The 57,671-nt window shown below is 63.6% G+C and carries 43 protein-coding genes (2 of these 43 only partly in view); 19 read left to right on the top strand and 24 right to left on the bottom strand.

What is annotated here, in order from left to right; translation table 11 throughout:
• From ISS97_RS08195 to ISS97_RS08170, 6 genes are all read right to left on the bottom strand, one after another.
• A protein-coding gene (locus tag ISS97_RS08195; protein WP_379985327.1) for a TonB-dependent receptor crosses the window boundary here: on the bottom strand, positions 1-1,696 show its 5' portion. It extends 1,367 nt beyond the left edge of the window; 1,696 of the gene's 3,063 nt are visible here — the first part of the coding sequence; the start codon lies at positions 1,694-1,696; the stop codon falls past the left edge of the window.
• A 463-nt stretch (positions 1,697-2,159) separates the two neighbouring features.
• Entirely contained in the window at positions 2,160-2,666 is a 507-nt protein-coding gene (locus ISS97_RS08190) for a DUF1993 domain-containing protein (protein ID WP_379985328.1), read from the bottom strand.
• Positions 2,663-4,027, bottom strand: coding sequence for a TCR/Tet family MFS transporter (locus tag ISS97_RS08185; protein ID WP_379985329.1), 1,365 nt, complete (start codon positions 4,025-4,027; stop codon positions 2,663-2,665). Before ISS97_RS08185 ends, ISS97_RS08190 begins: the two co-directional genes overlap by 4 nt.
• A 212-nt stretch (positions 4,028-4,239) precedes the next feature.
• Positions 4,240-4,578, bottom strand: a complete 339-nt coding sequence (locus ISS97_RS08180) for an EF-hand domain-containing protein (protein WP_379985330.1) — start codon at positions 4,576-4,578, stop codon at positions 4,240-4,242.
• Positions 4,578-5,177 carry a GTP cyclohydrolase I FolE gene (folE, locus tag ISS97_RS08175; RefSeq protein WP_379985331.1) on the bottom strand — a complete coding sequence of 200 codons (600 nt, stop codon included), beginning with the start codon at positions 5,175-5,177 and terminating at the stop codon, positions 4,578-4,580. The genes ISS97_RS08180 and folE overlap by 1 nt, the downstream gene beginning before the upstream one ends.
• Positions 5,178-5,265: 88 nt before the next feature.
• Positions 5,266-6,051: a hypothetical protein gene (locus ISS97_RS08170; RefSeq protein ID WP_379985332.1), complete on the bottom strand. Its 786-nt coding sequence runs from the start codon at positions 6,049-6,051 to the stop codon at positions 5,266-5,268.
• A 152-nt stretch (positions 6,052-6,203) separates the two neighbouring features.
• On the opposite strand from ISS97_RS08170, the gene ISS97_RS08165 reads away from it, so the two are divergent.
• Positions 6,204-7,019, top strand: a complete 816-nt coding sequence (locus tag ISS97_RS08165; RefSeq protein WP_379985333.1) for a shikimate 5-dehydrogenase — start codon at positions 6,204-6,206, stop codon at positions 7,017-7,019.
• A 76-nt stretch (positions 7,020-7,095) separates the two neighbouring features.
• On the opposite strand, the gene rmuC is transcribed toward ISS97_RS08165, so the two are convergent.
• From rmuC to ISS97_RS08135, 6 genes are all read right to left on the bottom strand, one after another.
• Entirely contained in the window at positions 7,096-8,544 is a 1,449-nt protein-coding gene (rmuC, locus tag ISS97_RS08160) for a DNA recombination protein RmuC (RefSeq protein WP_379985334.1), read from the bottom strand.
• A gap of 157 nt (positions 8,545-8,701) precedes the next feature.
• Positions 8,702-9,904 (bottom strand): DUF2252 domain-containing protein, encoded by a 1,203-nt coding sequence (locus ISS97_RS08155; RefSeq protein ID WP_379985335.1) that lies wholly within the window; start codon positions 9,902-9,904, stop codon positions 8,702-8,704.
• Between the two features lie 36 nt (positions 9,905-9,940).
• A complete protein-coding gene (locus tag ISS97_RS08150; protein ID WP_379985336.1) occupies positions 9,941-11,116 on the bottom strand; it encodes a class I SAM-dependent rRNA methyltransferase in 1,176 nt (391 codons plus the stop codon).
• 172 nt (positions 11,117-11,288) lie between these two features.
• Positions 11,289-11,726, bottom strand: coding sequence for a hypothetical protein (locus tag ISS97_RS08145; protein ID WP_379985337.1), 438 nt, complete (start codon positions 11,724-11,726; stop codon positions 11,289-11,291).
• 284 nt (positions 11,727-12,010) lie between these two features.
• Entirely contained in the window at positions 12,011-13,192 is a 1,182-nt protein-coding gene (locus tag ISS97_RS08140; protein ID WP_379985339.1) for a glutathionylspermidine synthase family protein, read from the bottom strand.
• Entirely contained in the window at positions 13,192-13,740 is a 549-nt protein-coding gene (locus ISS97_RS08135; protein WP_379985340.1) for a DUF1190 domain-containing protein, read from the bottom strand. The genes ISS97_RS08140 and ISS97_RS08135 overlap by 1 nt, the downstream gene beginning before the upstream one ends.
• 181 nt (positions 13,741-13,921) lie before the next feature.
• On the opposite strand from ISS97_RS08135, the gene ISS97_RS08130 reads away from it, so the two are divergent.
• On the top strand, positions 13,922-16,924 hold the full coding sequence (locus tag ISS97_RS08130; protein ID WP_379985342.1) for a LysM peptidoglycan-binding domain-containing protein: 3,003 nt from the start codon (positions 13,922-13,924) through the stop codon (positions 16,922-16,924).
• Positions 16,925-16,942: 18 nt separating this feature from the next.
• Here ISS97_RS08130 and ISS97_RS08125 read toward each other — a convergent pair whose 3' ends face one another.
• Both ISS97_RS08125 and ISS97_RS08120 read right to left on the bottom strand, forming a co-directional pair.
• Positions 16,943-17,896 carry a serine/threonine protein kinase gene (locus ISS97_RS08125; protein ID WP_379985343.1) on the bottom strand — a complete coding sequence of 318 codons (954 nt, stop codon included), beginning with the start codon at positions 17,894-17,896 and terminating at the stop codon, positions 16,943-16,945.
• Positions 17,897-18,275: 379 nt separating this feature from the next.
• Complete coding sequence (locus ISS97_RS08120) at positions 18,276-18,716, bottom strand: hotdog fold thioesterase (protein WP_379985344.1); 441 nt, start codon at positions 18,714-18,716, stop codon at positions 18,276-18,278.
• A 63-nt stretch (positions 18,717-18,779) separates the two neighbouring features.
• On the opposite strand from ISS97_RS08120, the gene ISS97_RS08115 reads away from it, so the two are divergent.
• On the top strand, positions 18,780-19,838 hold the full coding sequence (locus ISS97_RS08115; RefSeq protein WP_379985345.1) for a 2Fe-2S iron-sulfur cluster-binding protein: 1,059 nt from the start codon (positions 18,780-18,782) through the stop codon (positions 19,836-19,838).
• Between the two features lie 38 nt (positions 19,839-19,876).
• Here ISS97_RS08115 and ISS97_RS08110 read toward each other — a convergent pair whose 3' ends face one another.
• From ISS97_RS08110 to ISS97_RS08095, 4 genes are all read right to left on the bottom strand, one after another.
• A complete protein-coding gene (locus ISS97_RS08110) occupies positions 19,877-20,323 on the bottom strand; it encodes a rhodanese-like domain-containing protein (RefSeq protein WP_379985346.1) in 447 nt (148 codons plus the stop codon).
• Positions 20,324-20,445: 122 nt separating this feature from the next.
• Positions 20,446-20,823: an EF-hand domain-containing protein gene (locus ISS97_RS08105; protein ID WP_379985347.1), complete on the bottom strand. Its 378-nt coding sequence runs from the start codon at positions 20,821-20,823 to the stop codon at positions 20,446-20,448.
• A 96-nt stretch (positions 20,824-20,919) separates the two neighbouring features.
• Positions 20,920-21,333: a hypothetical protein gene (locus tag ISS97_RS08100; RefSeq protein ID WP_379985348.1), complete on the bottom strand. Its 414-nt coding sequence runs from the start codon at positions 21,331-21,333 to the stop codon at positions 20,920-20,922.
• Positions 21,334-21,383: 50 nt separating this feature from the next.
• A complete protein-coding gene (locus ISS97_RS08095) occupies positions 21,384-21,842 on the bottom strand; it encodes a YiiD C-terminal domain-containing protein (protein WP_379985349.1) in 459 nt (152 codons plus the stop codon).
• Positions 21,843-22,421: 579 nt separating this feature from the next.
• Between ISS97_RS08095 and ISS97_RS08090 the strand changes: the two genes are divergently transcribed.
• From ISS97_RS08090 to ISS97_RS08080, 3 genes are read left to right on the top strand one after another with little or no spacing between them, the layout of a single operon-like run.
• Positions 22,422-23,186: a uroporphyrinogen-III synthase gene (locus tag ISS97_RS08090; RefSeq protein WP_379985350.1), complete on the top strand. Its 765-nt coding sequence runs from the start codon at positions 22,422-22,424 to the stop codon at positions 23,184-23,186.
• Positions 23,187-23,243: 57 nt separating this feature from the next.
• Positions 23,244-24,362: a uroporphyrinogen-III C-methyltransferase gene (locus ISS97_RS08085; RefSeq protein WP_379985351.1), complete on the top strand. Its 1,119-nt coding sequence runs from the start codon at positions 23,244-23,246 to the stop codon at positions 24,360-24,362.
• Entirely contained in the window at positions 24,359-25,615 is a 1,257-nt protein-coding gene (locus ISS97_RS08080; RefSeq protein ID WP_379985352.1) for a heme biosynthesis HemY N-terminal domain-containing protein, read from the top strand. The genes ISS97_RS08085 and ISS97_RS08080 overlap by 4 nt, the downstream gene beginning before the upstream one ends.
• A gap of 42 nt (positions 25,616-25,657) precedes the next feature.
• Here the strand turns inward: ISS97_RS08080 and ISS97_RS08075 are convergent, their stop codons facing one another.
• From ISS97_RS08075 to ISS97_RS08055, 5 genes are all read right to left on the bottom strand, one after another.
• Positions 25,658-25,993, bottom strand: coding sequence for a hypothetical protein (locus ISS97_RS08075; RefSeq protein ID WP_379985353.1), 336 nt, complete (start codon positions 25,991-25,993; stop codon positions 25,658-25,660).
• A gap of 108 nt (positions 25,994-26,101) precedes the next feature.
• Positions 26,102-28,366, bottom strand: a complete 2,265-nt coding sequence (locus ISS97_RS08070) for a UvrD-helicase domain-containing protein (protein ID WP_379985354.1) — start codon at positions 28,364-28,366, stop codon at positions 26,102-26,104.
• Between the two features lie 122 nt (positions 28,367-28,488).
• Positions 28,489-31,773, bottom strand: a complete 3,285-nt coding sequence (locus ISS97_RS08065; RefSeq protein ID WP_379985355.1) for an autotransporter outer membrane beta-barrel domain-containing protein — start codon at positions 31,771-31,773, stop codon at positions 28,489-28,491.
• A gap of 612 nt (positions 31,774-32,385) precedes the next feature.
• Positions 32,386-32,604 (bottom strand): hypothetical protein, encoded by a 219-nt coding sequence (locus tag ISS97_RS08060; RefSeq protein WP_379985356.1) that lies wholly within the window; start codon positions 32,602-32,604, stop codon positions 32,386-32,388.
• A gap of 75 nt (positions 32,605-32,679) precedes the next feature.
• Positions 32,680-34,305 (bottom strand): alpha-glucosidase family protein, encoded by a 1,626-nt coding sequence (locus ISS97_RS08055; RefSeq protein WP_379985357.1) that lies wholly within the window; start codon positions 34,303-34,305, stop codon positions 32,680-32,682.
• A gap of 477 nt (positions 34,306-34,782) precedes the next feature.
• Between ISS97_RS08055 and ISS97_RS08050 the strand changes: the two genes are divergently transcribed.
• The 13 genes from ISS97_RS08050 (at position 34,783) to ISS97_RS07990 (ending at position 57,613) form a co-directional block, all read left to right on the top strand.
• On the top strand, positions 34,783-37,677 hold the full coding sequence (locus tag ISS97_RS08050; RefSeq protein WP_379985358.1) for a TonB-dependent receptor: 2,895 nt from the start codon (positions 34,783-34,785) through the stop codon (positions 37,675-37,677).
• A gap of 168 nt (positions 37,678-37,845) precedes the next feature.
• The gene (locus ISS97_RS08045; RefSeq protein WP_379985359.1) at positions 37,846-39,423 is read left to right on the top strand and encodes an alpha-amylase family glycosyl hydrolase; all 1,578 of its coding nucleotides are present in this window, start codon (positions 37,846-37,848) and stop codon (positions 39,421-39,423) included.
• Positions 39,424-39,545: 122 nt separating this feature from the next.
• Entirely contained in the window at positions 39,546-41,777 is a 2,232-nt protein-coding gene (locus tag ISS97_RS08040) for a glycoside hydrolase family 31 protein (protein ID WP_379985360.1), read from the top strand.
• Positions 41,778-41,873: 96 nt separating this feature from the next.
• A complete protein-coding gene (locus ISS97_RS08035; protein WP_379985361.1) occupies positions 41,874-43,868 on the top strand; it encodes a glycoside hydrolase family 13 protein in 1,995 nt (664 codons plus the stop codon).
• A 72-nt stretch (positions 43,869-43,940) separates the two neighbouring features.
• Positions 43,941-46,118 carry an alpha-L-rhamnosidase-related protein gene (locus ISS97_RS08030; protein WP_379985534.1) on the top strand — a complete coding sequence of 726 codons (2,178 nt, stop codon included), beginning with the start codon at positions 43,941-43,943 and terminating at the stop codon, positions 46,116-46,118.
• A 283-nt stretch (positions 46,119-46,401) separates the two neighbouring features.
• Positions 46,402-47,913, top strand: a complete 1,512-nt coding sequence (locus tag ISS97_RS08025) for an MFS transporter (protein WP_379985362.1) — start codon at positions 46,402-46,404, stop codon at positions 47,911-47,913.
• Positions 47,910-49,580, top strand: coding sequence for an alpha-amylase family glycosyl hydrolase (locus ISS97_RS08020; RefSeq protein WP_379985363.1), 1,671 nt, complete (start codon positions 47,910-47,912; stop codon positions 49,578-49,580). The genes ISS97_RS08025 and ISS97_RS08020 overlap by 4 nt, the downstream gene beginning before the upstream one ends.
• A 659-nt stretch (positions 49,581-50,239) precedes the next feature.
• Complete coding sequence (locus ISS97_RS08015; protein WP_379985364.1) at positions 50,240-50,509, top strand: acyl carrier protein; 270 nt, start codon at positions 50,240-50,242, stop codon at positions 50,507-50,509.
• 85 nt (positions 50,510-50,594) lie between these two features.
• Positions 50,595-51,845 (top strand): beta-ketoacyl [acyl carrier protein] synthase domain-containing protein, encoded by a 1,251-nt coding sequence (locus ISS97_RS08010; protein ID WP_379985365.1) that lies wholly within the window; start codon positions 50,595-50,597, stop codon positions 51,843-51,845.
• A gap of 97 nt (positions 51,846-51,942) precedes the next feature.
• On the top strand, positions 51,943-52,704 hold the full coding sequence (locus tag ISS97_RS08005; protein ID WP_379985366.1) for an alpha/beta fold hydrolase: 762 nt from the start codon (positions 51,943-51,945) through the stop codon (positions 52,702-52,704).
• A 244-nt stretch (positions 52,705-52,948) separates the two neighbouring features.
• Positions 52,949-53,407 carry a response regulator gene (locus tag ISS97_RS08000; RefSeq protein WP_379985367.1) on the top strand — a complete coding sequence of 153 codons (459 nt, stop codon included), beginning with the start codon at positions 52,949-52,951 and terminating at the stop codon, positions 53,405-53,407.
• A gap of 9 nt (positions 53,408-53,416) precedes the next feature.
• Positions 53,417-55,195: a putative bifunctional diguanylate cyclase/phosphodiesterase gene (locus ISS97_RS07995; RefSeq protein ID WP_379985368.1), complete on the top strand. Its 1,779-nt coding sequence runs from the start codon at positions 53,417-53,419 to the stop codon at positions 55,193-55,195.
• Positions 55,196-57,613, top strand: a complete 2,418-nt coding sequence (locus ISS97_RS07990) for a CHASE domain-containing protein (RefSeq protein WP_404580070.1) — start codon at positions 55,196-55,198, stop codon at positions 57,611-57,613.
• A gap of 40 nt (positions 57,614-57,653) precedes the next feature.
• Here ISS97_RS07990 and ISS97_RS07985 read toward each other — a convergent pair whose 3' ends face one another.
• Positions 57,654-57,671, bottom strand: the final stretch of a protein-coding gene (locus tag ISS97_RS07985; RefSeq protein WP_379985370.1) for a LacI family DNA-binding transcriptional regulator. Its footprint extends 1,017 nt past the window's final position; only the last 18 of its 1,035 coding nucleotides appear in the window; its start codon lies beyond the right edge, outside the window; the stop codon is at positions 57,654-57,656.

The raw sequence follows: 57,671 nt of genomic DNA, 5'->3' as shown, positions 1-57,671 counted from the left end.
TGTCTTGAAGGTACCAGGACTTCTGGATGATCTTGATCGATCCACCCGTGCGGAAGTTGTAGACCGAGACGTAGTCGTTGGCTACATCTTTGTCCTGGCTCTGGTAATAGTAGAGGGCGCCGCCGGCATAGGTGCTGCCTGCATCCGACTTCCAGTCATCGCGACTATACCCACCTGCGATGCTGTGGTTACCCAGCTTCCATTCGAGATCGATACGCCAGTTTTTGCGCTGGTCCTTGCCACCAAAGATGTCGTTGTTGGTGGATGTGTAGCAGGAGTGGTAGGGGTCGTTGGTAACCGGAGTCTGATTGGCACCTGTTACCGACCAGCGTGCATCAATGACATAAGCACATCCCTGTGCCGGAGAGTTGATGTCGCCGTTGTAGGTGGTGACGGTGCCGTCAGGAGAAATGTAGCGCGACGAGTTGAGGCTGTTCATCCAGCCGTACTGAGCGGAGAGCGTCAGATTGTCCGTCAGGTAGTTGGTGTACTTGAGAATGTCCGTATTGCCGCCGGATTTGACCTGGCGCTGACCGAGGTAGTCGGTGGTGCGGGGTGTGCCACTCTCATCATAGGCGGCGGTGAAGTAGTTGTTGGTCGTGTGCTGCGTATTGTTGAGATGGGTGTACTCGACGATGTTGCTGTCGTTGATGTTCCAGTCCAGCTTGATCAGCGAGTAGGGGTTGTTGAACTTGTTCCGTGTGGCGGAGTTGGGCGTGACTCCCTGGCCGGAGCCGGACGCCGCCGGATAATTGGTCTGGGTTTGCTGCTGCGCCTGGAAGATACCGAACAAGAACAGTTTGTCCTTGATGAGCGGGCCACCGATCCAGGCCGAATAGACGTTGTCGTTGGTCGCGTTGCGCTCGAAGTTGCGGTAGAGCGTGTCGTTCTTTCGGTAAGTGGTGGGTGCGTTTTCACGAGCGAAGTCAGGGGTGAAGACCCAGCTGACGCCGCCCTTCCACTCGTTGGTGCCGCGCTTGGTGACCACGCTGGTGACACCACCCGTGGAGAAGCCGTACTGGGCACCATAGCCGCCGGTCTGCACGTCGAGCTGGTCGATTGCCTGGAACGGGACCTCCGAGAACGAGAGGTTGTTGAAGAGATTGGTGACGTTGAAGCCGTTGATGTAGTAGCTGTTCTCAGCGACCGACGAGCCGCCGAATGAGGGCAGGTTGCCAAAGACGGGATCGCCCTTGATCGTGCCTGGTGTCAACGCGGCGATGTCGACGACATTGCGCGGCACGGGCAGGTCATTGAGCTCGCTCGCGCTGAACGTTGTGCGGGACTCGACGCTGGTGACGTCGATAGCGGCGAGTGCGTTGGCCGACACTGTGACCGTTTCGAGGCTATGAGCCCCGCCAGCGCTGCCCTTCTCTGCGAAGTTGAGCTGTGCGGACTGTCCAGCGACGACGGCGATCTCCTGGCTGCTGACTGTTTGGCCATGATCCTGCAGGTTGACTTTGTAGCGGCCGATCGGCAATGAGGCGACGCGGTAGCGACCATCCTTGTCCGCTTCAACCTGGCGGCTCGCTCCCGAGCCCAAGTTTTGCACCTGAATGACCTGAGATGGAGCGGCTGTGCCGTAGATGTCGCCGACCGTGCTTTGAGCGTGAGCCGAGCCTGCAAAAAGACAAGCGGACAATGCGCTGACCAATGCCGTCTTTCGAGCGGTGGAAATGAGTTGCCTCGATTGCATAGAAAAATCTCCCTCTTCCCCGAGTTGTACATCGAGGTGATGTGTCGTTAGCAGGCCGGTATGGCTGCACAGATGGCAGGCGACCGATGGTCCCCTCAGTCGAAGCGAACGTGATTTGGCGATTCGTTCGCCAAATCGAAACGGAACGCTTACGAACTCACCTGATACTTGTCCGTTCCGATGCTTCGCAATCGGACGCGTCTTAAACTTGGTGAGGTGGTCTGTTGATTGCCGAGGGTTTGGGCAAAGACGTGCCGCAACTTATCCATTGAATGCACGGCGTTGCGTGCATGGCCTACAACAAAGCGATGGTTTGTGTAGGAGGGAGCAATGTCGGTGCAAACTGCTCAAAGTTTGGGCGAGGTGTGCATGCATCCTGGCCAAACTGAAAACGACAGAAACCACCGCATTGCATGAAAGCGGCCGGTGCCTTCATGCAATGCGGTGAGAGAGCTAAGAGGCCTCAGGCCTTACCCATATAGTCCGCCTTCCCCAACTCCGCCCCCGCCACACGCAAAATGTTGTAAGTCGTGGTGCAGTGGAAGAATAGGTTGGGCAGCACGTAGTGCAGCAGATACGCCTGGCCTTCGAAGCTCTGTTCGCCGTTGCGGGTCTTGATGGTGACGGTGCGGCCTTCGCTGCCGTCGATCTGATCGGGCTTGAAGCTCTTGATGTAGTCGACGGCGCGTTCGATGCGGGCGTGCAGCTGCTCGAAGCTGGTTTCGGTGTCTTCGAATTTCAGCGGCTCGACGCCGGCCAGGCGGGCGGTGCCGTTCTTGGTCATGTCGGTGGCGATCTGCACCTGCCGCACCAGCGGGAGCATGTCGGGGATCAGGCGCGTCTGCAGCAACACGTCGAGCGCGACATCTTTGGTCTTGGCGTGCGCTTCGCCCTTCTTCAGTACATGGGTGAGGTTGCTCAGCGCGCGCAGGAACACCGGGACCGAGGCCTGATACATAGAAAGGGTCATGAGGATGGCTCCGTGGGGTTGATAGGAGTGGGGTCAACAGGACGGGTGACAGCGATCGGTGAAAGATCGCCGGGAACGGCGGCCGCGCACGGCTCGGGTTCTTCGCCTTTGTGCGTGGCGAGGTCGGCGGTGCGGCGGGTAATGCGGGCGGCGATCACCGTGCCGATCAGCAGCAGCACGGCGGAGACCACGAAGGCGAGGCCGGGCAGATGCAGTGGCGACGTGGGCGAGATCGAGAACGCGAAGATCTGCGCAAACAGATACGGCCCGAAGATGCCGGCGAAACTCCCCAGACTGGCGATGGCGCCCTGCAGGCGGCCTTGCTCGGTGGGATCGACCTGATGCGTCATGATCGCCTGGATCGGCGGACCGGACAGGCCCCACAGCGCCATCAGCGGAATGCCAAGCAAGAACATCCAGCCCGTGTTCGCCAGCCCCATCAGCAGGAACGCGCCGATACCGCACAACATGCCGGCAACCAGCACGCGCCGTTCGCCGTAGCGCGGCGTGAGGCGACCGGTGAGAAAGGCCTGCACCGAACCATCGCAGGCGCCGACCAGCATCAACACGAAACCCACGGCGCGCGGCCCCCAGCCGTAGCGATAGTCCGCATACAGCACGAACGTGGTCTGCAGCACGTAGTGGGCGAGATAGACCAGGAACATCACGACCGCCAGCCCCAGCACCAGCGGGTAGCGGCGCAGCAGCTTCAACGCGCCCAGCGGATGGGCGCTATGCAACTCGAAGCGTGGCGTGCGGCGTTCTTTCGGTAGTGACTCCGGCAGCACGAACAGGCCATACAGAAAATTGCAGGCCGCCAGACCGGCGGCTGCCCAGAACGGCAGCCGCAGCGAGATGTCGCCGAGCAGGCCACCCAGGCCGGGGCCAATGATGAAACCCAGGCCAAACGCGCCGCCGAGCATGCCGAACGCCGCCGCGCGCTTTTCCTTCGGCGTGATGTCTGCGATGTAGGCGTTGGCGGTGGTGAAGCTGGCCGCGGTCATGCCCAGCACGATGCGCGCGACAAACAGCAGCCACAGCGTTGGCGCCACCGCCAGCACGATGAAATCCACCGCCAGGCCGAGGTTGGAGATCAGGATCACTGGCCGTCGCCCGAAGCGATCCGACAACGCGCCCTGCACCGGCGAGAAAGCGAACTGCACGATGGCGAACACCGTGCTGAAAATACCGACCCACCACGCCGCGTTGGCGATGCCGCCGCCGGCCAGTTGCTCGATCAAATGCGGCAGCACCGGAATGACGATGCCGAAGGCCAGCATGTCCAGCAGCACCGTGACGAAGATGAAGGCGACCGCCGCGCGGCGGCGCGGTTCGGCGACATGCGTAACGGGCTGTTCCATGCGGGGAGTGGAGCCGGGGCTGTGGAAGAGCGAACGATAGCGCAACCCGTCTATCAGGATGGCGACAGTCGTTGCGGCAGCGCATCACACCCGTAGGAGCGCACCCTGTGCGCGAAACGGCCCGTCAGGGCCGCGCTTTTAACGGAATGTATGAAAGCGCAGCCCTGACGGGCCGTTTCGCGCACAGGGTGCGCTCCTACGGGGAGTCGTCCTCAGCCCTGCGGCGGGGCGGTCAGCTCTTTGGCGTTGAGGAAGCCGTCATGGTTGCGGTCCAGCTTGTGGAACTGGCGCCGCAGGTTGTCCTGGTAGTGCTGCAGGGTGACGGGCTTGCCGTGGCCGCCGGGCAGTTCGTCCGCTTCCAGCACGCCGTCGCCGTTCGTATCCATGCGGCGGAAGCCGGCGCTCATGTACTCCACGTATTCGGCTTCGCTGATCTTGCCGTCGCCGTTGGTGTCCATCAGCTTCAGGTACTCGGCCGGCGTGCCGGGGTAGCCCTGGGCCGCCGCCAGCAGCGGCAGTGCCAGCAGCGCGACGATCAAGGATGCGCGCATCAACGTCCGCCGCGAATGCCGATGAACTGCAGGAACTCCGCGCGGGTGCGCGCGTCATCGCGGAAGGCACCCAACATCTGGCTGGTCACCATCGACACGCCGCGCTTGTGCACGCCGCGCGTGGTCATGCACTCGTGGCTCGCGTCGATCACGACGGCCACGCCGGCGGGTTGCAGGTTCTCCTGGATGCACTGCGCGATCTGTGCGGTGAGTTTTTCCTGCACCTGGAAGCGGCGCGCGTAGGCATCGACCACACGCGCGAGCTTGCTGATGCCCACCACGCGGTTGGTGGGCAGGTAGCCGACGTGCGCACGGCCGATGATCGGCGCCATGTGGTGCTCGCAATGGCTTTCGAACTCGATATCGCGCAGCACCACCATTTCGTCATAGCCGGCCACTTCCTCGAAGGTGCGGCGCAGGTATTCACCCGGGTCCACCTGGTAGCCGCTGAACCAGTCGCGATAGGCCTTGACCACGCGCTTGGGGGTGTCGAGCAGGCCTTCGCGCGCCGGGTCCTCGCCGGACCACCGCAGCAGCACGCGTACGGCTTCTTCGGCCTGCTCGCGGGTGACGTCGGTTGGGTGGGCGTGGTCGCTCATGCGGATTCCTTCGGCTAAGACTCAGGCGTATCAGTGTAGCGCCTGCGTCAAGACCCTTCGGCTCGCGGAGGCGCTACCAGGCAGGAAGTCATGACGGGTCGGGCACAAAGCTGCCGGGGAACGGTTCCGGCCGGCCGCGCCGAGGTGGTGTGGCCGGTACCACGCCCTGCGCCACCAGGTGTTCCCAGGTGTCGTAGTACAGCGTGATCACTTCATCCGGGGTGTCACTGGCGCGCTTGAAGTCGACGTAGTTCACCGCCGAGTACTCGCGCTCGCCATGTCCGGTGCCGAGCGGCGCATCGCTTTTCGCCCGGGCGGTAAGGGCTTGTGTTTGCTTCGCTGCAGGGGCCGGCGCATTGGCTTCGGCGGCGGCGGGAGCGGATTCCATCCGATCAGCGGCGCGCGCCATCGGCATGGGAACCGGCATGGGCTGGCGGCGGAACACCGCCACGCCGATCACGCCCACGTTGTCTGGCCGGCCGGTGCGTACGGCATAGCTCTGATCGAAATCGGCGAACACGAAATCTGCCACGTGGGTCAGGCTCTTGCGCCAACCGAGCACATCGGTGCCGGCGTAGGCGTCGAGTACATAGCCAGTCTGCGACCACTGCGCCGTCTCACCGGAGATCGCATTGACCGCGTCCACCGAGAGCACCGCAAGCACATCGTCACCGCTACGGTTGCGCAGGCTCACCTGGTAGCGATGGCCTGGCTCCCCAGCGATGTAGTAGCGGCCATGGTGCTGGTACACCGGCAGGCTGCGCTGGCTGCTGCGGTCGTACACACTGAGGTCCAGCATACGGCCCACTGCCGCGGCGTGTCCGGGATGGGCAAGGCCGGCGACCAGGGCCAGCGTCATCAGCAAGGTTTTCATGGGAGCGGCTCCGGCAGGCATCGCGTCTCGATGCATGTGATGGAACGCGCCTCTTACCCGAACGGGGTTGAAGACTTGCCGATTCATGGCAGGCTGGAGCTGATGGGCCGCCGCTTCATCGAGTGGGCGGCCGAAAAGCAAAGGAGTACCGCATGACCCTCCGTATCAACCGCAACACCCAGCTATGCATGTCGCTGTCCGGCCGGCCGGGCAATTTCGGCACGCGTTTCCAGAACTATCTATACGAAGCGCTGGGGCTGGATTACGTCTACAAGGCATTCACCACACGCGATCTGCCGGCGGCGATCGGCGGCATCCGCGCGCTGGGCATCCGCGGCTGCGCCATCTCCATGCCGTTCAAGGAAGCCTGCATTCCGCTGGTGGATGAAATCGACGCCTCCGCGGCAGCGATCGAGTCGATCAACACCATCGTCAACGACGACGGTCATCTGCACGCCTACAACACCGACTACATCGCAGTCGCGAAGTTGATCGAACAGCACAAGGTGTCGCCGCAAACCACGCTGGCGCTGCGCGGCAGCGGTGGCATGGCGAAGGCGGTGGCCTGCGCTTTGCGTGATGCCGGCTTCCGGCATGGCCATATTGTGGCGCGCAATGAAGCGACGGGACGCAAGCTGGCCGAGGCCAGCGGCTTCGCGTGGGCGCCGGATATGCGGGGCATCGAGGCGGAGCTGCTGATCAACGTCACGCCGCTTGGCATGGAAGGGCCTGAGGCACAGACGCTGGCTTTCACCGAGCAGGAAGTGGAGCGCGCGCGGGTCGTATTCGACGTAGTGGCCTTGCCATCGGAGACGCCGCTGATCCAGCTGGCGCGCACCAAGGGCAAGCCGGTGATCACGGGCGCGGAAGTGATCGCTTTGCAGGCGGTGGAGCAGTTCGTGCTCTACACCGGCGTGCGGCCGGATGATGCGTTGATTGAGCGCGCAGCGGCGCATGCGCGTGGGTGACGGTTAGCGAGTAAGCGTCACGAGGTTAAGCCCCTCTCCCTTCGGGGACTCGAAGGGAGAGGGGTTCAGGCGTTGATCAACCCGGCGCCTCGTCTTCTTCTTCCTCATCGCCATTGACCGGCGTATCGCCCAGCAACTGTTGCACCTGTTCCCCCGGCAGCGATTCCACGTCGCGCAACTTGCGCTCGATCGCGCGGGTACGCACACCCGCCTGATCGATCACGTTGCTCGCTTCAGTGAGCTTCTTGCGCGTCTTTTCCAGCACGCCGGCGAACTTGCCGAACTCGGTCTTCACCGCCGCCAGCAACTGCCACACTTCGCTGCTGCGCTTCTCGATCGCGAGCGTGCGGAAACCCATCTGAAGGCTGTTGAGCAAAGCGGTCAGCGTGGTCGGTCCGGCCAAAGTGATGCGGTAGTCGCGCTGCAACAGGTCCGACAGGCCAGGACGGCGAATCACTTCCGCATATAGACCTTCGGTAGGAAGGAACAGGATGGCGAAGTCGGTGCTGTGCGGCGGCGCCACGTACTTGCTGTGAATGCGCTTGGCTTCCTCGCGGACGCGCATTTCCAGCGCGCGGCCTGCGACCAATGCGGCGTCCACATCAGCGGCTTCCTGTGCATCCAGCAAACGTTGGTAATCCTCGATCGGAAACTTGGCGTCGATCGGCAGCCACACGGGCTGATCGCTGCTGTTGCCAGGCAGGCGAATGGCGTACTCCACGCGTTCCGCCGAGCCGGGCACGGTCGCCACATTGGCGGCGTACTGCTCGGGAATCAGGATCTGCTCCAGCAGCGCGCCCAGCTGCACCTCGCCAAAGGTGCCGCGCGTTTTCACGTTGGTCAGCACACGCTTGAGATCGCCGACCCCGGTGGCCAGGCTCTGCATCTCGCCGAGGCCGCGCTGCACCGCTTCGAGGCGCTCGGAAACCAGCTGGAAGGATTGGCCCAGGCGCGTTTCCAGCGTGCTCTGCAGCTTCTCGTCAACGGTGGCGCGCATCTGCTCCAGCTTCGCCGCGTTATCGTCCTGGATCGCCTTGAGCTTGCTTTCCAGCGTCGCGCGCACTTCACCCATGCGTTTTTCGTTGTCGGCGGTAAGCGCTGCCAGACGCTGCTGCTGCTGTTCGCCGAAGCGGTTGAGCGTCTGCGTGACTTCCTCGCGGCTCTTGCGCGCGTCTTCCGTCAATCGCTGTGCGAGCGATTGCAGTCCAGCGTCCGTGCGTTCCGTAAGCAACTCGAGTCGCTGGCCAAAGCCGCCGATCCGCTCCTGCTGCTGGTCACTCATGGTGCCGAGCTGCTCTTGCACCAATCCACGGAACTGGCCCAGCGTCTGCGCCAGCTCGCCGCGGCCGGCGCGTTGCTCCTGGGCGAGGGCGTCACGCAGGTGGCGGTTGTCGTCCTTCAGCGCGTCCAGGCGTGCGGTGAGCCCGGCGTCGCCGCGACCGCGCAACAGCGCAATCACTTGCAGCACGATGACCGCCAGCACGGCGATGGCGAGAACGGTCAGCAAGGTGTCGGTGGTGGACATGGAGTGTTCCGGATAGTGCAGGGCGCAAGTGTACGCGGTGCGGTCTCAAACGCTGAGAAAAGCCTTTGCCGGAAAGGGTGGTTTCCTCACGTCGAAGCTGTTGCGAAGGCGTCAACCAATCGCTGGACGTCGAGTCGGCCGCGCATGTCAGGACCGATCAGTCGGCAAACGCGCTCTGATCGTAGGCCTTGGCGAAGACCTTCCAGTCGCGCCGCACCTGCTTGGTGCAGTCGTTGGCCAGCTCTTGTAGTTGCGCAGGCCAGCGGCGTTTTCCACCGAAAGCGATCAGCTCGTCCGCGGTCGCCGAGCCGTCGCGGCCGCTGCTGCGCAGATGCGTCGATGCGACGAGTTGGCCCATGGCCTGAAGCACGCCCTCAAGCCGTTCCAGCTTGCCGTTCCATTCGCTGAGTGCGACACGATCCTGCGTGGGTTGCAGGCCACGCAGCACATACGATTTGCGGCCCATGTTCACGGGCCTCAGGAACGCGGGCGATATGGCCTGCATGCGCCGCTGCACAGCTACCACGCGTTCGGCTTCGCTGCGCCATTTCGGTTGGGCGATCTTGAGGTGCGGCGACAGCGACGAAGGTAATGCTTCTTTCAGGTCCAGCAGGTAATTGCCGTCGGGCGAGCCCTTGCCCTCGACCAGGATCACATAGCGGTCAATGCCAAGGCTGCCCGTGCCGGCGATCCGGCGTGCCACATCAAGAACCTTGTAGAACGCTGGGTTGGCCTCGTGCGCGGCGATCTCTTCAATCAGGGCAGCGATCTGGTCGCGTTGCTTGCGGGTGACAGGCAGTCCTTTTTCGCCGTCGGTGCGCAGTGCGCGTCGCTTGCCTTTGCGTTCGGTGCGACTGTCCAGGAAATGCGGGCGCAGGCGGCCGCGCAGGCCGTGCAACAGATCTCCCACCATGCCCTCGGCGATGTCGCGTTCGATCCAGCGCGCCTTGCCGCTGCAGAGGGCGGCCCGGTATGCATCCAGGAAGATGCGGCACAAGGCTTGGGCTTGCGCAGGTTTCAGCTTCAGGCTGTCGGCGCCGATCTGCACGCTGGTCAGCAGCCGCACCAGCTCCCAGGTGCAGGGCGCCAGGGCGGCTTCGTCGAAATCGTTGAGGTCGAAATAGACCAGACGATTGTCGCCCTTGTAGCTGCCGAAGTTCTCCAGATGCAGGTCGCCGCAGACCCAGGTCGGCGGCGCCTTGCTCAGCACTTTGGAGGCGGGCAGTTGCGCATAGAACAGATGGCAGGTGCCGCGCAGAAAAGTGAAGGGGTCGCGCCGCATGGCCGCGTACTTGCGCTGCAGGCGTTCGGGCTCGCGGCCGGTGTTGTAGCTGCGGATGGATTCGACGACATCGACCATGACCCGTTCTCCTTCAGGAGTACTACATCGCGATAGTTACATCACCCGGCAGAACACTGCCTTCAGATAGCGCCCTTCCGGCACATCACTGCGCACCGGATGGTCAGCACCCGCGCCGCGCACTTCCAGCACCTGGATCTCACGCCCGGCATTGAGTGCCACGCGGCGAAGCATTTCCAGGAAATCCTCCTCGCTGACCAGGCCGGTGCATGAGCACGTCAGCAGCAGGCCGCCGGGCGGGATCACGTCCAGCGCCAGGCGATTCATGGCGAAGTATTTCTTCAGCGCGTCGATGACCTTGCTGCGGTCGCGGGTGAGCTTGGCCGGGTCGAGCACCACGGCGTCGTATTGTTCACCGCGTGCCACGGCGCCGCGCAGCCAGTCGAAGATGTCGGCTTGTTCGAATGTTGCGTTGAGCTGATTGGCATCCGCGTTGGCGCGGGCCACTTCCAGGATGCCCGCATCCATGTCCACGCCCGTGGCCTCTTTCGCACCGCCGGCCAGCGCATGCACGGCGAAGCCGCCGGCGTTGCAGCACAGGTCGAGCACGCGGCGGCCGCGCGCCAGTTCGGCGAAGCGACGACGGTTGTCGCGCTGGTCGGCGAAGAAGCCGGTCTTGTGGCCCGAACCAGGCGCGGCATGGAAGCGCAGGCCGTGTTCGTGAACCTCTACCGCGGCGGGCGCTTCCGCGGCGCGGCAGTCGAAGGATTCCTGCTTCTGCACGTGGCTTTCGGCGAACCAGTAAAGGCGCGCGCCGGGGAAATGCGTGAGCAGGGCGGCGTGGATCGCCTCGCGGAATTTCCACATGCCGGCGGCGAAGTATTCGATCACCAGAATGTCGGCGTAGCGGTCCACGATCAGGCCGGAAAGGCCGTCGCCTTCGCTGTGCACCACGCGCCAGGCGTCGCTGGTGTCGTCCAGTTGCAGCAACTCGCGGCGCAGCTCCACGGCGCGGGCGATGTGGGAGGCGATCCAGTCCGCGTCGATCGGCTCGGCGGGATCGTTGGTCAGCAGCCGCAGCGCGATGCGCGCATGGCCGTTCCAGAAGCCGCGGCCGACGAAACGGTCCTTGGCATCCACCACATCCACCACGCTGCCAGGCGGCAGGCGGGTTTCGGGCTTATGCACCTGCGCGGACCACACCCAGGGATGGCCGGGCATGCGGTCGGATTTGAGGCGAATGACGGGGAGGGCAGGAGCGGGACTATTCATCCGCCCATAATAGCTGGTTGCCTAACTCCTCCCCCTGCAAGCAGGGGGAGGTTGGGAGGGGGTATGCCCTTGCGACACCGTTGCGTGCTTGCTGGGCTTGACCCCACCCCAGCCCTCCCCTGCTGCGACCGAAGTAGTCCCTGTGGGACACGCAGGGGAGGGAGATGAGCGCTTATCGCAGCCGCAGCGCCAGCCAGGACAGCAGGGCCAGCAGATTGATGCCCAGGCGCGATACCGAGGGGCCGGCCACAGCCAGCGTGAAGCCTTGTGAGCCCACGTGCCAGTCCAGGCCCAGGCGCGGCGCCATCTGCAAGGTGGCGAACACGTTCACGAAAGCGCCGCAGTGCAGTGCATAGCTCAGCACCGGCGTGGCGATCAGCGGCAGCTGCATCAGCTGCGCGACGCGCGACAGGGTGACGCCGCGTTCGCTGCCTTCCATCAGCGCCACGCCGGCGACCAGCACGAAGCCGTAGAACAGCAGGCCGATCAGCGCCAGGATCGCGTCGTGGGTGGAGCCCAGCGGCAGCAGGCGGTGCAGCATGGTCACGGCACCGTAGAAGCCGCCGGCGATTTCGAGGATGCCGATCAGGCGGAACAGAAAATTGCGCACGCGGAAACCCGTTCAAAAGAAGCAAGCTTAGCCGAGCGCAGACCCTGCGAAATGGCGACGCCATACCAGGCTTCAGCGACGATGTAGGAGCGCACCCTGTGCGCGACAAACCGGCAGGACTGCCGGTTTACACGGCGAAGCAGCCCGAAGGGCAAAGGCCATGGATGGCCTGAGTGAAACGGCCCCGGGAGGGCCGCGCTTTTCCTTCGTCGCCAGCAAAACCGGCCCTGCTGGTGCAGAGCTTTCGCCCACAGGGTGGGCTCCTACAGATGTTCCTCGAGGCCTTAAGCCATCAGCACGCTGCGCGGCTCTTCCACGATGGCGTGCGGCACGAAATGCGCGGTGTCCTGGGTGACCAGCGAGCGGTCTTCGCGGATGCCCATGCCACAGGCGCGGTCGCCGACGACCCAACTGCCCAGCAGCGCATGCCGGCCGTCGAATGAAGCCAGCGGGTGATAGGCCTGCCGGATGCACGGGCGGTCGCGATACGGGCCGTCCGTGGTCAGCCGTTCGCCGTTGGGCAAATGCATGGCGATATTGGCGCCTTCGCGCGAATGGATCGGCTTGCGCACCCAGCCGCGCGGCAACTCGCCGCCATCGTCGAACGCGGCGGGCAGCAGGTTGGGATGGCCGCTATGTTTCTCCCACAGCAAGGGCAGGATGCCCTTGTTGCTCAGCACGGCTTTCCACGGCGGCTCGATCAATTGCAGGCGCGAGCCCGGCAAGTGGCGGCCGAAGCTTTCGCGGAACATGTCTTCCAGCGGATACAGCTTGAATAGGCAGCCGATCACGCGATCTTCCATATCGGTGAAGCGACCGTCCGCGCTGATGCCGATGTCTTCGATCGCCATCGCGTCGCATTCGATACCTGCCTGCAAGGCGCAATCGCGCAGGTAGGCGATGGTGCCCTGGTCTTCGGTGGAGTCGCCCACGGCCGCAAACAGGAAGGGGCGCGCGGTATGCCGCGCGATGGTGCCGAAGGCTTCCACCAGCGATTCGTAGATCGAATTGAACTGATCGGCCGCGGCCGGCAGGCGGCTGCGCGTGAGCTGGTCTTCCAGCCATTGCCACTGGAAAAACGCGGCCTCGAACAGCGACGTCGGTGTGTCGTAATTCAATTCGTAGAGCTTGGCGGGACCGCTGCCGTCATAGGCAAAGTCCATGCGACCGTAGAGATGCGGCTGGCGCTCGCGCCAGCTGCGCGCGATCCAGTCCCAGTACGGCTCCGGAATCGCGAGTTGGCGCATGCGCTGTTCGCTGCCAACGATCTCGTCGACCAGATCTAGCGCCATCGTGTGCAGCTCTTCCGTCGGCGCTTCGATATCTTCCTCGATCTCGCGCAAGGTGAAGGCGTAGTACGCCGACTCATCCCAATAGGGCGAGCCGTCGATAGTGTGGAAGTTGAAGCCGCATTCGGCGGCCCGTTCACGCCAGTCCGGGCGTTCGGCGATCGCGATACGCCGCATCAGCTGCCGCCGCGCACGCCGCCGAAACCGCCGCGGCTGACCGTCACGGCGCGATCCGGTGCCGCGGTGACCGGCACCATCGCGGGCGAGCCGCCGCTGCGATACACGCCGCCACCGGCATAACCGCCACCACTGCCGCCTGGGTCCGGCCGCTTCCACTGTCCGTTGGCGTCGCGGAAGGCCGGGCCGCCGGTGAAGCCGGCCATCGGTGAGCCGTTGCGCATCATCTGCGACAGGAAGAAGCCGGTCATCATCGGCCCGAAGAAGGAATGCCCGCTGCTGTCGCGGCGTTCCTCGCAGCGATCCCAGTCGTAACCGCCGGCGGCGCACTCTTCGCGCGTGGCGTAATGGGGGCCCTTCTCGGCCGCCTCCTGCTTGGCCTTGTTGGAAGCTTCCTCGCAGGTGACACGGTCCTGGGTCTGCGCGACACAGGCATCCACCGAGGTATACAGGCCCTCGCGGGTGGCTTCGTCGTCGCCGCTGCAGGCGGTCAGCGCCAGAGGCACGGCGCCCATCAGCAGCAATGCGGCGGTCCTCGATCGCTTCATTGGCCATCCTTGTAACGGTGATTCGGGCAAGCATGCCTGCAACCCCGCGGAGAAGGAAAGCGTGACGCGCTGCCCGCTCCGACGCCTTGGGGTGGCCAGCCTAGGGATAACCCCAATAGGCACCACCCGGCGCGCGCCGTCCAATAGCGGTCTCCCCCCCAAAAAATCCAGGGCTGCGACCATGGCGATTCCGCGCGAGATCGGTGTTACCGACCTTCCTCCTCAGCTGCCGCCGCCCCCGCCCCCGGCGGACAAGCCGCAACCCTACCGCGTACAGCGCAATGACACGCTGGAGGGCATCGCCGCTCATTTCGGCACGACGCCCGAGGCGATCCAGAAGGCCAATCCAGGCATCGGCGATCCGTCGCGGATCATGGCGGGTGATGTGCTGACCATCCCGCCACGGGACAACGGCGCCACCACCGCAGCGGCGCCGGCGGCAGCCCAGACACCCCAGCAACAGGTGGACAAGGCGTTGGCCGATCTCCATGAGGCCGAGCAGACCCGTCCGCGCAACCGCATGGATGCTATGGACCTGGCCGACTCGCGCGCCAGCCTGCAGGACCAATTGAACAAGGCCGTCGACGCCGAAGTGCAGGCGCGCCTGCAAGAGAAACCGGACAGCTCGCTCACCCCGCAGCAACGCAAGCAGCTCGGCGAACCCTTGCCCTCCCAGAGTGAGCGCGCCACGCAAATCCGCAAGGAGATCGCGGGACGCTATCCCGGCGATGCGGATGTCCAGAAAGCGGTGGATCAGCAGGAAGCGAACACCTTGCTGGCCCATAACGACAACGCCGGTTACACCTCACCCAAAGACAAACTGCTCGCGCTGGATACCGCGCTGAAGAACGCCTCATCTGATCAGGTGCGCACGCTGGCCGCCAGCCAGCCTTCTTACATCAAGACCGTGCAGGCCGCCGCCGATTGGGCTGCGCAGCCGTACAAAGACACGAAGTTCACCGATAGCCGCCAGGTCGAGCCGGCCGCCAAGCAGGCGGAGGAGTCCTCCGGCCGTTACGTTGAACTGCTGTCCGCCATGTCGTCGCCGGATATGCGCGCCAGCCTGGTCGCCGATGCGCGCCCGCAGCTGGAGAAGATCACCCACTTCGCGTTCCTCTACGACAACGAGCAGAAGCATTCCACCGACATCCTCACCAATCTCTCCAGCGTGGTGGGCACCTTGCGCCAGACGGATCCGTCCGCCGCGCAGTCGCTGGCGAACGACCTGGCAGGACAGCTGCCTGATCGTCGCATCGTGTCCAGCTCGATGGACACGGAGTCGATGCTCACCTACATGACCACCCAGTCCGGCGATCCCACGCTGGCGCTTACCTTCGTGGATCATGTGCGCGGCGACGGCAAGGACCGCCTGGTCAATCCATGGTGCGACCAGACCATGGCCTCGCTGTTCAAGACCGTGACGGATACGCACCAACGCGTGGATAGCGACACCGAGTCGTACGTGAAGCTCACCGGCGAACTCAACAGCCTGATCGCCAAGGAAGGTGCGACGATGAGTTCGGACCAGCTCAACGCTGCCATCGACAACTACAAGAAGCTCAAAGGGCCGGGCTGGGAAAAGAGTGTGGCCGACGCGCAGAACCAGCTCGCCGCCGACGGCAAGATGCTGCTCTCGCAACAGTCCGCGCTGGGCGATTGGGTGACCAATCATCCCGGTGACAGCAATACGGTGGGCGATGCGCTCAACAAGATGCTGGGCAGCCAGAACAATCAGGCCGCGATCCAGCTCGCCGTGCAGAACGATCCGACCGTGCTGACAGGCGAGCAGGGCAAATCGCTGATCAATCTGTGGGCGCAGCAGGGCAAGGTGGTCGACCAGGGTGGCCGTAAGCTGTTGCAGGAACTCGGCACCAATTACGTCAAGAGCCGCATGGACACGCTGCGCGGCGAACTGGGCGCGAGCAACGATGTCGCCAGCCGCACGCGGGTGATCAACGAGCTGAGCGATCTGGGCGACAACAAATCATTGGCGACCCTGCTTGGCATGCGCGACGGCAAGGTGGTGGATCTGAAGGCCGCCACCGAGGTGCTCAAAAGCAACATCAACGACTTCAATGCGCTGGCCGATGCCAACAAGACGCCGGATGCCTTGAGCAAGGCACTGCAGGACGGCGTCAAAGACACCCAGTCCAAGCTGGGCTCGATCAAGGGCTTCGAAAGCGGCACGCCGATCAGCAATGTATTCCGCGCCTTCAGTGTCGGCGCGGCCGGCCTCAGCCTGGCCAATGCGGTGGACAAGCTGGGTACCGGCAAGAACGGCACGGAAGAGCTGCGCAACGACATGTCGGCGCTGATCAGCGCGGCCGGCTTCAGTCAGAAGACCGCGGGCTTCGTCACCAGCATGGGCTGGGCGCCTTCCGACAGCGCATGGGGCACCGTCGGCAAGCGCGCGGTGGATCACTGGGTCAACATCCTCTCCGGCGGCATCGATCTGTGGAAAGCCGGCGACGCTTTCAACAAGGGTGATGGCACCGAAGGCGCGCTGTATGCCACCACCGGTGTCGGTTCGATCATGTGGGCCGCCGGCAATGCCGCGGTCTCGGGCGAAGGCATGCTGGGCGCGGCACTCGGCGGCGCAGCGGAAGCCGGCAGCTGGGCCGGCCCGATCGGTATCACCATGGTCGCACTGGGCACCGTCGGCCTGATGGCTTATCAGAGCAAGAAGGACAACGACCATGCCGTGCCCGGCCGCGAAGCCTTCCTGCAGGGGCTGGGCTACAACGAAGGCGCATCCAAGGCGCTCTCGTCCTGGCACAGCAAGGACGACACGCCGGCGGTAAGCATGTTGCTGCGTTACGGGCAACTGCACGGCATGAGCGACGCGCAGACCATGAGCTGGTTCAACGGTCTGGGCCAGGATCAGCAGAAGACCTTCGCCGGTGCGCTGGTGTCGTCGCTGGATACCGTCGGTGGCGATGCGAGCAAGTTCAACCGCACCGATCGCAACGACGGGAACTGGGACGACATGGCGAAGCACAACAACCTGCTCGCCGGCAATGTGGATCACGGCTTGTTCGGCAGCGGTCCGGGTGTGGTGCTCAATGGCGCATCGATCCCGGGCAGCATGTTCCCGGTCAATGCCGAGGAGCAGCCAGTTTCGGCGCATCAGCTCGACGTAGTGTTGAAGAGTGTGCTCGGCGTCGATCCGCCGCCTTACTCGTAAACCAAGGAAGGGCGTCGCTCAGCCGGCGCCCAATCCATCAGCCAGTTCGTGCAGGTCATCCACGTGCTGTTCCCACCAGCGCGATTCGGCCGCGAAAGGAAACGCGGCCGGGAACGCGGGGTCATGCCAGCGCGAGGCGATCCAGCCGGCGTAATGCAACTGGCGCATCGCGCGTAGCGCAGGGACCAGCGCAAGCTCGGTGTAGTCGAATTCGCGGAACTGCTGATACCCGGTGAGTACAGCGTCCATGGCTGGCTCATCGCCAGCCAGCATCCAAAGATCCTGCACCGCGGGACCCATGCGCGCATCGTCGAGGTCGACGAAGTGCGGGCCATCGTCGGTCCACAGCACATTGCCCGGATGGCAATCGCCATGCAGGCGTAGCTGGCGCACCGGGCCTACCGCTTCGAAGCGTTGCGCCACCGCTTCATCCACGCGTTGCGCCGCGACGCGATAACGCGCTTGTAGCGGCGACGGCAACAGGGACGACGCGAGCACCGCCTGCATCGGTTGTTCGATCAGCGTGGCGCGATCCACGCGACCGCGATGCGCAAAAGACGAGCGCGCACCGATCAAGTGCATGCGCGCGATCAAGCGACCCAGCCATTCGAGTTGCTCCGCCGATTCCAGCGAAGGCGCGCGGCCGCCACGCCGCGGTGTGAGTGCGTAGCGAAAGCCATCGTGATGCAGCAGGGTGCGTCCGCCGAAGACCAGCGGCGCGACCATCGGCAATTCCGCGGCGGCCAGTTCGAGCGCAAAGGCGTGTTCTTCGAGGATGGCCGCATCGCTCCAGCGTCGCGGTCGATAGAACTTCGCCACCACTGGGGACGTGTCTTCCAGGCCGACTTGCCAGACGCGGTTTTCATAGCTGTTGAGTGCGAGCAGGCGTCCGTCGGGCCAGAGGCCGCAGGCGGTGACGGCGTCGAGTACGTGGTCTGGGGTGAGGCCGGCGTAGGGGGCTTCGGTACTCATCGGTGCGTCCCCACGCTCTTCTCCCAGGTGGCCGAGGTGAGGGTTCGGTCCTTCCGATGTCCTTTTCTACTCGTCATTCCGGCGAAGGCCGGAATCCAGTGGCGTTGTCGCTCGGTTGTCGCGTCAGCGTGCTCTGGTTCGCCTGCCGCGGGCTTCCGACTCGCTGCCGCGAGCCGGGTCACTTTCTCTTTGCTGGCCCACGCACCCGCAGGAGCGGGTGCGAACAGCGCAGCTGGCCCGAAGGGCGCAGGGCATGGATGCCCGGAGTCAAGAGAAAGTAACCAAAGAGAAATGGCCTGTAGAGCTGGCGGTGTGCTTTGTAGCTCCGCATCTTCCAGTGTCAGACGTCGGGAGGCTTTTTCTCTGGGGGCGAGTGTGCTCACTTCAGACCAACGACGCGCGCGGGGATCACCGCCATGGTGATGCGCGAGATGCATACCAGTTCGCCGGCTTCGTTCTCGATACGGATCTCCCACACTTGTGTGGTGCGCCCGATATGCAGCATGCGTGCTGTGCCGGTGACGATGCCGCTACGCACGCCGCGCACATGGTTGGCGTTGATATCCAGGCCTACCGCCACTTCCTGCGCAGGGTCGAGCGTGAGCATGGCGGCGCTGCTGCCCAGTGTCTCGGCCAGTGCTACCGAGGCACCGCCGTGCAGCAGGCCATAAGGCTGGTGCGTGCGCTGGTCCACCGGCATGGTGCCTTGCAGCCAGTCATCGCCGACGGCGGTGATGCGGATGCCCAGGGTCTCCATCATGGTATTGGCGCTCCAGCCGTTGAGGCGGGCGAGGTCGGTGTCCTGTTTCCAGATGGCCATGGTTGATACTCGTAAGGAGAGGCCGCATTGTCGGTCGACTGTAGTCGCCGCCACAATGCGCTTGTGTTCACCGTAACCCTGAAAAACTCCGGCCGCCGGTTTCCGGTCGATGCTGGCGAAACCGTGCTGGAGGCTGCGCAGCGCGCCGGCATCGCGCTGCCGTATTCCTGCCGCGCGGGCGTGTGCGGCAGTTGCAAGGCGATCCTGCTGCAAGGTCATTGCGACTATCCGCGCAATCCGCCGCTGGCCTTGAGCGGCGTTTCGCCAGGCCAGCATGCGGTGCTGTTGTGCCAGGCGGTGCCGCGCGGCGACCTGGTGATCGAGGCACGCGAAGTGACGTCGGTGGAAGACTTTGCGAAGCGCCGGCTCGACGTGGTGGTGACGGAGAAGCGTACGCTGGCGCCTGACGTGGTCGGTCTGCATCTGCAACCGGCGGACGGCGAGGCGAGCCTGAACTGGTTGCCGGGGCAGTATCTCGATGTCTTGCTGGACGAGGGCCGGCGCCGTCCTTTCTCCATTGCCAGCGGTCCGCGTACGGACGGCATGATCGAACTGCACGTGCGTCATGTGGCGGGCGGCGGCTTCACCTCGTGGGTGAGCGGCGGGCTGCGGGTGGGCGATACGCTGCGTATCGAAGGGCCGCTGGGCACTTTCGTGCCGCGTGAGGATTCGGAGCGGCCGATGGTGTTCATGGCCGGCGGTACCGGCTTTGCGCCGGTCAAGGCGATCGTCGAGCACTTCATCGCGCTTGGCACGCGCCGTCCGATGCAGGTGTATTGGGGGGCGCGCGGCGAAGCCGATCTGTACCTGCGCGAGCTGGCTGCAAGTTGGGAGCGCGCAGCGCATGCGGTGCGCTTCCATCCGGTGCTGTCCGATCCCGAACAGGCTGCGCAAAGCGGTTTGCGCATGGGGCTGGTGCATGAGGCGGTGTTGGAGGATCAGCCGGACCTGTCAGGTCACGACGTTTACATGAGCGGGCCGCCGGCAATGATCGATGCTGGCCGCAAACTGTTCCTCGATGCCGGCCTTCCGGAAGAGCGGCTCTATTACGATTCGTTCGATTACGCGCCGGATGTGCTGGCGCAGATCCTGGCGGGACGCGCGGGATTCGTCGAACTGTAGGAGCGCACAGGGCGCGCTCCTACAGGTGGCGACAGGGCTTACTTGTTGCCCTTGGCCACCGGCAACTGCGCCTGCTGCCAGGCGAACACACCGCCGCCCAGCGTATAGACCTTGCTGAAACCCGCTTTGACCAGACGCTGCGCGGCCTTGTCGGAGGCGCCGCGGCCGTCCTTGTCGATCAGCACCACCGGCAGTTCCTTGGCCTTGGCCAGGTCCTTGTTCTCCGGGTCGAACTGGCTCATCGCCACATGCTTCGCGCCGGGGACGTGGGCCTTCTCGAAGTCCGCATAAGCGGAAAGATCGATCAGCAGCGGGCTCTCGCGGTTGATCAGCAAGGTGAGGCCGGCCGGGGTCAGCTCCTTGTACTTGCGGAACAGGCGCATGATTTCCAGCACCACGATCGCCAGCAGCAAGGCCAGGAACAGCGCGGCGAGCGCGAGATGGTTGCCGAGAAACTCGGGCAGCTTGTGCAGGACGTCGCTCATTCGAAAACTTCCGCAGGCGCGGGCCGGCCGCGCGGTGGATAAAGAACCGGAGATTATACGGGCTGCGGCAGGCGGACGGGGCCAAACAGAACGGGGCCCCAAAGGGCCCCGCTCGCTGCGCCTTATTGATGATTGGCGAACATCTGCGGTGGCGGGGCGCGGTCCTGGTGAATATTGGTGACGTTGTTCACCCCGGGAGTGCACTCGGAGCTGCCCTTGCGCTCCTCCGCGGTGCAGTCGCCAGTGCCGTTGCTGATCGAGGACAGGAAGGTCGTGTACTCGGCCTTGTCGATCCGGTGATCGTGGTTGAAGTCGTATTCCTGGAAATGGTCGTGCAGGCCGTGCAATTCCTTGGGTATTTCCGAGCGGGTAAGCAACCCATCGTGATGGACATCCAGCTCTTCGAAGCTGGGCGGCCGCTTTCCGCTGTCTTGCGCCATGGCCGCCGTCGATAACACGAAAACCCATGCCGCCACGGCGGCGAGCTTGATCCTTTTCATCGCTGACCCCCTTACCTGGACACGTTTGACTACGAGATCCAACCGCGCGGTTGTAGTCCAACTGGGGGTCGGCCGCAATCGGACGGAATCGGGTGCTTACTCGGTATCGATCTTCGGCAGCCCGCTGGTCAGCCACCAGTGGTTCTTTTCCGGGTCGTAGCGCCAGGTCTGGCGGTCGATCACGGTGCGCTCGGCCTGGGTATTGATGTTCACCAGCCCGATCTGGGCGACCTGGCGCACCTCGTTCTCGCCGCTTGCCGCCGGGCCCTGGCCGTCGTCATAGCCGCTGACCCGGAACTGGGTGTAGCGCGACATTTCCAGCGGGGTCGGCGGGTGTTCCTCGCGCACCTTGGGGTCGACGAACTGCAGCGCGGTCTGGAAGTCGCCCCAGCGCACCGTGCTGGCATAGGCGTTCAGGGTGGTGGTCAGCGCCTGGTTGCGGCGGTCGGAGGCGCAGCCGGCCAGCAGCAGGACGGTGAGCAAAGCGAGCAGGGTCAACAGACGGTGCATAGGTGGTTCCCCCTTGAAAGACCCGGCCATTCTGCCGCAAGCCGCAGCTTTCAGTCGCGGCGCTTTGCCACGAAACGCGCGCTCAGGGTGGCGGCGGGTTTGTCCGGATTCTCGCTGGGCACCTGGCAGGCCACTTCGATGCGGGCGCGGCCGCGCGCATTCAGGGTGTGGAAGAAAGCATTCCAGTCGGCGTGCGGGCCGAGACGCGCCTCGCTGAGCAGGTCCTCCCACACTGGGGCCAGGTAATGCACGGTGGATTCGGCCACGAACACATCGCAATCGAAACCGCGCTTGCGTAGTTCCAGTTCCACCAGGCTCCAGCCGCTCAGGGTCATCAGGCTGACCAGGCTGCCGCCGAAGGCGCAGCCTTTGTCGTTGATGTTGGGTTTGAGCGGGGCGGCGATGGCGATGTGGTTGTCGTCGTGGCTATGGAGTTGGAGATCCATGCTGTGGGCCAGGGGGATTTCATCGCGGATGAATTGGATGAGGGTCTGGGCGGGGGTACTCATGGGGTGGTGGGGTCTTTGGGGCGGGGCGGGGAACCCGCGAGTTTAAGGGGTAGAGGTTGGGGTTGGCTGTTGCCAGAAGTTGGGGCGCCTCCACTTTCGTCATTCCGGCGTAGGCCGGAATCCAGTAGTGGTGCGCTCGGTTATCACGTTATTGCGATCTGGCTCGCCTGCGGCGGGCTTTCGAACCGCTGCCGCGGTCCGAGTTACTTTTCTTTGCTTGCACAAAGAAAAGTAACCAAAAGAAAAGGCACCCCTCTTACGCGCCCTCCGGCTTCGCCTACGGGTTCGTGAGGGTTGGCCGGGCTTTTCGACACGACATCCCTGTCGTGTCGAAAAGGAACCGGCATCCATGCCGGTTCCCCTGCGGGCCTGATCGTCCAACCCTCACCGCTCCACAGGGGACCCATTACGGGCTCGCTTACGCATCGCCTAGTTAAAGCCTCTGCCCCCTCCCCTGCTTGCAGGGGAGGGTTGGGGAGGGGTGTGGGTGCTCGGGATAGCGTGGCTACTTAGCGCGATCAGCCCCCACCAGCCAACGGGCTACACTGCCCGCGGTTTTCGCGATGGCATTGATGACGCGTGCAGTCCAGGAACACCCTTCCCTCATATTCGCTCCATGGCCGTGTCGTGGTGATTACGCGGCCTGCGGGTACGGCGTCGTCGCTGGCGCGTCAGGTGCGTGTGTGTGGCGGGGTGCCGTTGTTGTTGCCTGGGTTGTCGTTGCGTGGTGTGGATGATCCTTCGGTAGCGAGTGCCGCGCTGGGTGAGGCGCTGAAGGATGAGGTGTTGGTGTTTACCAGTCCGGCGGCGGTGCGGTTTGCGGCGCGTCTGCGTCCGTTGCGAACGCGTGCGGTGGTGGTTGCGGTAGGGCAGGGGACGGCGCGGGCGTTGCGGCGGCTTGGGGTGGCGGCGTTGGCGCCGGAGGAAAGGCAGGACAGTGAGGGCTTGCTTGCGCATCCGGCGCTGTCGGATGTGCGCGGCCGGCGCGTGGCTTTGATCGGTGCGCCGGGCGGGCGTGGGGTGTTGCGTGAGCAGTTGGCTGCGCGCGGCGCGCGCTTGCGGGAGTTGCACGTGTATCGGCGGGTGGCGCCGCGTTTGCTGCGGCGACATGTCGCGGGTGTGATGGCGTTGCCTTCGTCCGCGCGGGTGTTGTTGTCGAGTGCGGAGGCGCTGGAGCATCTGCGCGCGCAGTTGCCGCCGGAGGCGTTGGCGACATTGTGCGCGGCGACGGCGGTGGTGAGTAGTGAGCGGCTGGCGGATGTAGCGCGGGCCGCGGGCTTCCGTCGCGTACTCGTCGCGGCGTCGGCGTTGGCAGCGGATTTGCTCGCCGCGGCGGCGAAATAACAGCTTTCACAAAGACTTGATGCGAAGGCCGCGGCGTGGGCTGTTAGCATGTCGCGCATGAGCCAGGACAACGCTACGTCAGATACCGCCGCCAAGACGGCGGCCGCCAATATCCCGCCTTCTCGCAAGGCTTCGTCTTCGCCGCAGCCGCATCGCGGTGGCGGCAGCCTCGCCTTCGCCCTGTTGCTGTCGCTGGTCGCGGTCGGCGGCGCGGGCTATGTGGGCTGGCGCCAGTATGTGCAGGAAACCGGGGTGCGCGATGCCGTGCATACCACCGCCGGCCTGGAAACCCGCGTGGCGAATATGGAGCACGCGCTGGAGACCAGCGACAGCGAGCGCACGCTGCTGCGCCAGCGGCTGGGCGATGCGGATCAGGTGAATCGTTCGCTGCGCGAGGAATTGCTCGGCCAGGCCGAACGCACGCGCAATCTTGAGGATGCGATGGCGAAGCTGTCGGAGAAGACGCTGTCGGGTCACGACGGCATGCTGCTCGACGAAACCGAATCGCTGCTGCGCATGGCCAAGGAGCGCTATGCGCTGTTCCATGATGCGCAAGGTGCCGCCGCCGCTTATGCGCTCGCCGACCAGACGCTGGCCGCGGTGAATGATGGTGCGTTCTCCGGCTTGCGCCAGAGCCTCAATGCCGAGCGCGAGGCGTTGACCAAGAGCCAGCCCGCCGCGCAGTCGGCAGCGCTGGATGCGCTCACGCAATTGCGTGCGGCGACCACCGAGCTGCCGCTGAAGCCGCTGGACACGCCGGCGGATGCTGCCGCCACTGATACCTGGTCGCGCATCCGCCGTGCCTTGACCGACGTGATCCGCGTGCAGCGTGTGAATAGCGCGCCGCTGGCGGTGGCCGATGCACGTTTCGCCCGCGAGCTGGTGGCGCTGGATCTGGCGCAGGCGCAGTCGGCCTTGCTGGCGTATGACAGCCAAGGTTTCGCCGCCGCGCTCAAGCGCGCCGATGCCAATCTGGCCGCGCAGTTCGACACGCAGGCGCCGGTCGTGCAGCAGGCGCGCAGCAAACTCGCCACGCTTGCCGCGCAGCTGCCGTCGTCCGCGCCGGTGGAACTGGGCGCGGCTCTGGCCGAATTGCGCAATCTGCGCTCGGTGCATGCGCTCAAGCCCGCCGCTGCTGCTGATGCCGGCAAGCCGTCGGCCGGGGCCAAGCCATGACGTTGTGGCGCTGGATTCTGTTGTTGGTGATCGTGGCGGCACTGGCCGCATTCGGCTGGCATTGGGTGGCCGAAGATCCCGGCTATGTGCTGGTGCAGCTCCGCGGCTGGCAGGCGGAAACCTCGGTGATCGCCGCTGTCGTGGTTCTGCTGGTGGCGTGGGGCGTGCTTACTGCCGTGTGGCGCCTCGTGCGCTGGCCGTTCGGCGCGCTGTCGCGTCGGCATCGCCGCATCAGCCGCCAACGGCTGGGCGATGGCTTGGTCGCCTTGATGGAAGGACGCCATGGCGATGCGGAGCGCGATCTCAATCGCGCCTCGCGCCTGGACAGCCTGCGCGGTCCGGCCTTGCTGGCTTCCGCGGAAGCCGCGTCGCGCCGCGGCGAACAAGGCCGCGCGCTTGAAGCACTGGGCGAGGCCAGCCAGTCCGTACCGCGTGCGGCGCGCGTGTTGCGCGCACGCGTGCTGCGTCGTGACGGCAAAGCGGCCGAAGCGTTAGCACTGCTGGCTCCAGAGGCCGACGCCGGCACGTTGAGTCCGGGCGGTTGGCGCGAGCTCGCCATCGCCGCGCTGGCGACGGGCGATCATCGCCGTGCCCGCGAAGCCTTGGAGCCGCTGCAGAAAAGCGGCGCGCTCGGCACCCGCGGCTATGTCGCGCTGGAAGCCCAGGTGCTCGCCGCTTCACTGAAAGCCGCGCCCGATGGCGCCGCGCTGAACCAGTTGTGGTCGCAGTTGCCGAAGGCGCAGCGCCGTGCTCCGGCAGCCATCGATGCCTACGCGCGCGCCGCCGCGGGCTTCGGCATGGTGCTGCCGGCGATGGACGAAGTGGAATCCGCGCTGCGCCGCGAATGGTCGCCGCAGCTGATCGAAACCTACGGCGTGCTCGGCGACGACAATCTCGATGCGCGTCTGCGCCGCGCCGAAACCTGGCTGGATACGCATCCCAACGATGCCAGCCTGCTGCTCACGCTCGGCCGCATGTGCGTGCGCCTCAAGCTGTGGGGCAAGGCGCATCAGTATCTGGAGCGCTCGCTGGCCCTGAAACCGTCAGCTGCGGTGTGGGAAGCATTGGGCGATGCCTATGCTGGTCAGAGCGATGCCGACCTCGCTCAGCTTTGCTATCGCAACGCGCTCGCCTTCAGTCGCGACGGCGTCATCACGCCGTTGCCGCAGGACAACCGCAGCTCGCGGCTCGATACGCGCCCGGTCGCGGTCGAGGAGCGCAGCGAACACGGCGTGCCGCGCCTGCGCGAGTAGGCCCTGAGCGACGAGCATGCGGGCCGGCTCCGGCCTGCGTGTTCAATGCGCCGATACCGCCCAGGTGATGAAGCCCGCGTTGACCGTGGTCAGCGTCAACGCAAACAGAAACAGTGCATCCGATACGCGCTCCAGACGGTGATTGCGCTGCACGTTGCGCGTACGCAGCGCCCAGTACGACGCCAGGCAGGCCATCAGGTAGAGCAGGGTGTTGAGCGCGAGCAGATCGTTGCCGATCACATCGGCGCGATGCATGGCGACCACCACGCGCAGAATCCCGATAACCGTGATGCATACGCCGACCATCGCGGCCGACGCGGAAAAGATGTGGACGCAGATATCGCGGTCGAGCGGATTGCGTTGCGTGTTCCAGTTCATGGTGCGACGGCCTGATCGATGACTCTGAGCAGACCCTGGCCATATCGCGCAGGTTGCCGCGGCAGGTTCTTGCGTTCAGCCAGCGCCTAGCTATTCCTGCCTTGTGGATTACAGCGGCGTGAGCTTGGCATAGGCCGCCACCAGCCACTTGCTGCCGGCGCCTTCGAAGTTGATCTGTAGGCGTGTGTGCGGGCCACTGCCTTCCGCGCTCACCACTACGCCTTCGCCGAAGCTGGGGTGGCTGACGCGCTGGCCGAGTTTCACCGGCAGATCTTCTTGCAGCACCGGCGCGTTTTCGGTGAAACGGCCGGCGTAGAGCGGGCGGCTGACTTGCACGCGCGGACGCACTTCATCGATCAACTCTGGCGGAATCTCCGACAGGAAGCGCGACGGTCGCGCCAACATTTCCACACCATGCATGCGGCGCGATTCGGCGTGGGTGATGAACAGCTTTTCGCGGGCGCGCGTGATGCCGACGTAGGCAAGGCGGCGTTCTTCTTCGAGACGGCCCTCGTCTTCTACAGAGCGTTGGCTCGGGAACAGGCCTTCTTCCATGCCGACCAGGAACACCACCGGGAACTCGAGACCCTTGGCCGAGTGCAGCGTCATCAGCTGCACGCAGTCGTCCCAGGCCTCGCCCTGGCCTTCGCCGGATTCCAGCGCGGCATGGGAAAGGAATGCGGACAGCTCGCTGAGCCCGGCGTCGATATCGTCCTGGGTCGGTTCAAAACGGCTGGCCACGTTGACCAGTTCGTCCAGGTTCTCCACGCGCGATTCGGCGTTGCCGCGGCTGTCCTTTTCGTAGAAGTCGCGCAGGCCGGTGTGGGTGATGGCGTGCTCGATCTGCTCGGCGAGGGCGAGTTGGGGAACGGGAGGAGGGGAACGGGGAACGGAGGGCGTTTCGCCCGGAGGCGTTGATGCTGTTGTTCCCTGTTCCCCACTCCCCATTCCCCCAAACGTGCGGCTCATCTCGTCGATCATGGTGAGGAAGGCCTTCACCGCGTTTTTCGCGCGACCGGCCAGTTCGCTGCCACTGCTCAGCTCGCCGAGCACGGCCTCCCACATCGACGCGCCGTCGCTACGCGCACGGCGGCGCAGCACATCCAGCGTGCGATCGCCGATGCCGCGTGGCGGCGTGTTCACCGCACGCTCGAATGCCGCATCGTCGTGGCGGTTCGAGCACAGCCGCAGATACGCCAGCGCGTCCTTGATTTCCGCGCGCTCGAAGAAGCGCTGGCCGCCATACACGCGAAAGCGGATATCGCGCTGCATCAGCTGTTCTTCGAAGTTGCGCGACTGCGCGTTCGAGCGATAGAGGATCGCGCAGTCGCGCGCGTTGCCATGCTCCGCGATGTACTCGCGGATACGCTCGATCACGAAACGCGCTTCGTCCTGCTCGTTGTATGCCGCATACAACGCAATGCGCTCGCCATCCTCGCCGGCGGTCCACAACTGCTTGCCGAGGCGGCTGCCATTGCGCGCGATGACGCTGTTAGCGGCCTTCAGGATGGTCGAGGTGGAGCGATAGTTCTGCTCCAGCTTGATGGTCTTGGCGCCGGGGAAGTCGCGCAGGAACTGCTGCACGTTCTCCACCTTGGCGCCGCGCCAGCCGTAGATCGCCTGGTCGTCGTCGCCCACCACAAACACCTGCCCGGTATTCCCGGCCAGCACGCGGATCCACGCGTATTGCAGCGTATTGGTGTCCTGGAACTCATCGATCAGCAGATACTTCCAGCGCTGCTGGTAATGCTCCAGCACCGCCGGGTTCTTCAGCCACAACTCGTGCGCGCGCAGCAGCAGCTCGGCGAAATCGACCAGGCCTGCGCGGCGGCAAGCGTCTTCATAAGCCTGATAAATCTGCACGAAGGCACGCGTCACCGGATGATCGCGATGCTCGATATTTTCCGGCCGCTTACCCTCATCCTTCCAGTTGTTGATCTGCCACGTTGCCTGCCGCGGCGGAAACTTAGCCTCATCCAGCCCCAGCCCGGCGACCACACGCTTCACGATGCGCTGCTGATCATCCGCATCCAGAATCTGGAAACCTTCCGGAAGCCCCGCCTCACGCCAGTGCCGCCGCAACAGGCGATGCGCAATGCCGTGGAACGTACCCACGGTAAGCCCCTGCGTTCCGCCCGGAATCAACTGATCCAGACGCGCCCGCATCTCACCGGCGGCCTTGTTGGTGAAGGTGACCGCGAGAATCGCCCAAGGCGGCACCCGCTCGACCTGGGTCAGCCAGCCGATGCGGTGCGTCAGTACGCGGGTCTTGCCGGAGCCGGCGCCAGCAAGCACCAGGTAGTGGCCGGGCGGAGCGCAAACGGCTTCGCGCTGCGCGTCATTGAGCTTGTCGATCAAATGCGAGACATCCATCCGGCCTATTGTAGCCGGGTGGGTCTCAGGGACCGAGTAAGAAAGATGTTTACGTCCCCGCCACGGGCCATGCCATGGCCGATGGCGGGTGTGGTGGGTTTCCGTCGCCGTTGATCGTTGCGCTAGAAGCGGACACGAACGCCGGCGGCCGCGCGCCATCCGCCGGCCAGCGCGTCCGTCCTGGACGCGTGCCCCGCCTCGACGAACGCGCTCCACGCTTCGGCAGCCACGCGCCCGCCCACGGCCAGCTCACGTGTCGTGGCATGCCGCGTGGGCAGTGCCACCGGCAGTGCGCCGCCATCGAGGGAGGCGGTGATGTCCGGGCGATTGCCGATCGTATGAACCATCGATACCCGCGCATAGACGTCACCGATAGCGGCCGGCGACAGGAAGAGCGTTTTGCCAAATAGCACGCCGGCGCGCGCGAGAAAGGTGTGGTTGCGGTCCACCTCGAAGCGCACGCGGTTGCTGGCCGTATACGCGCTGGGGCCGACCGAGCCGTACGCTGCCTGCACTTGCGGCTCGATGTAACCACCGCGTCTGCCTTCAAAGCGCCGGCCGGCGCGCACCGCGACACTCGCCGCGCGCGCTCGATTGCGCCCGGAGGTGATGCCGAATGTGTCACGCGAGGTGTAGTTGTCATCCAGGCGGCCGACGCGGGCTACCGCATCGGCGAACAGACCCTTGCTGGTATTCCAGGTGCCGTAGAGACCCACCGAATCACCCCGCAGTTCGGCGGCGCCGTTCTGCAGATTGGCGCGGGACTGCACATGCGTATAGGCCAAGCCCACAGCGGTGCGCCCCTGATCCATATCGATCCGCCACTCGGTGCCGGCCGTGGTGCTTGTGGTGTTCTGACGGTAAGTACGCCCTTCGCTTCCATCGCCTTTCAGGTTGCCGTTGTCCGCGTCGATCCAGAACGCTGAGCTGCCGACCGATTCGTCCATGCGCTGCGCTTCACTGCGGCGGGACACCGCGCGCTCGTCGATCTGCCAAAGATTGGAGAGCGCGAGCGCGGCATCGCCCGCTACCAGCACGCCGGTGGAAGGTGCGATGGCCACTGTGCCAGTGGTTACCGCGCCGTTCCCCGCGTTCGGACTGCTGGCCGTGCCGGAAGCGCCAACGCCCGATGGTGTTCCTGTGCTCGGTGTTCCTGATGTTGTTCCCGTGCCTGATGTCGATGAGGTGCCGCCTGTGCCTGCTGGCGTCCCCGAACCTGCGCTCGTGCCCATGCCGCCACTCGACGTGGTGCCCGATCCGTCGCCGAGAATGTCGATGCCGGTCAGCAGAATCTGTTTGCTGTCGGAACTCAGACGGATCTGCGGCACATAGGAGAAGCGCACCAATGCGTTCTCATAGGTACCACTCCATTGGCCGGTCAAACCCGAGGCCGCCAGGAAGCGTGCCGTACCGCTCGCAGCAGTGCTGGCATCGACGATCACGATAGGGCTGGGCGCCGCGATCGATACGCCTTTCTGCAGCGCCGCGGTATTGATCCAGGATGTGTCGCTCAACACCGGGTCATAAGCAATGCGGACATTCTGCGTACCCTGCGCATGGAACGACGCGATGCCGCTGCCGAACACCACTTTGTCTGCCTGTGCGTTGCGGACATCACTGATCAGTGTGAATGCCGCGCCGTCGGCGAGATTCACTGAAGCGCCGCCGGTTGCACTGCTGCCGACCTGCAAGGTGCGCAAGCTGTAGGAAGGCACGCTGCCGGGAGCAAACGCGCCCCAGCCGGCCGCCATATCGATCGAGCCGCCGGAACCAAGGTCGAGGCCACCTGAGCCGAAATCGGAGGACACCGTGCCGGTCCCGCTGATGATCCAGCTTGCCCCGTTGCTCACTGCAACGCTGGCCTTGCCTACCGAGCCGTCGGTGTCGCCGAGCACGAGGCCATTGAGCCAGGACTTGGACGTATCAAGATTGAGATTCAGGGTGCCTGTATATCCACCGCTGTTCGATCCCGTCAGTACGTCGCCCTGAATGGTGACATCGCTGCTCTTGCCCTGATTGATATCTGTCGTCGCGGATGATGAAGCTGATGGGTGAGTGACAACGCCGTAGTGGGTCGCAGCCGTCGAGTCCGGCGCCTTGGCGATGGACAGGCCGCCGTTGAAGCTCGCCATGCCGGTATTCGCGACGCCATAGGTGGTGCCGGCCACTTCAGCGACCGTGATGGCGACATCGCTCGCAGAAGCAAACGACAACGTGTTGTTGATGCCGTAGGCCGCGTGGCTGCCTTGCGTGCCGGTTGCCTGGATCCGGGTGGTGGTGCCGGCCGTGGTCAGCGACATCTGGCCGTCATTGTTCAGGCCATAGACGTCCGAGTCGCCCTCGAAGGTGCCGTTCCTTGCCGTGATGGTGAGATTGCCGTCGAACGACATATAGCCGTTGCCGCCATTGCCGCCATGGTTATAGGCACCCACGGTGTCGCCGTAGGTATTCCTGCCGCCCTGCGCCGAAAGGGTGGTGTCGCCGTGAAATTCGGTCTTGGACAGCCGGTGTCCCGCATTGACGGCGAAGGCGGAACGATTGCCGATGGCCGTAATGGATGTGCTGCCGCCCACGTAAATATTGCCGTTGTTGCGAATGCCCATCACGGTCGAGCCATGGGCAATGGCGTACAGGTTGAGGTTGCCGTCTATTTCGGTGCGCGCCGAAACGCTGGGGTTCCAGATGCCATTGACGTTGTCCGAGGGATACACGCCATTCGCGATAAGGCCGACGTTGCCGGTGATTTTCAGGATGCTGCGCCCATCGCCCTCGATCGCGTAATTGGTGCTGTTGCTATCCGATTCGGCCGTGAGATTGCCGTTGATCGTGATCCTGCTGCCATTGCCGGTGAGGTAGATGACGCGCCCATACCCCGGTGTCGATGCCTTCAGCGTGGTGTCGCCGTTGATGGTGAGGCTGCCATAGTCGTCGGCCCATAAGGCATAAGCATTGCCATAGACGGTCCCGCCAACGCGTTGGGTCCACGAATTCCGGTCGACGGCACTGACGTTGATCGGACCGTTGATGGTCACCGATTTCGGATCGCTCTGCGGGCTGGAAACATACACGCCGACAGCGCTCCCCGCGTTCGTGCCGGAGGTCGGCACGTCGCGGGTAGCTGAGATCGATACACCGCCTGCGCTCGTATCGAGCGTCGTCGATGAGGACGAAGAGGTGATGGCGACGCCATACACCTGGGGGTCGGCCGATTCGACCTGGATGGCGTCGTCCTTGAGCAGCGTGTAGGCAGCCATGTTGCCGTTGCTGGTGACGGCATAACCCGGGTTGTATCCACCTGTGCCGCCGGAGACGTCGTGACCGGCAACGCCGGTCAGCGGCTGTGTATACACGGTCGCACCGACCTGCGGCGGCACGATCACGCTCGTCAGTGCAACGGCAACCGACAAGGCGAGTTCGTGTTTTCGCGCATGGAGCGCCGGCCTGTGCCTATCAGAATGCATGCCGCCCTTGGCGACGCGACTTGCATGTTGCAACTCAAACTGATGCATGGGTTCCCCCTGTTACATCCGACGCTTGTCCACGGTTACCCGCTTCGGGATGGGAACAAAACGCGGGATAAAGCGCGCCCGTGGCCGGCCTGTTGGGGCCGACTCATGGTGTGGATTGATTACGGGCAGCACCGCCTGGGTGCCGCGTTTCTTCGCTACCGACGCATGCCCTCGCGGGCGAACGGCACGTCCCCTGTAGAACGCGGTCGACACATCATCAGCGCATGCTTAGTACCACATCACCTTCGCAAGGTTGCGTCAGAGTGGCGGGGACGTGATTCCAATCACGCGGCGTTTTCCGGCACGGTGATGGAGCGCACGTCTCACGAAAAACCATAAATCGGATGGTAGATATCTGAAGCGCGCCGGATCCTGGCGCTGGCTTCTTTCGCGGGCACAGCAGTGCCGCGGCCATTCAACGCGGATGGCGCGAAGATCGTAAACGGGCCTTGTCCGTTCGCTATGCGTCCGGTTCGGACACGCCGGTGACAACGTGATCCCGGTGCTTTGTCAGCCCTTCTTGAGAAACCCGCCGATCGCCAGCAGGGCCCCGATCGCGACGCCGGCCATGCCTATCCAGGATGGCACCGCTTTATCGTGCGTGGCGGTGATCTTGGCCGAACCGAGCTGCACCAAGGTGTCGGTCTGTTGGTAATTGGCATGCCCACTGAGCACCCAGATGCCCGCAGCGACCAGAATGAGACCGACGAGGATCAGGATGGCGCGCATGGATGTCTCCGGGTTGACGATGCGCCGATCATAGGCGGCGCAGCACGGCGGAGAAAGCCATGCGCGCCGCGGCAGTCAGTCGGCAGTTTCCATCCGCGCGAACAGCAGGCCGTGCGGAGGCAAATGCAAGCGGCCGCTGCCAAAGGAACCGTCAACCAGGCCATGACCGTTAATGCGCTGGACCTTGCCGGATAGCGGGAGCGTCACATCCACTGCTTCGGCACTCAGGTTGAACGCTGACAGCACGGTCTCGCCGTTGTGCGTGCGAGTGAAAGCGAGCACTGGCTCCGGTGTGTCGATGAAACGGATGTTGCCCCAGCGCAGCGCCGGCTGTGTGCTGCGCCATTGCATGAAGCGGCGGAAGCCGTGCAGCGCCGATGCCGGATCGGCTTCCTGCTGTGACACGGCACGCGCGCGATGATCGGAGGGAACTGGCAGCCACGGCGTGCCGGTGCTGAAACCCGCGCTGGCTTCGCCGTTCCACGGCATCGGCGTACGGCAGCCATCGCGGCCCTTGAAGTTCGGCCAGAAGGTGATGCCGTAGGGGTCCTGCAGTGCTTCGTAGGGCACGTCCGCTTCGGTCAGGCCCAGCTCTTCGCCTTGATAGACGCAGACCGAACCGCGCAGCGAGCACACCATGGCCGTGAGCATGTTCGCCAGTTGCTCGGAGGCGTGGCCATTGCCCCAGCGGGTGAGCACGCGCTCAACATCGTGGTTGGAAATGGCCCAGCACGGCCAGCCTTCGCGCATCTGCGCTTCCAGATTCTGCACCGTGCCGCGGATATAGGCGGCGCTGAAATCATCGGTGAGCAACTCGAAGCTGTAACCCATGTGCAGGCGGCGGCCGCTGGTGTACTCGGCCATGGTCGCCAGCGAATCCTCGGACGAGATCTCGCCGAGTGCGGCCACATCGCGGTATTGATCCAGCAAGTGACGCAGCTCGTCGAGAAAGGCGAGGTTCTCCGGCTGCGTGTTGTTGAAGTAGTGATACTGGAACGCGTACGGATTGTCGGGACTGAAGCCGCGGCCCACACGCTGCGCTTCCGGCTTGGGCGGGTTGTCGCGCAGCAGCTTGTCGTGGAAGCAGAAGTTGATCGCGTCCAGGCGCAGGCCATCCACGCCCTTGTCGAGCCAGAACTTCACGTTGTCCAGCACGGCGCGCTGCACTTCCGGGTTATGGAAGTTGAGGTCGGGCTGTGAGGTCAGGAAGTTGTGCAGGTAGTACTGCCCGCGTCGCGGTTCCCATTGCCAGGCGACGCCACCGAACAGCGACATCCAGTTGTTCGGCGGGGTGCCGTCCGCCTTGGCGTCGGCCCACACGTACCAGTCGGCCTTGGGGTTGTCGCGACTGCTGCGGCTTTCCTTGAACCATTCGTGCTGGTCGGAGGTGTGGCTGAGCACCTGATCGATCATCACCTTGAGGCCAAGGCGGTGCGCCTTCGCCAGCAGGCGGTCGAAATCGTCGAGCGTGCCGAACAACGGATCGACCGCGCGATAGTCGGCGATGTCGTAGCCGAAGTCGGCCATCGGCGAGCGGAAGAAGGGCGCGATCCAGATCGCGTCCACGCCCAGGCTCGCCACATAGTCGAGCCGGTCGACGATGCCGGGCAGGTCGCCCACACCATCGCCATCGGTGTCCAGAAAACTGCGTGGGTAGATCTGATAGATGACGGCTCCGCGCCACCAGGGTGCTTCACTCATGTCCCGTATCCCGAGGATTCAAGCGCGCTTGTCCGACCAGACCGCGGCGTGCGGGGCAGCTTAATCGCTGTATGCGACGCGCATGCCGTCACTGCATACGTATTCAAAAAACGCCGATATTGCGACGCAGCAGCTGATTTGCAGGCTTTTTCATGCGCACCTGAAGCGGCTTTTTCGCGCATCGAATTAGATCGAGGCAAGTGAGCATTCGCAGCGATTCACGGCGAATGGTTTCGCACTTGGCGTGGCGTGACTTTTCAGTCGACGAGTGATGGTAGCCGCGCGCAATTTTTGTCACGACTGCACAAAAAAACGCCCCAATGAATACGTATGCACAGGTCTGTTCGCCTTTAGGGGCGGCTCTACCATGCGCTCCACGCGAAAGCGCTATCCAACAACACATCGCTGCGCAGCTCTTCCCGGGCTGCACCTACACACGCAGCCATAGCAACAGACAAACCCTGGGGAGGGGACAAGGTGATACTGAAACGCAATGTGATGGCCTTGGCGCTGGCTTCGGCCGGCTTGTGCTTCACCGTCGGCATCCATGCGGCTCCGGCCGATACGGATAACGCCACGGGAAGCACTGCCCCCGCTCCTGCTGGGCAGGATGCGCAGACAACGACGCAGCAGACTGCCGACAAGAAAGCTGCCGATAAGAGCAGTGGCGAAAAGACCAGCAAAGAAGCGCAGCTGGCCAAGAGCCTGTCGACCATTACCGTGACCGGCTACAACCAGGGCATGGAGAAGTCGATCGACTATCAGCGCTACGCCGATACGATCCAGAACGTCATCACCTCCGCCGATATCGGCGGTCTGCCGGACCAGTCGATCGCCGATGCGCTGACGCGCCTGCCGGGCATCTCCGCCGAGCGCATCGCCGGCCAGGCGTCGCAGATCAATATCCGCGGCCTGTCGGGCAACTTCATCCAGACCACCTTGAACGGCCGCGAGCAGCCGTCCACCAGCGGCAGCAACTACATCCAGTTCGACCAGTACCCGTCCGAGCTGATCAACATGGCTACGGTGTACAAGTCCTCGCAGGCCTCGCTGATCACCGGCGGCGTGGGCGGCACCATCGGCATGCAGACGGCCAACCCGCTGGATGCGCCGAAGGCGCAGAACCTCAACGTCGACGCGCGTGGCAGCTACAACAGCCGTGCGGGCGATGTGGCGGGTGCCCACTCCAACGGCTACCGCCTCAGCGCTGCTTACCAGGGCAAGTTCCTCGACAACACGCTGGGCGTCGGCCTGGGCGTGGCGCAGATGTATCAGCCGCACGTCGCCGAGCAGTTCGTGGGCGAGGCTTCCGATGGTAATCAGGTCACGCTGGCGGATGGCCGCAAGGCCTACCTGACCCAGGGCCTGCAGTTGCAGCAGAACGGCGGCACCGAGCGCCGTACCGGCGAGGTCGCCACCGTGGTGTGGAAGCCCACCGACGAGCTGCAGATCTCCGGTGACGCGTTCTACTCCAAGTTCCAGAACAACTCGTTCGGCTATGGCTTCCGCACACAGAACATCTACGGCAGCAACGCGCAGGTGAGCAACGCCGTACTCGGCCCGTTCGGTACGCTGACCGGCGGCACCGTGAGCGGCAACGGCACCACCCAGTTCTCCAACGAGACGACTGCGGACAACTACTCGACCAAGACCAGCGTGTTCTCCAGCGGCATTAATGCGAAGTGGAATCACGATCGCTGGCACATCGACGCCGACGTGTCGCTGTCGCGCGCGTCCAGCAACGAGATCAACGTAGACACCACGGCCGATCCGTACACCGGCCTGGGCACGGCTACGCCGCAGTTGATGGCGCAGTCCGCGACTTACCAGCTGCGCGGTCGCCAGATCGGTTCGGTGTCGTATGCCAATCCGGGCCTGTACACCAACCTCGCCAACATGGGCCTGTCGCGTTACGGCGTGTATCCGTACATCTATCACGACAAGATGAAGGCGTTCCGCACCAGCGTGAAGTACGACCTGCCCAACAGCTCGTGGCTGTCGGCGCTGGAAGCCGGTGTGTACATGAACAACCATACCTACAACGCCGACCGCGAGGTGTACGTCTACGGTTCGGAGTGGGGTACGGACAAGACCAATGGCTTGCCGCTGAGCATTCCGTCCAGCGCCGCCAAGGTCACCTGCTGGAAGGGTAACTTCTCGGGTCTGCCGTGCTTCCTGCAGCTCAACGGTTCGGCCATTCTTGCCGCGCACGGCATCACCGCGAACCCGGTGAAGGATATTCATAACAACAGCTGGTCGATGATCCAGAGTGGCCAGGTCGACGAGAAGACCCGTGACCTGTTCTTCATGGCCGACATTGACGCGCAAGTGTTCGGGCATGAGCTGACCGGCAATGCCGGTGTGCGTTATTCGCACCAGTCGCAGTACAGCCACGGCCTGCAGCAGGTGGGCAACGGTGCCGGCGTGCCGATCACCGACGGTAATGGCTATACCAGCACCGACTATGCACCGCTCACGGTAGGCAAGACCTACTCCGACTGGCTGCCGTCGATGAACCTGGTCTATCACGTCACCGACGATGACCAGGTGCGCTTCTCGGCCGCCAAGGTGCTGGCGCGTCCGCCGATCAACCAGATGCTGGCCGGTTCGGGTTCGTGGGTATCGAGCGGCCAGTACAACGTATGGGGCGGCACCAGCCCGCTGCTCGATCCGCTGCGTGCGACGCAGTACGACCTGGGTTATGAGCATTACTTCGACGACTCGACGGGCGCCATCAGCGCCGGCGTGTTCTACAAGAAGATCAAGTCGTTCATTCAGAACGTCACCCTTCACAACTTCAACTTCGCCTCCGCCGGCATCACCGTGCCGACCGATCCGACTACCGGCAAGCCGTATTTGAACGGCGACTACCAGACGGCCTACAACGCCAAGGGCGGTGAAGTGCGCGGCCTGGAGCTGTCGTTCTCCAAGAACGGCTTCCTGCCGGGCATGTGGAAGGGCCTGGGTGTGCAGGGCAACTTCGCGCTGACCTCCAGCACGGTGAGCAACCCGACCACGCTGGGTGGACCGACCTCGTACATCGGCCTGCCGGGTCTGTCCAAGCGCGTCGCCAGCCTGGCGGTGTTCTACGACAACGGTCCGTTCTCCGCCCGTATTTCCGGCAACTACCGTTCGAAGTTCGCCTCCGACACGCAGATGTCGGTGACCAACCAGATGGTCACGTTCGCCGCGGAAACCGTGTACGACTTCCAGGCGTCGTATGAGATCAGCAAGCAGTGGAAGGTCGTGTACCAGATGTTGAACATCAACGACCAGCCGACGCGCACCTACTTCGGCAGCGACCCGTCGCAGACCGGCACGATCCAGTACTTCGGACGTACCAGCTACCTCGGTGTCGAGTTCAAGCTGTAAGCAAGGAACGAGTGGTGAGGAGTGAGAAACGAGCAGGCCGTGATGCTTTCACGCTCTCGTTTCTCGCTTCTCCTCACCATCACTGATTCACGCGGAGGCCCGACGTAGCGGTCACCGGCTTCGGCGATCCGCTCCGTCGAAGGTCTCCAGCCTCGAATGGAGCTAGGGATGTCGCCGTACCGTAATCGCCTCAGGTCTCTGGTCTTCCTGTTCACCCTGGCGCTCGGCCCGGGTGTCGGCATCCTCCCCGCCGCACTCGCGGCCGAGGGGCCTCCATCGGCACCGGCCATCGCGCAGTCTGGTTCGGGTGTCTGGTACGAGATATTCGTGCGCGCCTGGTACGACACCAACGGCGACGGCATCGGCGACCTCAACGGCGTGACCGCCAAGCTCGATTACCTGCAATCGCTCGGCGTCAGCGGCATCTGGCTGATGCCGATCAATCCCTCGCCCAGCTATCACGGCTACGACGTTACCGACTACGAAGGCATCAACCGGCAGTACGGCACGATGCAGGACTTCGAGCGGCTGGTGAGCGAAGCGCACAAGCGCGGCATCGCGGTGATCATCGATCTGGTGATCAACCACACCAGCGACCAGCATCCGTGGTTCAAGGCGGCGCTCGATCCGGCCAGCCCATATCGCGGCTGGTACACCTGGGCGAAGCCCGACACGGATCTCAAGGCCCCCAGCGCTGCCGGCAGCGTGGCCTGGCACCGGAATGGCCAGCAGTACTATTTCGGCGGCTTCACTGGCGCCATGCCCGACCTCAACTACGACGACACCGAGGTGCGCCGCGAGATGGTGAAGGTCGGCCAGTTCTGGCTGGCGAAGGGCGTGGACGGCTTCCGCCTCGATGCGGCACGGCATATCTACGACGACCTGCGCACGGATACTGGCAAGCCGGAGACGGTGCGCAAGAACGTTGCGTGGTGGAGCGAGTTCCGCCACGGCCTGCAAGAGCGCAAGCCGGATGTCTATCTGGTCGGCGAAGTCACCGCGCCGTCGCCGGCCGCGCTGGCGCCGTACCTGAAGCCGCTGGGTTCGGTGTTCAACTTTCCGTTGGCCGAACAGCTGATCGCCAGTGCGCGCAAGGAACGCCAGGGTCAGCTCGGCGAGCTGCTGGATACGACGTACAAGGCGTTCCGCGATGCCGCCGGCGATGCCTTTGTGGATGCGCCGTTCCTGTCCAACCACGATCAGGAGCGCGTGCTCAGCCAGCTCAACGGCGATACGCAACATATGCGCATGGCGGCGGCGATGCTGTTGACCTTGCCGGGGCGGCCCTACGTTTATTACGGCGAAGAGATCGGCATGCTTGGTCGCAAGCCCGACGAAAACCTGCGCGAGCCCATGCGCTGGCAGCGCGACCCGCAGGCCTCCGGCGAGACGCGCTGGAAAGCCTCGACTGCGAAGCAGGGCGGCGAGGTGTCGGTGCAGGCGGAGCAGGACGATCCGTCCTCCCTGCTCCATTTCTATCGCACCCTGATTCACTGGCGCGCGGAAGTGCCGGCGCTGCGCGATGGCGACATCCGCGTGGTGTCGACGCACAACGACCGCCTGCTCGCCTATGAGCGCAACACCGCTGACAGCCATGTGCTGGTGGTGCACAACCTCTCGGGCAAGACGCAGACGTTCGTGCCGGATACGAAGTTCAGCGATGTGCGCCTGCGCACGCAGCCGGGCGTGACCCTGGCCAAGGGCAAGCTGATGCTGCCGGCCTATACGACTGTGGTGATGCAGTGACGGTATGGCGTTGTCCGCGCGGCGGATGGGCCGCCGCGTGCATGGTGTGGGCGGGGTTGGCTATGTCGACGTCGGTTACGGGAAGCGCATCGGCCATGGACACAGAGCCCACGCAAGGCGTTGTGACAACGCGTTTCCTGGCGCCCGACATCGTCGAGCTGAGTTACACACCGAAGAACGGTGCACCGATAACGCCGACTGTGGTGGTCGATCCGGCGCTGCATCTGCCGCCGTTCGATGCGCCGGCCGCAAGCCAGCAAGGCGGCGAGTGGTCGCAGGCTTCCGGTCAGGTATCCCTGCGCAGGCAGGGGGCGACCGGCAAGCTGATCGTCGAGAACGCCGCACATCGCGCCCTATTGCAGATCGACTTTGCCGCGCTTGAGCGCGGCGAAGTGATCGCACAGCACGACGAACAAGACGCGCTCTATGGCATCCACGGCTACGACGCGTTCGAGCGTGCCGACGGCGGCTTGCGGCGCAAGGGCGCGCAGGTGGCGAAGGCCGGGGAGCAGGGCTTTGCGGGCGCGCCCTTTGTGTGGAGCACGTCGGGTTATGGCGTGCTGGTCGATGCGGAGCGCGTGAGCTTCAAGCTTGCCGACGGTGTCCTGTCGGCGCAGAGCAGGCAGCCGATCCGGCACGTCTATGTGTTCGTCGGGCGGCCGGCCGCGCTGTTTGCGGCACTGGCGACGATCAGCGGACACACGCCGCTGTTCCCGAAGTGGGCGATGGGCTTCACCAACAGCCAGTGGGGCATCGACCAGAAAGAGCTGCTGGATATCGTCGATACCTACCGCGCCAAGCAGATTCCGCTCGACAACATGACCCTGGATTTCGACTGGAAAGCCTGGGGCGAAGATGACTACGGCGAGTTCCGCTGGAACCCGGTGAAATTCCCCGATGGTCCCACCGGCACGCTCAAATCGGTGCTGGACGCGAAAGGCGTTCGCATCACTGGCATCATGAAGCCGCGCGTGCATCTGGATACGGTGGAAGGGCGCTATGCCACCGAGCACGGCCTCTGGTCGGCGGCGAGCAAACCCAGCCAGGACTACTTCTCGAACAAAACCATCCGCGAAGTGGATTTCGACAATCCGGAAGCGCGCGCGTGGTTCTTCAACGACACGCTGAAGCACTCCTTCGACACCGGCGTGGTCGGCTGGTGGAACGACGAGGCCGACAACCTCGACAGCGACACGCAGTTCATGAACATGCAGCGCGCGCTGTACGACGGCCAACGCGCACACGGCGACCAGCGTGTGTGGTCGGTCAACCGCAATTTCTACCTGGGCTCGCAGCGCTACGCCTATGGGTTGTGGTCGGGCGATATCCACACCGGCTTCGCCAGCATGAAAGGGCAGCGCCAACGCATGCTCAGTGCGATCAACGTCGGCGCGATGCAGTGGGGCATGGACGGCGGTGGCTTCAAGAAGGGCCGCACCAAGAATGGCGCGCCGACGCCGGAGAACTACGCGCGCTGGATTCAGTTCGGCGCCTTCACGCCGATCTTCCGCGTGCATGGCGAGTTGGGTCAGAAGCGCCAGCCCTGGCGGTATGGGCCGGTCGCCGAGAAGGCGGCGACGGCGGCGATCCGTCTGCGCTATGCGCTGATTCCGTACATCTACGCCTACGAATACCAGCGCCGTCAGACCGGGGTGGGCCTTGTACGTCCGTTGCTGTTCGATTGGCCGGACGATGCCAAGGTGCGCGAGGACGTCGATGCCTGGATGTTCGGCGATGCATTGCTGGTATCGCCCGTCGTGGAGCGTGGCCAGACTGCCAAGGACATCTATCTGCCGGCAGGCCGTTGGACCGATTACGCCACGGGCAAGGTGTACGAGGGTGGGCAAACCATCCGTGTCGCGATAGACAACAAGACTTGGTCCGATATTCCGCTGTTCGTTCGCGAAGGCGCGATCATCCCGATGCAGGCGCCGATGAGCTATGTAGGCGAACGGCCATTGCGCGACGTGGATGTCGAGGTGTTTCCGGCCGCATCGCGCCACGCGTTTGAGTACTACGACGATGATGGCGTGAGCTACGGCTACGAGCGCGGGGCGTACTTCTTGCAGACGCTCGCTACGCAGCGCCAGGGTGACGTGGTGACCTTCGAGACGGGTGCAGTCACCGGCAGCTTCCATCCGGAGCTGGCGTACTACCTGGTCAAGATCCATGGCCTTGCGGCGAGTGCGGTGACGCACGCGTATAAAGCATGGAGCGAGGCGGCGAGTCTGGACGCTTTGCATGCCTCCGCGAATGAGGGGTGGGCGAAGGGCACCGACCGCTTCGGGCCGGTCACCTGGGTGAAAGTGAAGGCAGGCCAGTTGCGAGAGATCAGGCTGAGCGCGGCGCCCTGATCGTGCAGGAGCGCACCTCGTGCGCGAAAAGAACCGTTGTCGCGCGTGATCGCCCACAAGGTGGGCTCCTACATCCATCGACGAGGGAGTGGCAACATGGATCTGATGCATAAGCGCACGTTGGCCGTGGCTTTGGCGCTTTGCTGCGCGGCCTTGCCCTATGGGCAGGCGCAGGCGGCGAGCAACGACAACAACGTAGAGTGGGCGGGCCTGTTCCATGACCAGGGGCCGCTGTACGACAGTGCGCCCGAACCTACATCCAGCCAGGCCGTCACGCTGACTTTCCGCACCTACAAGGGCGATATCACCAGCGCCAACATCAAGTATTACGACAGCGCGGATGGCGCGTTCCACTGGGTGGCGATGCATTGGGTGTCGAACGACGCGACCGGGAACTTCGACTACTGGCAGGGCACGGTGCCGGCGAGCTCCTCCGAGAAGTACTACCGCTTCCAGATCAACGACGGCAGCGCCACCGCCTGGTACAACGCGGCCGGCACCACCAGCAGCGAACCGTCATCCGGTGATTTCTTCATCGTCCCTGGCTTCAAGACGCCGGACTGGATGAAGAATGGCGTGATCTACCAGGTCTTCCCGGATCGCTTCTACAACGGCGACACCAGCAACGATGTGCAGACCGGCCAGTACACCTACGGTGGGCAGTCCACGCAGAAAGTGGCCTGGGGTGGCAGCCCGTTCGCGATCAACGGCGGCTCAAACAACCTGGTGTTCTTCGGCGGCGATCTGGCCGGCGTGGACCAGAAGCTGAGCTATATCAAGCAGACGCTCGGCGCGAACATCGTCTATCTCAATCCGATCTTCACGTCGCCAACCAATCACAAGTACGACACCGAGGATTACTACCACGTCGATCCGGCTTTCGGCAGCAACGCGACCTTGCAGCAGTTGATCACCGATGTGCATAGCAGCAGCAACGGGCCGCGCGGCTACGTGATCCTGGATGGCGTGTTCAACCACACCGGCGATACCAGCCAATGGTTCGACCGCTACAACTGGTGGAGCACTTCCGGTGCGTACGAGTCGACCAGCAGCCAGTGGTATGGCTACTACACCTTCCAGCAATGGCCGAACACGTACTCATCGTTCTACGGCTACTCCAGCATGCCCAAACTGGACTACGGCGCCACTGGCTCGGCGGTGCGCAACCAGATCTATGGCAGCAGCACCTCGGTGGTGAAGACCTGGCTGTCGTCGCCCTATGGCATCGACGGCTGGCGCCTGGATGCCCCGCAGTACATCGACGCGGGCGGCAACAACGGCAGCGATGCAGTGAATCATCAGGTGATGGCGGAACTGCGTACGGCGGTGAAGTCGGTGAATGCGCAGGCTGAAATCCTCGGCGAGTTCTGGGGCAATGCGAATCCCTGGACCGGCAACGGCCAGGAATGGGACAGCGCCCTGAACTACGACGGCTTCACCCAGCCGGTGTCGGAATGGATCAACGGCTACGACTACAGCGGCAACGCCGCGGCGATTCCGGCCAGCCAATTCGACAGCTGGCTGCACGGTACACGGGCCAACTATCCGACCAATGTGCAGCAGACCATGGCCAACTTCCTCACCAGCCACGATATCCAGCGCTTTGCACAGCGGGCTGGCGGCGACATCTGGAAGACCTATCTCGCGCTGATTTTCCAGATGACCTACGTCGGCACGCCGACGATCTACTACGGCGACGAGTACGGCATGCAGGGCGGCAACGACCCGGACAATCGCCGCAGCTTCGACTGGACCCAGGGCACCAACACCAACGCGGCGGTGGCGCTGACCCAGAAACTGATCGCGATCCGTAACCAATATGCAGCGCTGCGCACCGGCTCGTTCATGAGCCTGCTGACGGACGACACCAACAAGCTCTACAGCTATGGCCGATTCGACCAGAACCACCGGGTCGCGGTAGCCCTCAACAACGACAGCACCACCCATACCGTCACCGTGCCGGTGTGGCAGTTGAGCATGACCAACGGCAGTGCCGTGACCGATCTGCTCAGCGGCAACACTTACACGGTGAGCGGCGGTAACGTGACGGTAAGCGTCAACGGCCACTACGGTGCAATCCTGGCGCAATGACTACATGCCGAAGAAAAGCATGCGGAAGGAGTTCTTGATGCAGTTTGAATCGATAGCGGTAAGCGCATGCTGATGCTGGGTGTGCTCGCGGGTGCGGTGGCGCTGGGTCAGGCCGCCGCGCCTGCGGATTGGCAGCGACGGCTTGAGTGGCAGGGCAAGGCGGCGACCATGGAAGCGATACCGTCCGGTGGCTACCTGTTGCACTTACCGAACGGCGAACGGCGGATCAACGCGCAGAAGCTCGCCGCGAAAACCGCGAGTCCCTTGTTCGATGGCCTGTTCGCGATGGCGCAGGACGATCTGCGCCTGGACTCGGTGGCGGCGATCAAGGACGACGCCTTCGATCACGGGCAGTCGATTCCCTGCGCCTGTTTCGAGACGGGCGAAAAGTGGCATTACGTGTGGACGCGCGACCTGTCGTACGCGGTCGATCTCGCCTTGTGGCGGCTCGATCCGGCGCGCGCGAAGGCCTCGCTTCGCTTCAAGCTCTCGGAAGTGCGCGAACCTTCCGCGCCGGCCGGAGAGTATGTGATGCAGGACACCGGATCTGGCGGCAGCTGGCCGATCAGTACGGATCGCATCGTGTGGTTTCTCGCCGCGCGGCATCTGCTCGACGACAAGGTATTCGCCGATCAGGTGTACGGGGCGTTGACCGCTACGCTGGCGCAGGATCGGCAGTACATCTTCGATACGCAGCTGGGCTTGTATCGCGGCGAGACTTCGTTCCTCGACTGGCGCGAGCAGAGCTATCCCGGCTGGACTGCCAAGGACGTGACGTTCATCGGCCAATCCTTCGCGCTCTCCACCAACGTGCTGCATTACCAGGCGCTGCAACTTGCCGCGCAGATGGCGGAGCAGCGCGACGCCGGCAAAGCCGCTGACTATGCAGCGCAGGCGCAGGCATTGAAGGCGGCCATCAATGCGCGCTTCTGGCGCGCGGATCGCGGGCAGTACATGAGCTATATCGGCGGCGCCGATCATCCGGTGCCTTACGAGGCTTACGACCTGTTGGGCCTGTCGCTGGCGATCACCAGCGGCGTGGCGGATGCCGTGCATGCGCGGCAGGCGCTGGCGAACTACCCGGTGTGGGAGGCCGGCAGCCCGGTGATCTGGCCGGAGCGTGCCGACGTGCCGATCTACCATAACCGTGCCATCTGGCCCTTTGTCAGCGCGTACGCCCTGCGTGCGGCGCGTGTGGTGGACGACCCCGAACGCATCGCGCACGAGCTGCGTTCGCTGATGCGCGGCGCCGCGCTGGCCGGGTCGAACATGGAGAACTTCGAGCTGACCACGCAGGCTGTGCATGTGGAGGATGGTGCGCTGAGCGGGCCGGTGGTGGATTCGCCGCGTCAGCTATGGTCGGTGGCGGGCTATCTCGACATGGTGATCGAAGGTGTGTTCGGCCTGCAGGCGGATGGACGCATCGAGCCGAAGCTGCCGACGTCGCTGGTGCCGATGCTGTTTGGCGACAAGGATCGCATCCGGCTCAAGCTGGGCGAGCGCGACATCACCCTGGTCCGCCCGGCGAAGCTGGATGGCAATCTGCTGGTAGCGGGACAGGAGCGCCGCGATGGCGCGCATACGGTGGTGACTTTGAAGGCCGTGCAAGTGGCGGCATTACCTTTGCGCACGAATGCACCGTTGTACGCACCTGCCACACCGGATGCGCCCAACGTCTCGGCGGAAGGCAAGTCGTGGAAGGTCGCGGTGAAGGGCGAAGCTGTGCTCTATCTCAACGGCGCGCAGCACGGCACGATCCGCGGCAGCACGCTGATGCCGAAGTTGGCAACGCAGCAGTGTTTCAGCGTGACGCGCATGGGCGACAACGGCATCGAGTCGCTGCATAGCCCGTCGGTCTGCGTAGGCGACACGATGCGCGTCGCCGGCGATTGGCCGCGCGAATGGAAGGCGCCGCGTACCGGTCGTTTCCAGGCGGCACTGGACTACGCCAACGATCACGGCCCCATCAATACCGGCATCACCGCCGCCGTGCAGGTGCTGACAGTGCGTTGCGACGGCAGTGACGCGAAGGCGGTGCCGCTGGTGCTGCCGCACAGTGCTGGCCAGCAGCGTTCCACCAGCGGCAGCTTTGCGACGCAGGCCGGCGCGCACTGCCGTTTTGCACTGGAGCCGGGCTTCAACATGACCTACCTTGGGCACTTCGGGCACTACACCGGCGGTAAGGGCGGGATCGACGGCCCCTTGAACACGGCCACGATCGGCGACCTGCTGGTGACGCCGTTGCTTTAGAGCCTGTTTATGACCTCCCCGTGGCCCGCGTTGCTGTTGAGTGGCTGTCAGGTGGTAGCGCGTGGCGCAGCGCCTGGCTGGCTGCCAGGCCAAGCCGCGCGCTGCCGCATGGCGGCCACTCAACAGCAACCCTCCGGGCCGGGTCTGTTTGCCCGCATGCCGGCGTCATCACTCAGTCGTGTACGGACGTACACTCCTTCGTTCTTCCTTGTCCTGCGCGCAAACAGCTTCCGGCGCGGGCCACGGGGAGGTCATAAACAGGCTCTTGGGATGCCGCTCAACCATGAACAGAAAACCCGCCCTGTCGTTCTGGCAGATCTGGAACATGTGCTTCGGCTTCCTGGGTATCCAGTTCGGCCTGGCGTTGCAGAACGCCAATGTCAGCCGAATCTTCCAGACCCTCGGCGCCGATATGAGCGACATCCCGATCCTGTGGGTCGCGGCGCCGCTGACCGGCCTGATCGTGCAGCCCATCATCGGCCACTACTCCGATCGTACCTGGACCCGGCTCGGCCGCCGTCGTCCGTACTTCTTGGTTGGCGCCGTACTCACCACGCTGGCCCTGCTGTGCATGCCCAATGCGCCGATGCTATGGGTAGCGGCGGGACTGCTGTGGATCATGGATGCGTCGATCAATATCTCGATGGAGCCGTTCCGCGCCTTCGTGGGTGACCAGTTGCCGACACGGCAGCGGCCGCTGGGTTACGCGATGCAGAGCTTCTTTATCGGCGTCGGTTCGGTGGTGGCGTCGATGCTGCCGTGGTTGCTGACACGCATGGGTGTCAGCAACGATCCCGGCGCCAGCGGTATTCCGGACACGGTGAAGTACGCCTTCTATATCGGCGGCGCGGTGGTGCTTGGCGCGGTGTCGTGGACGGTGATCTCGTCGCGCGAGTATCCGCCGGATGCGCTGCGCGCCTTCGACAGCGAGCGGCCTGTCGACCATGCCCAGGTGGACAAACGTTCGGCCCATCGCTACGGCCTGCTCTGGCTGGGTGTGGGCGTGCTGGGTACCGCCCTGGTCGCTTCGCTGCATCTGGAGCGCGAGCTGTATCTGCTTACCGCTGGCGTCGCCGTCTATGGCGTGACGCTGTTGTGGCTGGGGCGTTCCAGCCGCAGCAGCATGTTCACTCAGGTGATGGGCGATCTGTACACCATGCCGGATGCGATGCGCCGGCTGGCGTGGGTGCAGTTCTTTTCCTGGTTCGCGTTGTTTGCCATGTGGATCTACACCACGGCCGGTGTGACCCAGGTGCATTTCGGCAGCAGCGACACGCATTCGGCCGCGTATAACGAAGGCGCCAACTGGGTGGGTGTGCTGTTTGCCGCCTACAACGGTTTCGCCGCGCTGGCGGCGGTGGTGATCCCGTGGATGGTGAAGCGCTGGGGTTTGCGCATGAGCCATCTGTTCAACGTGTGGCTGGGTGGTGCGGGCCTGTTGTCGTTCCTGGTGATCCGCGATCCGCACTGGCTGATGTTGTCGATGGTGGGTGTGGGCTTTGCCTGGGCCTCGATTCTTTCGCTGCCGTACGCGCTGCTTTCGGACAACCTGCCGGCGCAGAAGATGGGCGTGTACATGGGCATCTTCAATTTCTTCATCGTCATTCCGCAGCTCATGGCCGCCAGTGTGCTGGGCATGCTGTTGAAGATGTTCTTTCACGGCCAGCCGATCTATGCGCTGGCCCTTGGCGGCGCCAGCCTGTTCGTTGCCGGTCTTTGCGTACTGCGTGTGCGCGAACCGGTGATGGATGCGGTGCCCGTCACCGCTATCACCGGGAGTCAGAGCGGATCATGAAGTTCCTTACGCTGGGTATCACCCTCGCCCTGGCGGCGGGGCAGTCGGCCGCTGCGCCGGCGGAGTTCTACGGTACCGATAAGCCGTTCGCCTCCAACGCGATCTATTTCGTGATGACTGACCGTTTCGTCAACGGCGATCCCTCCAACGATCATCGCGATCAGGGCGGCGCGCACCACACTTTCGATATTCCAGTGCAGGGGCCGAACGGCGAGACCGACAACATCGGCTATCTCGGCGGCGATTTCAAAGGCGTGCTCGACAACGCGAAGTACATTCGCGACATGGGCTTCAGCGCGGTGTGGATCACGCCGATCGTGGATAACCCGGACGAGGCATTTACCGGCGGCGATCCGGTGACCTGGGGCGCGTCGCTGGCCGACCGCGGCAAAGCGGGTTACCACGGCTACTGGGGCGTGAATTTCTACAAGCTCGATGAGCACCTGCCGAGCAAAGGCCTGGACTTTGCGCGGTTCACCAGCAAGATGCGCGCGCAAGGCCTGAAGACGGTGCTCGACATCGTCGCCAACCATGGCTCGCCGGCTTTCGGCATGCCCAAGGCGCAGCCGCAGTTCGGTCAGATCTTCGACAAGGACGGCAAGCTGATCGCCGATCATCAGAACCTGCGGCCGGATCAGCTTGATCCGGTGCGCAATCCGCTGCATCGCTTCTATCACTCGTACGAGGATCTGGCGCAGCTGTCGAACAACGACGACGAAAAACCGGCGGTGCTGGATTACTTCGTCGGTGCGTATCAGCAGTGGATCGATCAGGGTGCGGATGCATTCCGCATCGACACGATTAGCCATATGTCGACCAGCTTCTGGAAGCAGTTTTCCGCGCGCATCCGCGCGAAGCATCCGGGCTTCTTCATGTTCGGCGAGGCCTTCGATTACAGCCCGGACAACATCGGCCAGTACACCTGGGAGCGCAACGGCGGCATCAGTCTGCTCGATTTCCCCTTGCGCCAGCGCGTGGCCGAGGTGTTCGAGCATCCGCACAGCGACTACGAGCGCATCGCGGAACGCCTGTATCTGCGCAACGGTCCGTACGCGAACCCTTATGAGCTGGTGACGTTCTACGACAACCACGATATGGCACGGCTCAATGCCACCGACGATGGTTTTATCGATGCCAACAACTGGCTGTTCACGGCGCGCGGCATTCCGGCGATCTACTATGGGTCGGAAATCGGCTTCATGCGCGGGCGCGCGGAGCATCAGGGCAACCGGAATTATTTCGGCCAGGAACGCATCGATGCGGCGCCGCGCAGCCGCATCTACCAACAGCTCAAGCGTATCGCGCAGCTACGCGAGAAGTTGCCGGCGCTGCAGCGCGGCCTGATGCTTCCGGTGAAGATGGAAGGGGATCAGGCGGTGTTCTATCGCGTGTATCAGAAGGGCGATGTGCATCAGATCGCACTGGTGCTGCTCAACAAGGGCGATGCGGCTGCCGACTTCGATGTGTCCTCGTATTTGCAGCCAGGTCATTGGAGGGCGTCGTTCGGTGGTACTGAGGTGAGCGTGCCCGATGGTGGCGCGCTCAAGGCCCGCGTAGGTGCTCATGATGCGCAGGTGTATCTGTTGGATGCGGCGGCGACGCGGGCTGATCTTGTGGCCGAGTTGACGCGGTTGATGGCGGAGAAGGGTCACCCGGCTATGCATTGACTTCTTGCTTCTCCCCCCCTTTCGGGGAGAGGGTTGGAGTGAGGGGCGGAGCTCGGTTCGTCGCTTCTACTCGTCATCCCTGCGTAGGCAGGGATCCAGTAGTGGTGCGCCTCGATGTTCGCGTTGTCGCGACCGGGTCCGCCTATGGCGGGGTTTCGTCTCGCTGCCGCGAGCCGAGTTACTTTTCTCTGCTTGCCCAGAGAAAAGTAACCAAAAGAGAAGGCACCCCTCTTACGCGCCCTCCGGCTACGCCGGCGGGTCCGTGAGGCTTGGCCGGGCTTTTCGACACGACGTCCCTGTCGTGTCGAAAAGGCATCGACGTCCTGTCGATGCCCCCTTCGGGGCCTGATCGTCCAACCCTCACCGCTCCACAGGGGACCCGTTACGGGCTCGCTTACGCATCGCCTTCTAGAGCAACAGCTCCCTCTCCCCTCTGGGGAGAGGGTTGGGGTGAGGGGTGGGTGCTCGCGACAGTGCTCCCTACTTTGTCATTTCAGTGAACCAGTCGTCATCAAGAGCGACGTCACAAAAACATGTGTGTCCTTTCACGCGCGCATGACGGCGTAATCGGGATAAATGCTGCGCTGCAATGTAACTGTGGCGACAGTGGCCGTGTGTATTTGCGGAGTCAGATCATCCGGGACGCTCAAGGAGGGGGTATGGGGGACGAGATTAGGCGTGGAGACATTCATGCGCGGCTGGTAGCCATGGTGGCGGAGGCGGTGAATCGTCAGCCGGGCGAGCTTCGTTGCGATATCCCTGTCTCAAAGCTCGATGTGGACTCTGTGGCCGTCGTCGATATCGCGAAGCAACTTGAAACGTGGCTTGGCATGGAGATTGAACCCACGATCGCCTGGGACTATCCGACCATCGATGGCATGGCTTCCTATCTGGAAGAGCAGTATCTGGCCCAGCATTCCGCACGCTGAGGCTCACCCAAAACAGCATCGCTCTATTCGATCGCGCGTGGTGAAGTGGCGAGGTACGACTTCGCGCTCAAGATAAGGAATCGTCATGACCGTGATTGCCGGTATGAGCTGTCATTTTCCTGGGGCTGAAGGGTTGGATGCCTACTGGCGATTGATCAAGGCCAATCAGTCTGCGATCGAAACTCCGCCATCCCGTCGCGACGAACTCGTTCGTCAGATAGATGAGCTGAAAATACCGATATGGGGTGGATACATCTCACACGAAGATACTTTCGATGCGGACCGGTTCCAGATTCCGCAGCGTGAGGTGGATTGCATGGACCCGCAGCAGAAGCTCGTCCTTACGCATGCATGCAGGGCGCTGGAGGATGCGGGACTGTCGGCCGATGCGCTCAAAGGAGGCCGGGTCGGCGTATTTGTTGGCGCTATGGCCAACGATCTGGCCTACCTGAAATGGAATGACTTGCCGAAAGTCGAGGCGGCGAATGTCACGGGTAACGGCTTGTGCCTGATCGCCAATCGCCTGTCGTACGAACTGGATCTGCACGGCCCCAGCATGACGGTGGATACGGCATGTTCCTCGTCATTGGTCGCTGTGCACCAGGCGGTTCGCGCATTGCGCGATCGCGAGTGCGATCTGGTTCTGGTCGCTGGCGTCAATGTGATCCTGTCCGCCTTGCTGCAGAAGTTCTATCAGATGGCGGGGGTGGGGTCGCCGGATGGCTATTGCCGATCATTCAGCGCGGACGCCAATGGCATCGGACGATCCGAAGGTATCGGTGTGCTGGTGTTGTGCCGCGAACAGGATCTGCCTTCGGCGCGGCAGCGTGGCTATGCCGTCGTGGGTGGAAGCCGGGTCAATCATGGTGGACAAAGCAGTCGATTCACCGCGCCCAATATTCAGGCACAGGTGGCGTTGCTGCGAGAGGCCTATGCCGAAGCCGGCATCCAGCCTCATGACGTGGCATACGTGGAAGGGCACGGCACCGGCACGCGGCAAGGTGACCGGATGGAGATCAAGGCGCTCCAGGAAGTATTTGATGGCCGGGAATCCGCCTGTGCGCTGGGTGCCGTCAAGAGTCTGATCGGCCACACCGAGGCAGCCTCTGGTATGGCAGGACTGATCAAGGTAGCGCTCATGCTCCACCATGGGTACATGCCAGCAAGTGCGTATGCCGATACCCCTGCGCCGCTGCTGGATGCGGCGTCGCCAATACAGCTGATTCCCGACGCGCGTCCGCTAAGCCCGCGGCAGGTCTATCACATGGGTGTCAGCGCGTTCGGTCTTGGCGGCACCAACGCCCATGTTGTCCTGGCTTCGCATCGGGCTGCCTGACCTCTGGTTTCCGGCACACGGCGGGCGAATCGATATGCCAAAACTCAGGCTTGCAGGGCATCCCATGTATTACATGGACCGGGGCAAGGGAACACCCGTGGTCTTGCTGCATAGTTATCTGGCGAATGCTTTTATGTGGACGCCGCAAGTCCAGGCACTGGAAACGCGTTACCGCGTGATCGTGCCGGATCTATGGGGCCATGGCAGCTCTGGCGCCTTGCCCGAGGGTACGCATGACCTCAGTGCATTGACCCGCCATGTAGCGGCGCTGATCGACAGCCTGGACCTGGAGACCTATGTCGTGGCCGGCCAATCCGTGGGCGGCATGATGGCGGGCGAACTGGCGCTCTCGTCACCGACGCGCGTGAAGGGCCTGATCATGATGGGAACGTATCTCGGTCAGGAGCCTGCGAAGCCGCAGGACTACTTCATGCGATTGCTGGATCGTATCGACGCGGACGGAACCTTTACGCCTGCGTTGCTCGATGAAATAACGGCCCTGTTCTTTCAGTCCGATGTATCCGGCGCGACCCCATCGTTGAAGGCGTCATTCCAGAGACAGCTTCTGTCCTGGTCGATGGAGACGCTGCGGCAGAGCATCCTGCCCATCGGGCGCATGATTTTTCAGAGACGCGATCTGTGTTCCCGCCTGCACGAGTTGAGCAGCACGCCCACGCTGGTGATGTGCGGGGAGCATGACCGGGTGCGGCCGACGTCGGAGTCGGTGGACATGGCGCAGCGCATAGGCTGTCGCTACATCGAAGTCCCGGGGGCAAGCCATACGTCCAATCTGGAGCAGCCGGAGTTCGTGACGCGCGCATGGCTCGGGTTTCTGGCTGAGCGCGAAGCTAGGGCCTAGGACAGACCTCAAGTTGCCGGAATGTGCTCCAGCGGTTGCGCCGCTGCTGCCGGCTGGGTGTATATATGCAATAAGAATCATGCAATTAGGCCGATGGCGGGCGAGGCATGGCGGCAGCGCGGGTTTATGGGCTGGTGCGGGTGAGCTCAGGCCGACCATGTCCCGACCAAGTGCGTCGGTGCTCCCATGGACCGGCTGCGCGTGTAGCATCCGGTGCGGCAAACACAGTTCGAGGAACCGATCGATGCGCCTGCCCGATCTTGAGCACGATCACTGCGACATCCTGCTCGTCGAGGACAATCCGAAGGACGTGCGATTGACGCGCGAAGCCTTGCGCGAAAGCGGGTTCGATTGTGAGTTGTCGGTGGCCCGGAACGGTATGGAAGCGCTCGACATGTTGCGGCGCGTTCCGCCCTTTGAGCATCTGCCGGCGCCTGACCTCATTCTTCTCGACATCAACCTGCCATTGAAGAGTGGCCGCGACGTACTGGCGGAAATCAAGCAGGACGATCGACTGCGCAGCATCCCGGTCATCATGCTCACTACGTCGCGTGCGGAGAGTGACGTCAAGGCCTGCTATGACCTGCACGCCAACTGCTATCTCGCCAAACCGCTGGAGTTCGACGATTTCACTGAGTTGATGCGCGGCCTGCACAACTTCTGGATCGATCGAGCCCTGCTTCCCCCGAAGCCTATGCTTTAGGGGAGGCTCATGACGATCCAAGCCGTGTCGACGACCCTGCGCCTGTTGTTGGTCGAAGATTCCATGCGCGACGCCATGCTGGCCCGCGAATGGCTGCGGGAAGTCATCAGCGATTCGCAGCTCTATTCGGTCCATGTCCAGACGCTGGCCGATGCACTCGCGCGAGTCGCCGCCGAGCGATGGGACTGCGTACTGCTCGACCTCGATCTGCCCGATGGAAGTGGCGGCGTGCACAACGTGCAGCGCGTACATGCCGCGGCTCCCGACGTCGCCATTGTTGTCGTGAGCGGCAACAACGACGAGCGCATCGCACTGGAGGCGCTTCGCTGGGGAGCGCAAGAGTACGTCATCAAGGGTCAGTTCGACGGCCACTCCTTGCTGCGCGTGATACAGCATGCCCTGGAGCGCCATCGTGTCGTGACCGAGTTGAATCGGCAGCGCGAGCACAACTACTTTCGCGCCAGTCACGACAGCCTTACCGGTCTGGCCAACCGCAGCCTGTTTCTGGAGCGGGCCAGTGAGGCGATAGCGGGTGCGGAGCGCGGCGACGAGAAGATGGCGCTCTGCTTCTTCGATCTGGATGGCTTCAAGCCGATCAACGATCAACGCGGGCATTCCTTCGGCGACGCGCTCTTGCGTGCCGTCGCGAACGTGTTGCGCGATCAGGTGCGCGAGAGCGACACCGTGGCGCGCATGGGCGGAGACGAGTTCGTGGCCATGCTGACGCCGCTGCGCTCCATCGCCGAAGCCAGGCAGGTGGCGACGCGTATCGTGCAAGGCATTCAAGCCATCACCACCGTGCAGGGACAGCACGTCAATGTGGGGGTCAGCGCAGGCCTGGCCATGTTTCCGCATGACGGTGCCGACCTCGAGTCACTGATGGTTCGCGCCGACGTCGCGATGTATGCCGCAAAGCGGCATCAGGGTGGTGGCCTTTACCTGTCGGAGGGGGCGGAGCCCGCAGAGACTGCCGGTAACGCTTCTTCAGCGGTCACCATGCCGGGCCTCACTTTGCTATTTCAGCCCTGGCTCAATCTGCGGAGTGGCGGTTATGGGGGTGTTGCTGTGCTGGGTCAGAGCAGCGACCCGCAGTCAGCGGCATCCGGTCACCGCGATTCGACCGACGCCGCGCACGAGCTGGATCGAGCTGATATCCGGATCCTCGAGCGCGCGGCATCGCAATGGCTCGCATGGCGCAGGCAGGGTATTGCGCCCGAGCGGATGGCGATCCATCTATCGCTCTCGGCGCTGGCCGAGCCTGCATGGGTGACGCGTTGGCGCGACGTCCTGGAGCATTTGGGCGTACCGATGTCGCTGTGGCAGGTCGAAGTCGCTGAGCATGTCTTCAAGGAAGCCAAAGGCGGCGCGGTCAGGGCCAACCTCGATGCGCTGCATGAATGGGGTGTCCGTATCGTGGTGGACCGCTTCGGACAGGAGGAGGCTTCTCTCACCTTGCTGGCCAGGCTGCCCATTCACGGCGTCAAACTCGACCGGTCCTTGTTGCATGGCCTGCGTGACGGCAATCAGGAGATGCACGCGCTGGTCGCCGCGATTCTGAGCGTAGCGCACGCACGTGGCCTCGATGTGATGGCGATGGGTGTCGAGAACGAAGACGATCTTCGTAACTGCGCGTCGCTGAGCATTCCCTATGCTCAGGGTTTCTGGTTCTCCGAGCCGCTGCCGGCAAAGCGGTTGACGGCCTTGCTGCTCGATAGAGTGCTGGACCGAACCGTTTTAGAGGGCGCCGCCCAGGACGGCGCGCTCGCTGACCGCGACGCGACATCCTAGATGGGTGGCGCCTCCTTGCTGCGCCGTTACTTGCTGCCCAACTTGTTGGTGGCAGCGGCCTACTATGCAGCCGGGCGCCTTGGCCTGCTGCTGGCGATTCCACCCGGATACGCCACCGCTGTCTGGCCGCCCTCCGGCATCGCGCTGGCTTGCGTGATGTTGTGGGGCTATCGAGTCACACCGGGCGTCTGGGTCGGTTCTTTCCTCATCAACGCATGGACCAGTCTCGACACCAGCTCCACGGCGGCGATCCTCCACTCGTTGTCGGTGCCGACACTGATCGCCACCGGGGCGGCTTTGCAGGCGGCCACCGGCACGTGGTTGATCCGCCGATTTGTGGGCTACCGCAATTTGCTGATCCAGGATCTGGATGTGGTGCGCATCCTCACGCTGGGCGGTCCGCTGGCCTGCATCATCAACGCGAGCGTGGGTGTGGGAACGCTCACCTTCTATCGTCTGGTGCCACTTGAAAGCGCACCCTTCAATTGGTGGACGTGGTGGATCGGCGACAGTATCGGCGTACTGATATTCACGCCGCTGGTGCTCATATGGGCTGTGCGGCCGCGCGCCGTGTGGCTGACGCGCCAAATCACGGTGAGTGTTCCATTGGCCCTGGTATTCGGCCTGGTTGTCTGGCTTTTCTTCTTCACCAGCAACCGGGAGCAGGCGCGCATGAACGCCGAGTTCCAGAGTCAGGGGCATGATTTCTCGCGCGCTCTGCAAGAGGACATGCGCAAGAACCTGGGCGCGCTCTATGCGTTGCAAGCCTTTTACGCCAGTGTCGACCATATCGACCGGCGCTCCTTCACGAGCTTTGCAGGGCGCTTGCTTGCCCGCCGCAGCGGTGTCCAGGCCCTCGAGTGGGCGCCTCTCGTGCGCCATGCGGATCGCGCCGACTTTGAAGCGAAAGTGCGTGCCGACGGCTTCCCCCAGTTCGCTATTACGGAGCGCGCCGGCGGCGGCAGTCTGGTACCCGCCGATCCGCAAGACACGTATGTGCCGATCGAATACATCGTGCCGTTCGCCGGGAACAAGGCGGCCATGGGGTATGCCGGCACCACCGAGCCCAGTCGTCTCGCCGCCATCCAGATGGCGGGAGACAGCGGCGAGCCGGTAGCGACGGCACGCGTCCATCTGGTTCAGGACGCACCCGGTCACCACGGCCTGCTGGTGTTCTTGCCCTGTTACGCCACAGGCATGCCGATCGATACGGTGGCGGCACGCCGCCAGGCGCTGCGTGGCTTCATGCTGGCCGTGCTCCGCATCCCTGACTTGATGCAGGACAGTCTGGATGCAATCGAGACCAAAGGCGTGCTTGTGCGCCTGCTGGACAGCGATGCGCCAGAGAAAGATCGCGTGCTATACGGCGCCGATCCCGCCGCTTCGGAAATCAAGGGCGGGTTGGAGCAAAGCCATACCCTGGACATAGCCCATCGCCATTGGCAACTGCAGCTGACCTTGCCGGCGCAATACCTCACCGCGCACAAATCGTGGCAGGCCTGGACGCTGCTCGCCGCAGGCATGTTGTTTACCGGCCTGCTCGGCATGTTCCTGCTGTTGATCATCGGGCGTACCGCGCGACTGGACGAACTGGTGGCCGAGCGAACGACGGAACTCAGCGCACTCAATCACGAGCTTGCAGAAGAGGTGCGGCATAGGGAGTGGTTAGAGATGGCCGCGCGCGAGCAAGCGACCAAGCTGGCCGTTTCCAACAAGGAGCTTGAACAGTTCGCCTATGTCGCCTCACACGATCTCCAGGCGCCATTGCGCTCGGTAACGAGTTTCGCCACCTTACTGGAGCGGCGCTACAAAGGACGACTGGGCGACGATGCCGACGAGTTTCTCGCCGCCATACGCGAGAGCGTGATGGACATGCGTGGCCTGATTAACGACCTGCTCGAGCTCTCCCGCGTGAACAGCCAGAGCCTGGCCATCTCCGTGGTTTCAAGCCAGAGCATCGTCGAGCGGGCGTGCCAGCAATTGGCGGAAGACATCCATGCCGCCCATGCCAAGATCGACTTCCAGGATCTGCCGATGGTGCGAGGCGATGAGCGCACGCTGACGCAGCTATTCCAGAACTTGATCGGCAATGGCATCAAGTTTCAGCCCAAGGGTGCGTCTCCCAGGATCGACATCAGCGTGCAAAGGCAGGGCGATGAGTGGCAGTTTGCGGTCCACGACAACGGCATAGGCATTTCGCCCGAACATCAGGAAACGATTTTCCTGATGTTCAAGCGGCTGCACACCGCCGAGCAATATCCCGGCACCGGCATTGGTCTCGCGCTTTGCAGCAAGATCCTGCAGCTCCATGGCAGTCGTCTGTGGGTCAGCTCCACTCCCGGCCACGGTGCCACGTTCTATTTCTCGCTGTCTGCGGTGATGGCCGAGACACGACGCGAATTGACATCGTCCCGTTGATTCAATGTGTCGATGGCTGCGGGAACGCAGCGGGGAACGCTTAACGCGCGCGCAGGCT

Source organism: Dyella koreensis, assembly GCF_044904565.1.
GTDB classification, from domain to species: domain Bacteria; phylum Pseudomonadota; class Gammaproteobacteria; order Xanthomonadales; family Rhodanobacteraceae; genus Dyella_D; species Dyella_D koreensis.
This window is presented reverse-complemented; position numbering and strand designations above follow the sequence as displayed.

Excerpts from the sequence above, each read along its gene's own strand:
- ISS97_RS08150 (WP_379985336.1), bottom strand. The coding sequence starts at position 11,116 with ATGAATAGTCCCGCTCCTGCCCTCCCCGTCATTCGCCTCAAATCCGAC.
- ISS97_RS08100 (WP_379985348.1), bottom strand. The coding sequence starts at position 21,333 with ATGCACCGTCTGTTGACCCTGCTCGCTTTGCTCACCGTCCTGCTGCTG.
- ISS97_RS07995 (WP_379985368.1), top strand. The coding sequence starts at position 53,417 with ATGACGATCCAAGCCGTGTCGACGACCCTGCGCCTGTTGTTGGTCGAA.
- ISS97_RS08060 (WP_379985356.1), bottom strand. The coding sequence starts at position 32,604 with ATGCGCGCCATCCTGATCCTCGTCGGTCTCATTCTGGTCGCTGCGGGC.
- ISS97_RS08075 (WP_379985353.1), bottom strand. The coding sequence starts at position 25,993 with ATGAACTGGAACACGCAACGCAATCCGCTCGACCGCGATATCTGCGTC.
- ISS97_RS08140 (WP_379985339.1), bottom strand. The coding sequence starts at position 13,192 with ATGCGGCGTATCGCGATCGCCGAACGCCCGGACTGGCGTGAACGGGCC.
- ISS97_RS08045 (WP_379985359.1), top strand. The coding sequence starts at position 37,846 with ATGTCGCCGTACCGTAATCGCCTCAGGTCTCTGGTCTTCCTGTTCACC.
- ISS97_RS08080 (WP_379985352.1), top strand. The coding sequence starts at position 24,359 with ATGACGTTGTGGCGCTGGATTCTGTTGTTGGTGATCGTGGCGGCACTG.
- ISS97_RS08180 (WP_379985330.1), bottom strand. The coding sequence starts at position 4,578 with ATGCGCGCATCCTTGATCGTCGCGCTGCTGGCACTGCCGCTGCTGGCG.
- ISS97_RS08095 (WP_379985349.1), bottom strand. The coding sequence starts at position 21,842 with ATGAGTACCCCCGCCCAGACCCTCATCCAATTCATCCGCGATGAAATC.
- ISS97_RS08020 (WP_379985363.1), top strand. The coding sequence starts at position 47,910 with ATGAAGTTCCTTACGCTGGGTATCACCCTCGCCCTGGCGGCGGGGCAG.
- ISS97_RS08120 (WP_379985344.1), bottom strand. The coding sequence starts at position 18,716 with ATGGCCATCTGGAAACAGGACACCGACCTCGCCCGCCTCAACGGCTGG.
- ISS97_RS08185 (WP_379985329.1), bottom strand. The coding sequence starts at position 4,027 with ATGGAACAGCCCGTTACGCATGTCGCCGAACCGCGCCGCCGCGCGGCG.
- ISS97_RS08165 (WP_379985333.1), top strand. The coding sequence starts at position 6,204 with ATGACCCTCCGTATCAACCGCAACACCCAGCTATGCATGTCGCTGTCC.
- ISS97_RS08055 (WP_379985357.1), bottom strand. The coding sequence starts at position 34,305 with ATGAGTGAAGCACCCTGGTGGCGCGGAGCCGTCATCTATCAGATCTAC.
- ISS97_RS07990 (WP_404580070.1), top strand. The coding sequence starts at position 55,196 with ATGGGTGGCGCCTCCTTGCTGCGCCGTTACTTGCTGCCCAACTTGTTG.
- ISS97_RS08085 (WP_379985351.1), top strand. The coding sequence starts at position 23,244 with ATGAGCCAGGACAACGCTACGTCAGATACCGCCGCCAAGACGGCGGCC.
- ISS97_RS08130 (WP_379985342.1), top strand. The coding sequence starts at position 13,922 with ATGGCGATTCCGCGCGAGATCGGTGTTACCGACCTTCCTCCTCAGCTG.
- ISS97_RS08030 (WP_379985534.1), top strand. The coding sequence starts at position 43,941 with ATGCTGGGTGTGCTCGCGGGTGCGGTGGCGCTGGGTCAGGCCGCCGCG.
- ISS97_RS08190 (WP_379985328.1), bottom strand. The coding sequence starts at position 2,666 with ATGACCCTTTCTATGTATCAGGCCTCGGTCCCGGTGTTCCTGCGCGCG.
- ISS97_RS08025 (WP_379985362.1), top strand. The coding sequence starts at position 46,402 with ATGAACAGAAAACCCGCCCTGTCGTTCTGGCAGATCTGGAACATGTGC.
- ISS97_RS08000 (WP_379985367.1), top strand. The coding sequence starts at position 52,949 with ATGCGCCTGCCCGATCTTGAGCACGATCACTGCGACATCCTGCTCGTC.
- ISS97_RS08110 (WP_379985346.1), bottom strand. The coding sequence starts at position 20,323 with ATGAGCGACGTCCTGCACAAGCTGCCCGAGTTTCTCGGCAACCATCTC.
- ISS97_RS08070 (WP_379985354.1), bottom strand. The coding sequence starts at position 28,366 with ATGGATGTCTCGCATTTGATCGACAAGCTCAATGACGCGCAGCGCGAA.
- ISS97_RS08105 (WP_379985347.1), bottom strand. The coding sequence starts at position 20,823 with ATGAAAAGGATCAAGCTCGCCGCCGTGGCGGCATGGGTTTTCGTGTTA.
- ISS97_RS08155 (WP_379985335.1), bottom strand. The coding sequence starts at position 9,904 with ATGGTCGATGTCGTCGAATCCATCCGCAGCTACAACACCGGCCGCGAG.
- ISS97_RS08035 (WP_379985361.1), top strand. The coding sequence starts at position 41,874 with ATGGATCTGATGCATAAGCGCACGTTGGCCGTGGCTTTGGCGCTTTGC.
- rmuC (WP_379985334.1), bottom strand. The coding sequence starts at position 8,544 with ATGTCCACCACCGACACCTTGCTGACCGTTCTCGCCATCGCCGTGCTG.
- folE (WP_379985331.1), bottom strand. The coding sequence starts at position 5,177 with ATGAGCGACCACGCCCACCCAACCGACGTCACCCGCGAGCAGGCCGAA.
- ISS97_RS08135 (WP_379985340.1), bottom strand. The coding sequence starts at position 13,740 with ATGAAGCGATCGAGGACCGCCGCATTGCTGCTGATGGGCGCCGTGCCT.
- ISS97_RS08170 (WP_379985332.1), bottom strand. The coding sequence starts at position 6,051 with ATGAAAACCTTGCTGATGACGCTGGCCCTGGTCGCCGGCCTTGCCCAT.
- ISS97_RS08125 (WP_379985343.1), bottom strand. The coding sequence starts at position 17,896 with ATGAGTACCGAAGCCCCCTACGCCGGCCTCACCCCAGACCACGTACTC.
- ISS97_RS08015 (WP_379985364.1), top strand. The coding sequence starts at position 50,240 with ATGGGGGACGAGATTAGGCGTGGAGACATTCATGCGCGGCTGGTAGCC.
- ISS97_RS08010 (WP_379985365.1), top strand. The coding sequence starts at position 50,595 with ATGACCGTGATTGCCGGTATGAGCTGTCATTTTCCTGGGGCTGAAGGG.